The sequence below is a fragment of the uncultured Photobacterium sp. genome, from assembly GCF_947502415.1.
In the GTDB taxonomy this organism is placed as follows: domain Bacteria; phylum Pseudomonadota; class Gammaproteobacteria; order Enterobacterales; family Vibrionaceae; genus Photobacterium.
Window position 1 is genome coordinate 1 of record NZ_CANMZV010000009.1, and the last position, 57,671, is coordinate 57,671.

Consider the following 57,671-nt stretch of genomic DNA (forward strand, 5'->3'; position numbering starts at 1 on the left):
AGTGTCGCCATAAGATCACCCGATAACTCGACAAATAACTAAACTATAGTTCAAATCACCAAGTTGGCATCACGACCCATAGTTAGATTGAGCAAAAAATGTGTTTTATTGATTGTTATTTATTGGCACTTTTGAAACTTACCGTTGCACAAAAATGAATAGTACGTAGCATCACTCCAAAAAACACCTAGCTATCATTATGTTTTTATTAAACAAAACACAGAACAGGCTAATATCGCATAAACATTTATACCAAGAAAAAAACACAAGCAAATATAATCGGCATGGATGAGCAGATATATAAATGTTTAAACTGTCACGATATTAGACACACAGCAGTAAAGGATAGTTATGGAAACCCATACACTGATAAAAGAGTTCCAATCACTTGTTGGAGCAAAAAACGTTTTAACCCGTGCTAAAGAAACCGAATATTACCGTTCAGGCTTTCGCTCAGGGAGAGGCGAAGCACTTGCAGTCGTATTTCCGACTACCTTACTGGAACAATGGAATATCATTAAGGCATGTGTTGAATCAAACTGCATTATTATTATGCAGGCAGCAAAAACGGGGCTAACCGAAGGTTCAGCTCCAAGCGGCAATGATTACGACAGAGACGTGGTGATCATCAATATTACCCGAATGAAGCAAATTCACCTTTTGGATGGTGGCAAACAAGCAATATGCCTGCCTGGTACAAGCTTGCACAGCCTGGAAAAAGAACTAAAGCAAGTAAAGCGTGCACCACACTCTGTAATTGGCTCCTCTTCTATTGGAGCAACGGTTGTAGGCGGCATTGCCAATAACTCTGGCGGTGCACTGGTAAAACGCGGGCCGGCATATACTGAGCTATCACTATTCGCTCAGGTAGATAAAGAAGGCAAATTGCACTTAGTTAACCATCTGGGAATAGACGGGCTAGGTGAAACCCCTGAAGAAATTTTAACTAATATTCAAAACGGTAATATTAAACCTGAAAATATCCAGCATGATGTGGGTATGGCTTCGGACCGCGAATATGAAGATCGCATTCGTGATGTAGACTCTGATATTCCATCTAGATTTAACGCCGATGAACGCCGACTATATGAGGCAAGTGGTTGCGCGGGCAAACTAGGTATTTTTGCAGTCCGAGTTGATAGCTACCCTGTTCCTGAAAAAGAGCAGGTTTTTTATATTGGTACCGATGATGCCGACAAACTGACTCAGCTAAGAAGGGATATCTTATCCAACTTTAGCAATTTGCCAGAAATGGGCGAGTATATGCACCGCGATATATTTAACCTGGCAGAAAAATACGGTAAAGATGTTTTTCTTTCTATCAATCACTTAGGTACAGAAAGTCTTCCTATGTTCTTTGCACTAAAAGCAAAAGTAGAGAACTTTTTAGGCCGTATTCCTTTTATTAACAAATACTTGCCTGACACCATTTTGTACTATGTGAGCAAATTATTCCCTCAGCACCTACCAAAACGTATGCTGGATTTCCGTAACAAGTATCAACACCACCTAATCTTAAAAATGAGTGACGCGGGTATTGATGAAGCAAAAGCATATCTGGATAAGCATTGGGGAGAAGGCTCAGGCGGTAGCTATTTTGCCTGTACTGCCGACGAAGGTAAAAAAGCACTGCTACATCGCTTTGCCGCAGCAGGTGCTGCCATCCGTTATGAGACCATCCACAGAAAAGACGTAGAAGAGATACTAGCTCTGGATATAGCCCTTCGCCGTAATGACCGTGACTGGGTAGAAAAGCTGCCAGAAGAGATAACCCAAAATATGGTGACATCGCTCTATTACGGTCATTTTATGTGCCATGTGTTCCATCAGGACTATATCTTCAAGAAAGGCACTGACACCAAGAAAATGAAATCGCTAATGCTGGAACTACTTCAGCAAAAAGGAGCGAAGTACCCTGCGGAACATAACGTTGGCCACCTTTATGAGGCCGAAAACACATTGCAGGACTTCTATCATAAGCTGGATCCAACCAACACCTTTAACCCGGGTATTGGCAAGATGAGCAAATACAAGCGAAATTGCAGCTGCTGCCATTAAAACGCAAGGCCAGAGCATAATGCTCTGGCCTTTTTTATGAGTTAATCACTCTCATACCAAACTGAAAATTTCGAGGGAAGCTCTATCAGAGCCCCAGATACAAAAAAACCAGCTTTCGCTGGTTTTTCTGAATAAGATGGAGGCGCGTCCCGGAGTCGAACCGAGGTCCACGGATTTGCAATCCGCTGCATAGCCACTCTGCCAACGCGCCATATCTGTAACTAAGCATAGCTTTGCTTAGCTTAGCTTTATCGCCTATGGTGACGATAAATATTAGATGGTGCCCCGGGCCGGACTTGAACCGGCACAACGCGAACGTCGAGGGATTTTAAATCCCTTGTGTCTACCAATTCCACCACCAGGGCACGCAATTCTGGATTGCGATGCTGTTAACTGAAAAGTCAGACACCATCTTCGATACCGCTAAAAAGCCATATCTTAATATCTTATGGAGGCGCGTCCCGGAGTCGAACCGAGGTCCACGGATTTGCAATCCGCTGCATAGCCACTCTGCCAACGCGCCTTTGATTTCACGAGTTTCCCCGTGAGAACGAAGCGTACTTTACTGGATTCTGAAAATGAGTCAATAAAAAAATTATTGTTTTTATTCAGGTGGTTAAAAACCAATCCACAAAGGCTGTTACCCACCCACTCCGAACAAAGATAACGCATAACAAGGCGGCATTATTTTTTACTGCAACTTGAATTTCCCTACAACCGACTCCAATTGACTGTTGACCGCAGCCAGATTTATGGTTTCATTTGTTGCTGCCACACCATTTGCAGATAACTCACCCACAATTTCACGAATGGCTGTCATATTACGGGTAATTTCATCCGCAACAGAACTTTGCTCTTCAGCCGCCGTCGCAATTTGTGTATTCAAGTCATTAATCTGAACAACTGATTGAGTTATCCCATCAAGATCATTTGCCACCAACGACGTACTTTCAACCGTTTTTTCGCAGGTTGATTTCGTAATACCCATTGCTGAAATAGCGGTCTCAGATCCACTACGTAACTTATTTAGTGTTTGTTCAATTTCAGCCGTACTAGTCTGCGTTCTGGCAGCAAGAGCCCTGACTTCATCAGCAACCACAGCAAAGCCTCGGCCTTGTTCTCCGGCCCGAGCTGCTTCAATGGCAGCATTCAGTGCCAGCAAGTTCGTTTGATCAGCAATTTCACCAATAACGTTCAGTACGTTGGTGATATCTAACGTATCCTTTCCGATTTCTTCAATACTGACAGCTGTGTTTTCAACTTCATCAACAAGCTGGGATACTGTGTTTGTCGCACCGGTGACAACGCTTCTCGATTCCGTAACTTGTGAATTAGTTTTCTGTGTAAATTGTGATGCTTCAGATGCATTTCTCGCCACATCATTAGCCGTCGCACTCATCTCCTCAATCGCAGCAACAATTTGCTCAGTTTCTGTTGTGTGAGCAGTTAACACGTCATGATTAGAGTCTGTTTGATTTTTAAGCTGGTCGATACTACGTGAAATATGTTCAGAAGATTGTGAGACTTCCAGCATCAATGATTGCAGGTTACCGATAAAGGTATTGATCCCGCCTGAAATTTGCCCCAGATCATCATTACTGGTTACAGGCAACCGGCGCGTAAGATCGCCATTACCTTGTGACAAATCGAGTATGACATCTTTGAGTGAAAGGATAGGACGATAGAGAACATTTAATGTGGCAAGAACAAGAGAAATGACAACAGCAAGCATAATGACGGAGGTCATAATCGCACTTGTTAGTGCCTCATCAATTGCTGCATAAGCTATCGATTTATCTACACCAATAAAGAGATACCATTTCTGCCCATTAACCAGATCAATCGCTTTAGTGAACGATAATTTATCTACTCCGTTAAGCGTGTAAGGTAGAGTACTTATGTCTTGAGATAACATAGCACGCTGAACACCTGTCATTCCAACATCGGTAAACTGAGTACCAGCCGTTAACACGGGAGAATTGGAGACCAACGCTTTTCCCGTCACATCCATAATTGCGGTGACCGCGCCCGGAAAATTAACGTTATTTACGGTATCGGCTAAAATGGACAGTTCAATATCACCAATAACCACACCATCTCCGAGACTTTTCACGATAGAGATAACCTGCTCACCAGTACCTGAGTCGGTATAGATATCTGTCAGCTGTAAGCCGCTTGCTGCTCTGCCTTGTTGATACCAAGGACGAGTTCGAGGGTCATATTTTTCTGGATTCGCAACACCTTCAACCCAAACATCATCTATAGTGGTTGAATACGCACGACCGTCATCCAAACCGAAGACGACATCACTGAAGCCAATACTATCGACGGTTAATTTAGCAGTATTGACGTAGTTATCACCGATGATTCCAGCTTTATAATTGCTTGCCAAAGACTGGATTGCATTCGATTTAGCCTGAAACCAGGCTTCAATTGTTTCAGCCTCATACTCAATAATAGCTAACGATTTAGTATTAATACCCTCAACAGTACTATCTCTGAGATGAATATAGCCCAGCCAGTTCGATGCTAACAAAGAGACGGCAACTAATGCCACCACAGTGGTGACAATGGTATTTTTAAATCCAAGGGATTTCATTTTGCTTAACCTGTATCAGGACGAAAAAAAAGGCTAACAATGAAAAGTGTACCACTATCCCTATGGACAACATTGCAATAATATCAAACTCTCAATAGGTATATGCGCAAGCCAAATAACCCGTACTACGCTTGATAGACATACCTCTCACCGATTAATGCGCTTATCAGATGTGAGTTAAGTTCCTAACCTCATTAAAAAAGCGAGTGTAATTACATCCAATTAAGAATCAATCCATCATTATGTAAAAGACTTTTACCTGTGAGTAATAATAAATTATGAAGGTAACTATCCTGACACAGGGGGCAGGACCCCACCCACACTAACGCTTTCGCACCGTGCTGATGACAGGATTAGCCCCAAATAAACTTCACGACTTTAACTCAGACTTTTATGGGCAACTCGCAGGCACCTCCTTGGCAAAGGTAAAGAGTAAGATCATCACTGGTAAACCAAGAACTCAAAGGCACTATCTGACTTATCGCGTTCCTGTCATGACCATTTACCGCCAACCACACAGTACTAGGCTGTGTCTCTTAATAAATTTATATACTTATCACATGCTAATGTTCTGAGGTAAGTAGTTATGAAACGGTATGAAATTTCTGACGAAGCATGGAAATGGTTAGAGCCTTTGCTTCCAGCACAACGCAGTCACCAAAAGGGCCATTCATACAAAAACGATCAATGCTACCTCTTTTCCTGCGCATTTACTGAACTCTGTCTATAGTTATTCAACGTGCTGATATGTTAAAAAATCCTTGTGAAATTAAAAGTTATTTTTTATGTCAGCCATAACTAAAAGCAAAATAATTCAAGCCGATTTATTTTTGGAGAAAGTATATGGACCGTAGAGATTTTATTCGCTTTAGCATGGCGGGGATCGTTGCCCCTAAATTGGCCCTTGCTGGTGTTCCAGATTCACCATTTGCAGGTTCAGTTTTTTACACAAAGGATGCGCCTGGCCGATGGAGCAAAAAAGTCGGTGGTCACCTACCTAATCTAGAGATAGATAAATCTGCCGGTCTTATTCAGGTTGTCACAGGACATGAGATGCAAGGGTTTGATCATTATATTGGTGAGCTTACGGGAAGATAGCTTGATTTAGAGGTATGGGCGGTTCCAGCCGGAGCCGGAACCTGTTGATCAGATATGAGATTGGTAGTTCCAGGGGAGGAACCGTTCGGGGGCGGCCCTGACTTCGCTTTGCAGCCGCTGCAATGTATTAAAGTAATCCAGCACATTGATGCCGGCTTCGGCTGAAGTCGCTATCATCGACATCACCACATCAGCGATGCTCGCTCCTGCCTGCGTCTTGTGGAACATGGCATTTTTACGGTTTCGCGCAACCAGTTTTAGCGCCTGCTCCGCCCGGTTATTGTCCAACTGTGCGCCTTCAATACGGCAGAACGCCGTCAGCCCTTCATAGTGCTTATTGAAGTAACTAACCGCTTTACCAAGACTGCTGTTTTCTTCCACGTTACCATTTGCCAGCTCAGCCTCACCCCAGTCACGGATCTGCTTCATCACCGGAAGTGAGTGTTTTTCATGCCAGGCCAGTCTCCGTTCTGCGTTCAGTCTAAGCTCTCTGGCTTCATCATCGTACCGCCAGATTTCCCCGTACCACTTTAATACCTGCTCCACTTCCTCCGGGAACTGGTTCAGAACTTCTGCGAACTGGCGTCGGCCATGACTATTACACAAGCAGTGCTGCACCTCATACCCAAGTGACGGACGATTACTGGATAACGCATCACTCATCAGCAACGGAGGCGGATGACAGGATCTTCGCTGACTCAGGGTTTCATCGATAAACTCTCCGGCATGCCCGATATTAGTTTGATACAGCACAATATTGTGGCCATCAGCCAGGCTGGCAACCAGGCCTGAGCTGTAGACACCGCTTCGAAGGCGGTGCTTATCGCTGTTGCGCTGGGGCTTTTCAACCGGAACCTGGTTTAAAATCCGGTTACCAGTGTCATCCAGATAATAGTGCACAGCGTTAGCCGCATTTTGTGCCAACACTTTGTAGACCGGTTGCAGACTATTGGCAACCAGCTCTGTCTGGTCAAATACGGTGGAGGCTGTCAGCTTTACTCCCATCAATGCCTGGATACTCTCCTGGCGGTAGTAAGGAGCGCCGGCAAAAAACTTGTGCAGTGCCATCAGGCTACGGGCACTGTAGCCATACATCTGCCCCGGCTCACCATCCTCAACCACCTCTGAAGGCAGCTTGGCAGTGAAGTACTGACCACAAGCGTTGCAGCGCAACCGCTCCATGACATGTTGCTCTGGCACGAACGGACTTTGGCCGGAGATCCGCAGCATGGTTGCAGGCTCATACTTATATAGCTTACCTTGCTGACATTCGCGGCAGAGGTCACCTTTACTCAGACCGTCCAGTTTATGCTGAGTGACTTTTGGCTTCACCGGTGCGCCCGGCTTGGTGCTTCTGGGTTTAGGACGTTTTTGACCGCGCTTTTTGTTGGTTTTGCCACCCTGACCAAGCAGGGTATCCATGGTCTCCGAGGATCTGACCATGCCAACCAGCTTACGCAGCTTATGTAAGGTGATATCGTTATCAGACAGGCGTTCCTGCAGGGCTGCTAGCGTTTTTAATGCCTTCAGCAGAACCTGACAGTCTTGTGGACTCAGTGCAAGGTTATGCTCCGTCGCCTCCTGTACTCGCTGGATCAGTCCGTCCAACTCCTCGCCGTCGATATCGGTAATCTCTTGAGTCATCTCATTTCCTGTAGAGTGACTTGTTGGTGCGTTCATTATTCCAGCTCCACATGATCGGTCAAATTGATCGTGAGGATCGATAACCCAATTAAGAAGAATGTGCACATGGTCATAGTCTTTGCCATCCAGACCGACCCGTCAGCAGGGTTTTAAGTTGCTTAGCGGCCAAAGGAGCAACCACATCCTGATGATGACGGGGCCAATCCTGAAAGCGACCTTTGGACAGGCGGTTGGTAAACACAAACAAGGTTCCGCTACGTGGCGCCTGTTTTAGCTGATGACGACACAAGGCGGTAAATCCATCAATGCCACAACGGAAATCAGCCGGTTTAGTGGCAAGCAGAATTTTGGTATCAGCGGTCAGGTGGATCATGGCCGCACTCCGGCTTCCTGTATCAGGATCCGCAGTAAGTCTGGGGACATATTCCCACAAATACGGATTTGACTTGAATTGGGCAAGATCAGCTGCAGGTTCAGGCCTGACTTGTGCTGTAAATCAGGCTCAACCTGCAATGGTATAAAGTCTGGTGTGGTGGCCTGTTCGACTGGAAATAGCTTGCGCCAAGTATTGAGTTGAGTGGTACAGATCCGTAATGCCTTGGTGATCTGACCGATTCGATAATCCTCAAGTAGCTTAACAGCCTGCTGGCGTAGTTCATCAGGGATATTGACGTGTTTACTGGCGCGGGTTTGTCGCCAGTTCTCGAAAGAGGAGATGGCTTGGTTCAGCTTTTCCTGGTTCTGCATAGTGCTCTTCCTCATATTGGGTACGCACTAAGTAAACCAGAGTAGTTTGGTTAAGTTGAGCTATGCTGCCGTAAGCTCACTTATATTGTCAAACATGTACTGCTCGACAAAAATTATCAACTCATTGATGAAAAGATGTTTAACCCAATGACCGATAAAGCGCCAATCTCTACTTTTAACATCAGCAATTATCGCGGGCCTCTGTATGCACTAAGTGTTTGCAATAAACATGATACATGGCTGAACCTTGTAGAAGTTTAAACTTTATCGCTTTGGTGAAATTACAGATACAAAAAAACCAGCCATAAGCTGGTTTTTTTGTATAAGATGGAGGCGCGTCCCGGAGTCGAACCGAGGTCCACGGATTTGCAATCCGCTGCATAGCCACTCTGCCAACGCGCCATATTTTGGAGCGACACACGATATTCCTGATTTTCAAGAAATTTGGCGTGAACCCAACCTTAGCAAGGTTACATTCTACCAACTGAGCAAGTGTCGCATGCTGTATAAATACAGACTTAATAGATGGTGCCCCGGGCCGGACTTGAACCGGCACAACGCGAACGTCGAGGGATTTTAAATCCCTTGTGTCTACCAATTCCACCACCAGGGCACGCAATTCTGGATTGCGATGCTGTTAACTGAAAAGTCAGACACCATCTTCGATACCGCTTAAAAGCCATATCTCAAATTGTTTGGAGCGACACACGAGGTTCGAACTCGTGACCTCAACCTTGGCAAGGTTGCGCTCTACCAGCTGAGCTAGTGTCGCAAATGGAGGCGCGTCCCGGAGTCGAACCGAGGTCCACGGATTTGCAATCCGCTGCATAGCCACTCTGCCAACGCGCCAAAAAGTCTTTCGACACACCGCTTACGAATCATCTCGCTACGGTACGGGAATGTAATTTACTGATTTTAAATAATGAGTCAATAAAAAAATTGAACTTTTCCTTTGATTGATTAAAAAGCAACAATTACAGTTAAAAAGAACGCCATTTTTGCTTAAATTGACAACAGCACTTTAAAATCACATAAAGCCGCATTGCGGCCTTACTCAACCAGCTAGCTCACCTTCCACTGTGATAATGAACGTTTAAAATCATCGTAGCCAAATTCATTCAGTTTTTCGATGCTACCATTTTGTCGCTGACAATAAATAGAAGGCATCCTTAAGCCATTAAACCAATTCAGTTTTACCATGGTATAACCAGCACTATCCATAATGTGCAAACGCTGTCCGATTGTCAGCGGCTGCTCAAATTGAGCAACACAAAACTGATCACCAGCAAGACAAGAGCAACTACCAATAACATAAGTATGCACCCCCGCCTCGCTTGCTTCAGCAACTGCAGCCGGTTCATTGTAAATTAACGTATCTAAGCGATGAGCTTCAGTCGCACTATCTACAATCGCTGTCTTCATTTCGTTTTCTACGATATCCACAACAGTAACAACCAGATCTGTTGTCTTGGCAATAATCGCCTCACCGGGTTCAAGATATAACTGAACACCATGCTTTTCTGAAAACGCTTTCAGTGCTAACGCCAGCTTCTCAAGCTCGTACCCAGGCCATGTGAAGAAAACGCCCCCCCCTAGGCTTACCCAATCCAGTTTATCGAGATACTGTCCGAACTGTTCTGATATTGAATTCAGCAAGGCTATAAAAGCACCAGCATCTTTGTTCTCACAGTTCATATGGAACATTACACCATCCAGGCCATCGAAGACATTTGGATCAAGGTGAGCAGCCTGCACCCCTAACCGAGAGAACTTACGCGCAGGATTTGCTAAATCTTGCCCGGCATAGCTGACACCGGGGTTCAGACGAAGGCCAAGCGAAGCTTTACCTTCAACAATATGCCGATAAGCTGCCAACTGGCTTTGCGAGTTGAAAATCATTTTATCGCATATATCAGCGACTTCCTTCACGTCATCTTCGCTATAACCGACACTATACGCGTGTGTTTCACCACCAAATGTTTCATCGCCCAATTTAACTTCGTATGGAGCACTGCTTGTCGTACCGTCCAGATAAGGCTTAATAATGTCAAATACGCCCCATGTCGAAAAGCACTTAAGCGCCAGCACCAATTTCACGCCAGACAGCTCTTTCAAACGTCTCGCTTTCTCTAAGTTAGCGATCAACTTTACTTCATCAATCATGAAGAAAGGTGTTTTTAAATCTTTTTTCTCTTTTTTCTGCATCTTAATTACCAACAAGCCGATGTCGTGCCAACACCGACTTTATCAAAGATGATTAAAAATATAACTTTATACAGCAATCAGGAAAAATAACCCGCGTAAGTCATTATTTCAGGATATTGATTAGTGGCTGCCCTACTACCAGCTCCTCAACATGCCAATCAAGACCAATGCCTGGCATTGTTTCCAAGAACGGATCCGGATCTAGCTGCTCCATATTGAAGACACCAGCGTCAGCCCACTCTCCACGGAAATATTGCAGAGCCGCAGTAATTGCAGGAACACCTGTTGTGTATGAAATGGCCTGGTGCTCAACATCTTTGTAAGCAACCTGGTGATCGGCATTGTTATAGATGAACACACTGCGCTCTTTACCGTCTTTCTTACCTTGTACCCAAGTACCGATACACGTTTTCCCTGTATAGCCAGGCGCTAGCGACGTTGGATCGGGTAGAATAGCCTTCAGAACTTTAAGCGGTTCCACTACCGTGCCGTCTTGCAGGGTGACCGGTTCAGGACTTAGCAAACCAATATCACGCATGCAGTTGAAATAGTTCAGGTAACGGTCACCAAAGCCCATCCAGAATTCAATACGCTTTGCCGGAATAAACTCTTTCATTGAGCGCACTTCATCATGCGCCATTGAGTACACTTTATGGCTGCCCACTTCCGGGAAATCAAACTCCATCATTCGGGTATGACATGGAACCTGTTTCCATTCGCCATCTTCCCAATAGAACGAATCCCCCTGAATTTCCAGCATATTGGTTTCCGGATCGAAGTTAGTTGCAAACTTTTTACCGTGATCACCCGCGTTAACGTCCATCACGTCAATGGTGTCAATTTCGTCAAATAGATGCTTAACAGCATAAGCGGCAAAAACACTGACTACACCGGGGTCGAAGCCTGCACCCAGGATGCCAGTGATACCTGCTTCTTTGAATTTCTCACGGTACCCCCACTGCCAATCGTAAGCTTCTGGTACTTGCTGGCCTTCCGAGCACAGATCTACAGCAACCGATGTATCTAAATATGATACTTTAGCCTGGTAACACGCTTCCATGATGGTCATGTTTACCCATGGAGGGCCGGCATTTATCACCAGATCAGGCTGAACTTCTTTAATCAATGCGACCAATGCATCAACATCATCAGCATTTACACTACGTGCTTCCAGTTTCTTTGACGGAACTTTCAGATTGTTTTTGTTCTGGATTGAATCAATGATCTTTTCACACTTAGATACAGTACGTGACGCAATTGTGATATCACCGAGTACATCGTTGTTCTGAGCGGCTTTATGCGCAATAACCCAACCAACACCACCAGCTCCGATTTGTAAAATTGCCATAGTTATATTTCTTCCCTTAATAATCTGAATAACTATTACTGTTGGCCCGGTTCTGCGCCGGACCATAGCAGCACATAGAGTTATATTGTCTGTTAGCTAGCCAATGAACGGGCAAGCTGGTTAATTTGATTCAGTAGTCCTTCGAAATCAGACATCTTTAAGCACGGATTAAGAATAGTGAACTTTAGAGCGACTTTACCGCCAACGACTGTTTCGCCAAGCACTGCAACACCTTTTACCAAGGCTTCCATACGCAAGTGCTTGTTAAGTTGATCAGCATCTACCGCACCGAAACCGACATGGCGGAACAGTACAGTCGATAACGAGGGCGCAGCCAATAATTCCAAATCAGCAGACTGGTTAATCATATCCGCCACTTTCTGTGTCTGTCCCAACAGGTGGTCGTACATTGATCCAAGGGCCTGAGTTCCCACACACTGCATGGTCATCAACACTTTCAGCGCATCAAAACGTTTGGTTGTAACGATTGATTTATCCACCAGATTCGGTAATAAGTCATCTTCACGATTCAGATAATCTGCATGATGTAGCAAGTAGTTAAAGTTCTCTTTATCCTTAAGCAGTACCGCACCGCAGCTTATTGGTTGATAAAACAGTTTGTGGAAATCAACACTCAGCGAATCCGCACGTTCAATGCCGTGCAAGCGTGTTTTATGGCGGCTCAAAATCAGCGCACCACCATATGCAGCATCGACATGTAACCATAGATTGTGCTGTTCAGCGATATCAGCCAGGCCGTTCAAATCATCAATAGCACCGTGATCGGTTGTACCTGCCGTACCGACCAAAGCGAACGGTATCAGTCCTTCACTCTTGAGCGATTCAACACTAGAAACCAGTGAAGCCAACTTGATAGTTCCGTCTGGGTTCGTATCAACACACTCAACCGAGTGTTCTCCCAGTCCAAGCAAGGACGCTGACTTTTGAACAGTAAAATGTGACTTCTTCGAGCAAAGGATACGCAGCTTACCAGCATATTCTGGCAGACCGTTTTTCTGGATGTTATGACAAGAAATTGTATCGGCAGCCCAATCACGAGCCAGTAGCAGCCCCATCAGGTTGCTCTGTGTTCCACCGCTGGTAAACACACCATCAGCTTTATTTCCCAGGTTATAGATGCCGCATAACCAATCGACAACTTTCTGCTCGACATACGTCGCGGCACTCGCCTGATCCCATGAGTCCATCGACTGATTCAGAGCACTGATAAACGCTTCAGCCGCAACCGCCGGTAGCAATGGTGGTGTATGCAGATGTGCGATGCAATTCGGGTGCTGAACCATAATTGAGTGTTTTGCAATGAGCTCACCGGTCTGCTCAATTACGTGTTCCAGCGGCATTTTCTGGTTATCCAGCTCAATATCATTAATTCGTTGCTTTAATATTTCTGGCTCCAAACCCGAGTATGGTGCATCGGTTGCTTCGAAAACCTGCTTTAGTACCAGAGCGGATTGATTCAGTGCCGCTTCCAGCCCTTCAGCACCGGCTTCACCGGTATGGATGAAATGCGCTCGCCACTTATCCTGTTCTGATTCAGAGGTCGTCTCAGTAACTTTTGCCGGCCCCGCTGTAGCAAGGATAGCTTTGCTAAGAGCCTCCAGAGCAAAGTCGATTTGTTCGTAGCTGATGATCAGTGGCGGGAGAAAACGCAATACCGCCCCCTGACGGCCGCCTTTTTCTACAATCAGCCCACGCTCAAGTGCTGCGCGCTGAATATTTAAGGTCAGCTCCGGATCAGCTTCAGGTTCTCCGAATTTATTCTTCTTACCACTAGGCTTAACGATTTCCAGCCCTAACATCAAGCCCCTACCACGCACTTCAGCAATACAATCGGTATATTTTGCTATGTGCTCCAGTCCTTCTTTCAAGTACTGCCCGGCTTTACGTGCATGTTCAACCAGATCATCACGGCGGATAATTTCCAGAGCCTTAGCGCCAGTTGCCATTGCCAGCTGGTTACCGCGGAAAGTGCCGGTATGTTCACCGGGAAGCCAGGTATCAATCGACTTGTCGAAAACAAGAATAGACATAGGCAACCCGCCACCGATCGCTTTGGATAAACAAAGAATATCCGGCGTTACGCCAGATTCTTCAAATGCAAAACGATAACCCGTTTTGCCGATACCACACTGGATTTCATCAAAAATTAGCAAGATACCATGCTCTCGGGTGATACGACGCAGTTCGCGCAACCAAAATGCCGGGGCGGGAATAACGCCCCCCTCCCCCTGAACAGGTTCAACAATAATTGCGGCGGGTTTCTGTACGCCACTTTCATCATCGCTCAGCATACGTTCAATATAACGAATACTCTGCTTGGCCCCTTCTTCACCTTTCAGGCCAAACGGACAGCGCAAGCTATATGGGAATGGCAGGAAATGCACATCCGACATTAGTCCCTGACGACGAGCCTTGGTATTTAAATTGCCCATCATCGCCATAGTGCCATTGGTCATACCGTGGTAGGCACCGTGGAAAGCCGCCATTACATTACGGCCTGTTGTCTGCTTTGCCAGTTTAATCGCCGCTTCAACGGCATCAGCACCAGATGGACCACAGAACTGAATACGGGCATTAGCCGCAAACTCATCCGGCAGGAAGTTCATAACCTCTTTGATAAAGTTATCTTTGATCGGCGTTGTTATATCCAAGGTTTGATATGGCAACCCTTGATTCAACTGATCAATAATCGCCTGATTGATTTCCGGATGGTTATAGCCCAATGCCAATGTACCCGCGCCAGCCAGGCAATCCAGGAAAAGTTGGCCGCGACTATCTTCCACCAGCGCACCTGATGCTTTCCTAATAGCAAGAGGAAGCCGTCGAGGATAAGAACGAACTTCAGACTCATAATGCTCCTGACTCAAGAGAAGCTCATCCGGCGAAAGATCGTACAACTCATGTACAACCGGTACATTTGAAGCCAGCTTGATATCGTCTAAATCAAACACATTACTCATAGGTGTTATCCATGATTACAGCCATATTCTCATGGCAAAAACGCAAGAAATCCCAGCAAAATTCAATAATTGCAACCACGCAAACGTTTGACTAGTTAATGATAATAACCAGGTGTTGAATTTTTAATTTTAGGGATCAATTCCTTGCTGATATACGCAAACACCATCAGCCACGGCTAATGATGCGAACAGTGTTACAGCAATTCGCTGAAATGATTTAGAAAGGAAATATCAAGGCTCAGTAATAATACTGCAGTTAGGTAAGACAAAGCTGATTTGAGTTTTCATTGTTAGAATATTCACTGTTGGGTTCCTTCAATATGCTGCTGCAAATTATCTGCAAACAACGCTATTAATGCCCTTCTACTGACAACCACTTCGCCAGTACCTACGGCACGTTGTGACACTATCAGCTCGAATTCATCACAACGCATATTTCTCAGAGCAACTCTCCCCCCGAGATTGCGCAGAAAAGTAACATATTGTTGTTATTCATGCCAACGGTTATTACCTTCTGCAAAGACCAATCTGTTTATAGGTCAAAGTTGCCACTAAATTATACAACATCGTTTAATTTTTGCTCTTTGTGACAACTTCTACAGATAGAAATCCGCTTTCATATAGGAATATGAATTAGTTCAAAAACCATACAAAGTGATTATGCTAGCTTATCAATGATGAAATTAAACTCATACTTCGACAATGGTGAACGTTATGGATAACCGTTTCCTGCTATATGGTAAGTTACTGACTATCGCTGGCTACTGTCATCTTTGAATAAGACATTACGCTGACGGTCTGTACAGCATCATCGACCACTTGCCTTCGACAAGGCTCAATCTTCATCTCAACATCACGATACCCGACCCCGGTTCCCCACCAAGACTTTTGCCACTTTTATCTTTTATTAAAAGATTCATTTGTTATGGCGTAATACCACCCCGCCAACAATAGCGACAATAAGGAATTAATATGGAAATTATTCTGGGTATCGCTGCTTTATTAGCAGCCTTGTGCTTATTTTCACTGTTTAGCTTCAAAGCCCCGAACGGTAGTGCTGCCATGAGTGGACTGGCTGACGCTGCCATCGCAACATTCTTGGTTGAGGCTATCCACAAATTCGTAATGGGTAATCTCTTCGGCGTCGAATACCTCGCCGAATTCGGCAACATGGTCGGTGGCATGGGAGGCATTGCTGCTGCAACCTTGGTCATGTTGAGAATGGGTGTCCAGCCGGTGTTTGCGATTGTTACAGGCCTGGCGATGGCCAACCTCGGGATCCTCGAAGGCTTCATTGTCGGCTACCTATTCTCGTTTGCCGCACCACTATTTAAAAAGTACCTGCCGGAAGGTGTTGATGTTATCGTCGGTGTGTTAACCCTTGCGCCACTGGCGAGACTCGTCGGGATTTTCATCAGCCCAGCACTTGAAGTGCTGATGGGAACCTTGGCCAACATGATCACCGAAGCCACATTACTATCACCACTGGCAATGGGCTTCTTGCTGGGCGGCCTGATGAAGATGGTCTGTACCTCCCCTCTCAGCTCTATGGCCCTAACGGCTATGCTTGGTCTAACCGGATTACCTATGGGAATCGCAGCCATTGCCTGCGTTGGCGGTTCATTCACCAACGGTTATATCTTCCATACCCTGAAGCTGGGCAAATCCAGCAATACTGTGAGCGTTATGCTTGAACCGTTAACTCAGGCCCATATCGTCACTCGCAACCCTATCCCAATTTTTATGTCCAACTTTATCGGCGGTGCACTGGCTGGCACTATTGCGGCTTACTTTGGCATCGTCAATGATGCCCCGGGCAGTGCCGCTCCAATTCCAGGCCTGCTGGCATCTATCGCCTTCAACGAACCACAAACACTCTTTATGGCAACCGTTGCCGCAGCGTTTGCTGGTGTCGTCGGTGGTGTTATTGGCAACCAAATCTACAAACGCCTACTTGCGGAGCGTGTTCCTTTGCAGCAATTTGCAGATGGCTAATTAACTAACCGATCCCTGTACTCATAAGGCTTACCTTAAGGTAAGCCTTCTTTTTCATCTGCAATCACTTTTAAGATCGCATCCGATACTATTAATACCAAACTGAATAATAATGTGATCCGTTAGACAAAACACTCCATTGGCTTTATTACCAATGCTCCTCCCAGTACTTTCCCGCTGTTATTTGCCATAATGTCAACAACCCTAACAATTGTTGCAAAAAATATACTAATAATGCGAAACACGGATGACTTCCTGATTTTCTACCACTTAATAGAGCAAGGCTCTTTCAGTAAGGCAGCTGACCAAGTGGGGCTGACAAAATCAGTTGTGAGCAAGCGAATAACACGGCTTGAAACCGATCTCGGGGTACAACTTCTGTACCGAACGACCCGCAAGCTAACCCTGACTGAAGCAGGCGAGATCTTTTACCACCATGCTCGTGAGATTTATCTTTCAGTCCAGGATGCTGAAGATGCAATTAGCGGCTTAGGTGAAAGCCTTTCAGGTACAATAAAACTGACGGTGCCAACCATTTCCGGCGAGCTTATCCTGCCGCAGGCCATTGCTGAATTCAGCGAAAAATACCCGGATATTACGATTCAAATGGATCTCGATAACCGCTTTGTTGACATTGTAGAAGAAGGCTATGATCTGGCGATAAGAACCGGTGTACTACCCGATTCCAGTTTTATCGCGCGCCGTCTGACAGATGCCCACTGGGTGATTTGCGGTGCGCCAGCTTACTTTAGTCGACACAAGATCCCGGCATCATACAAAGATCTGGTTAATCATAATTGCCTGGCCTACAGCTACCAAGAAACCGGAGCGACTGAGTGGCTATTCAAAGGAAAATCAGAGCCTTTTACGGTCAAAGTCGCGGGCAACTTCAGTACCAATAATGCCTCTGCTTTGCGTAAAGCGGCATTATTCGGTCAAGGCTTAGTCTATGTGCCCAAAGTCCTGGTTGCCGATGATCTTCAAGCCGGTACGCTGGTTGAGGTACTTCAGCATCAAGTCGCTAAGTGCTTAGGGATCTATGCTATCTACCCCTATACTCGTCATCAGCCTGCAAAAATAAAACTATTCATTGAACACCTCTATCAATGCTACCACCAGCATGAAGATAAGTTCTGATACCGTCATTTAAGATCAAAAACGTGGCCGCTAATGGCCACGCTTTTTCTTACATTACCCCACCAATTCATGCTGAATCTAGCGGAAAAAATATTAAGCCCGTACCTGGCTTACTTTATCCACCAGATACAAAATGGAGCGATATTCGATACCGCTGTGCTCCGATAATCCAATCTCACAAGTACGACTATTTGAATACCCTTCCTTACAATTATCCGGCACCTGCGCCTTAAGCGGTGATAATGCAGCCTCATTTAGCTCAGGAGTAGTAAAGCCTTTATCGCCCGCAAAACCGCAGCACTGGATATCTTCGGGAATGATCACTTGCTTGGCACAGGCTTCTGTCACTCGCTGCATGATATTCGCCAGTCCTTTGCGACGTGACGTACAAGTAATATGTAACATAACAGGTTCATCCTGAGGCTTAATATCCAAACGAGGCATCACAAACTCAGCCACAAACTGGAAGGGTTCGTAAATCGTGATATCACGCTGCAAGTTATCTCGGCTCAAACTGGCGCAAGGGCTGGTGTCCATCAGGACAGGTAACGTCCCTTGCTTCGATGCCTGCCATAATGCCTCTTCCAGCTGCTGAGCTTTCTCGTTGGCCGTATCAACAAATCCTTTGCTTTTATATGGCATTCCGCAACACTGGCTATTCAGGTCATCGGGAAAAACGACTTCATAACCTGCCCTTTCCAATAGAGAAATTGTCACATCAGCGAGTGAACGAGGATCCATCGCCTGTTTTTCCGTTCCCATATTTCGGGAAGCACAACTCGGGAAATAGACGATCTTTTCCTTAGAGACAGAACGGATCGTAAGCTCTTCTTGTGACATCTTCGCGGCTCTTGGCATATGCGGTGTCCAAAGCGGGATTTTTTGACCAGACAGCTTGTGTGCCGCCTTTGTTAAGGCTCGCATGTTTTTGGTACCTAACACAGAATGCATACCATTTGCGGCACTCAAACCAACTCGGGTAACAGCCGTAATGCCATCAAAATGCTCCGCAGTCCAACGTGCGATGCCCTTTGCCAGACCAGAATGATCTTCGCGAAGTTTACGCATCAAGTCGCCGGTGTTAATATCCACCGGGCACCGATCCGCACATAAGCCTGTCGCGGCACAGGTTGCCACTCCCTGATATCGAAATGTCTTTTCCATTTCTGCCAAGCGGGCCGGGTCTTCATTCGTTCTGCGCAGCCTGCTTATTTCGCGGTAAACCGTATTACGCTGTCGCGGCGTCAGAGACAAATTCCTCGAAGGACAGATCGGCTCACAAAACCCACATTCAATACATTTGTCAATGAGCGTATCAGCAGCAGGCATTTCCTTAAGATCTTTCACGTGCGCCTGATGATCGCTATTAAGGATTACCCCAGGGTTCAAAATACCAGTACCGTCAAAGATACGTTTGATCTGCTGCATTAGGGCATAGCCTTCAGAGCCCCATTCGAGCTCAACAAAGGGAGCCATATTTCGCCCGGTTCCATGCTCTGCTTTCAAAGATCCCTGGTAATCCACGGCTACTAATTGGGCAACGGCATCCATAAAATCACTATACCGTGCAACTTTTTTTTCGGTATCAAAAGCCTGGGTGAAAACGAAATGCAGGTTCCCCGCCAAAGCATGACCAAAGATAATGGCTTCGTGATAGTCGTACTTAACAAACAATTCCTGCAACTCGCGCACCGCCGGAGCCAGCTGCTCAATAGGAAAAGCAACGTCCTCGATAATGACCGTCGTACCGGTTTGACGCACTGCGCCAACGGCCGGGAAAAGGCCTTTACGAATTCCCCATAACTGGGCACAAACACCGGCATCACGACTGAATGAAACCTGCTCCATTGGGGTGAACTCTTCAATGAGCGCCATTATTGAGCTGGCCTGTGAGGACAAATCAGCCTCATTTTCACCATGCAGCTCAATCAGTAATGCAGCAGCTTCTGTATTACCTTCCTCACCCAGCTTCGCGATAAAGCCCGGCATACCAGGTTTATCTGCAACCGAAGCCAGAGCACGGCTGTCCATCAGCTCCACAGCGGCTACCTGAGTTTTACTCAAAGCGCTAACAGCCAGGCATGTCTTCTCAATATCTGCAAAGACGAATAAGCCGGATGCCTTGAAAGCATGATCAATCACCGTGTTATAGGTGATATCAGCAATAAAGCCGAGCGTACCTTCCGATCCAATCAGCAGATGCTGGAGTATTTCTATCGGATCGCCATAATCAACCAGTGAATTTAGGCTATAACCGGTTGTGTTCTTAAGACGATATTTGTGCCTGATTTTATCTGCCAGCTCCGGGTTATTCTGGCAGTTTTCAGACAGAAGAGATAATTCGGAGAGCAGCTGAGAATGGCTCAGTCTGAAGCGTTCAACACTGTGAGGTTCCAAAGTATCCAATACAGTCCCGTCGGCAAGCACAACGGTCATTCCCGCCAGTGTTTTGTAGCTATTTTGTGCTGTACCACAGCACATCCCAGAAGCATTGTTCGCAGCAATACCACCAATTTTACAGGTGTTTATTGAAGCCGGATCCGGACCAATTTTACGGCCAAAAACTGACAGGTATTTATTGGCATCGGCACCAATCACCCCCGGTTGAAGCCATATCTGTTTGCCGTTATTTAAGATCTTATGATTACGCCAGTTATCTGTGAGAGTAATGAGAACAGAATCCGACAAGGCCTGCCCAGAAAGGCTGGTTCCCGCAGCACGAAAAGTCACTGGGATATTCATGCCATAACAAGCCTTTATGGCAAACACAACTTCATCTAACGTATCAAGCTGTAAAATCAGCTTCGGTACCAGACGATAAAAACTGGCATCAGTACCATATGCCAAAGTAAGGGTGGGATCTGTAATGATCCGCTTATCATCGATCTGAGCCTTTAACTGCTCAGCCAATGCGTTGTAGGGCTGTTGCATTTGTTGCTCCGTACACGTCAATTTTCTCTTCTATTCAGACTAGGCTTTAACATTGTTATAAGCGATCGCCATATAGTCTTATTGACCTATTTTATAGAGAGAGTTTTATTAGACATATCGCCATCAATACACTTCTTCGTTGCAAAAAGTGCATCAATTAAAATCAGGACTAAAGAAACAACGTGAGCAAAAAAGCTAATTGCTTGAAGTAAAAGATGAAGGAAATAGTGAAGGAGATAATACCAATCGATGAGTAAGAAAGTTTGCAGCCGAATTTCAGGCACAAAAAAACCAGCTCTAGGCTGGTCTGTTTGTTTTCTTGCTGATTAAATCAGCAAAAAGAATATGGAGGCGCGTCCCGGAGTCGAACCGAGGTCCACGGATTTGCAATCCGCTGCATAGCCACTCTGCCAACGCGCCATTTTTACAACCGTTAAGGAATGTCCTGTTTGGTATGGGCGCCATTTTACAGAAACTCACGAGACTGTCACTAAAATAATGAAAAAATACAATCGTTCGCTCTAAGTTTCGACAATCTAATCAAAACACCGTCCGGGTGATGCTTAATCGACCAGCAAAGAACGGAGCTAATACACAGCAATATAGCCAAAGAAACAAAAAGCGACCCATTTAGCCGCTTTTCTTTCAGCCTTAATCAGATATCTTCTGAATTCAGCAAGTCATGCTTAGCCGCTTTCAGGTAGATATACATTGACCAGTAAGTCAGAACCATTGCGACATATAACGCAATATAACCTGTCCATACCAGCCATTCAGTCGGATGCCACAACAGTACTAATAACGCAAACATTTGCGAAGCAGTCTTTACCTTACCAACCCATGACACAGCAACACTTGAGCGTTTGCCAAGCTCTGCCATCCATTCTCGCAAAGCGGAAATGATGATCTCACGACCAATCATAGTCACAGCAGGAATTGTCAACCAAATCGAATGGTAATGCTCAACGACCAGTACCATAGCAGTAGCAACCATCACCTTATCAGCAACAGGATCAATAAAAGCACCAAAGCGGGTTGTCTGGTTTAGCTTACGGGCAAGGAAACCATCGAACCAATCAGTCACACCTGCAACAAAAAAGATCATTGCCGTTGCGAACGGAGCCCAGCTATAGGGAAGATAAAAAGTGATCACAAAAAATGGGATAAGCAATAGCCGGATGAAGCTGAGGATATTAGGAATCGTTAAACGCATAATTCTTAGTTCTTATGATTGACTTCATTAGGGTGCCGCAAAGCTAGCCGTGCTGCAATGCGTCATATATTTTATCTGCCAATGACTTACTGATACCAGGGACTTTGGCAATTTCTTCTCTGCTGGCTCTTTTTAGTTCTTGTAACCCACCCATATATTTCAATAGTGCCTGGCGCCGTTTCGGGCCAATACCCTCCACATCCTCCAAGACACTACGTTTTCGGACTTTAGCTCGTTGAGCACGATGACCACTAATCGCATGGTTATGACTTTCGTCACGGATATGCTGAATCAGATGCAATGCTGGTGAATCAGATGGCATCGAAAATTCATCTCCCGTCACTAGAAGTAGGGTTTCCAGTCCTGGTTTCCGGGTCGTACCTTTAGCCACACCGACCAAAAGCGAGCGTTTCGGCCACTCTTCCATCAGTGGGTTAACTACATCATACGCTCTTGACAGCTGACCTCTACCCCCATCGATAAAAATTATGTCGGGAATCTTATCTGGATCCAATTGTTTACCGTATCGACGAGCCAATGCCTGAGCCATTGCCGCATAATCATCACCACCGGTAATACCGATAATGTTATACCGACGGTATTCCTGCTTTAGCGGCCCATCCTGGTTAAAAACCACGCAAGAAGCTACGGTTTTCTCCCCCATGGTATGACTAATATCAAAACACTCCATCCGCTCAAGACTATTCAGTGCCAACGCTTTGCTAAGCGCAGAGAATCGTTGCTGAATCGTCATCTTATGATTTAACTTGCTGGTCAGCGCGGTACTAGCATTTGTTTGTGCAAGCTTCAGGTAACGGGCACGATTCCCTCGGGAGTGCGTTTTCAATTCAATTTTTCGGCCAGCCAATTCGCTAAGGGTTCCGGCTATCACACTTTTTTCATCGCCCAGCTCTGCCCCCAGCAAAATCACCGACGGAATGACTCTACCCTCAGCCTGGTTAAGGTAAAACTGACTGACAAAACTTGAAAGCACTTCCGTCAGCTCTGCATCATTCGGCATTTTTGGAAAATAGCTGCGGCTGCCGAGCACTTTGCCCTGGCGAATATACAGAGCATGTATACAAGCCATTCCCTGCTCATGGGCAATACCGATGACATCCATATCATCATCGCTATCATGACTGACAAATTGCTGCTCTTGTACCCGGCGCAACGCTTGGATCTGATCACGGTAGGTTGCCGCTTTTTCAAACGCCAGCTGCTGACTCGCTTGCTCCATTTTTTCAACCAAAGAAGCGATTACCTGGCGATCCTTGCCCTGTAAGAACAAGCGCACGTAATTGACCTGTTCCTTATACTCTTCCTCACTGACAAGACCTTTCACACATGGTCCAAGGCAACGACCAATCTGATACATCAGACAAGGTCGGCTACGATTGGCGTAAACCGAATCTTCGCACTGACGGACGGGAAAGATTTTTTGCAACAAATGAAGGCTCTCGCGCACCGCACCAGAATCAGGATACGGGCCGAAATATTCACCTTTGCGCTTTTTGGCGCCACGGTGAATGGTCAGACGAGGGTGAGCACTTGCACTCAGAAAGATGTAGGGATAGGACTTATCATCACGAAGCAGGACGTTATATTTGGGTAAGTACTGCTTTATGTAGTTATGCTCGAGGATCAGGGCTTCGGTTTCAGTATGTGTTACCGTCACATCCACCTTGCAGATGTTTTTCACCAAAGCCCGAGTTTTCTCGCCTGCGACATTAGCCCGGAAATAGCTGGACAAACGCTTATTCAAATCTTTGGCTTTACCGACATAAATAACCTCACCAACCCCATCATACATTCTGTAGACGCCGGGCTGGTGAGTTACGGTTTCCAGAAAGCTCTTGGAATCAAATGGTTCGGACACTACAACGTCTCTGTGTCTAGCATTCCATGTCTTATTGCAAGGTGGGTTAGCTCTACATCACCGTTAATATCCAATTTATTGAACAAACGATAGCGATAGCTGTTAACCGTTTTAGGACTCAGGTTCAGTTGCTCTGAGATCTCAGTAACCTTCTGACCTTTGGTGATCATCATCATGATCTGTAATTCACGTTCAGAAAGGTCTTTGAATGGATTCTCAGAATCCGGAACAAACTGGCTCAGGGCCATTTGCTGAGCAATTTCAGGGGAAATATAACGTTGACCACTGTTAACCATACGAATGGCATTCACCATCTCATCCGGACCGGCACCTTTAGTAAGGTAACCTGCCGCGCCCGCCTGCATCACTTTCGTCGGAAACGGATTCTCGGTGTGAATAGTCAATACGATAATTTTAACATCGGGATTAAAGCGAAGAATCTTACGGGTAGCTTCAAGACCACCGATCCCAGGCATATTCATATCCATAAGAATGATGTCCGCATGTTGATTACGGCACCACTTTACGGCTTCTTCACCACTGTCGGCTTCCCCTACCACTTTAATACCACGGACATCTTCTAGAAGACGTCGGATCCCTGTGCGAACCAGTTCGTGATCATCTACAAGGAATACATTAATCAAGCTGTATCTCCAATATGATTTGGCTCTGCACCCAGCCGGAATTGGCAGGATAGCTATTACTGATATTACCCAATTTTACCCCAACTTGAAATCTGAACTCATGCTGTTTCTGTGTTTCAGCGCAAATTTTGAATTCAAGTTACAACTTGACAAAATTGGACCTTCGTAAGTTTTTTACATGCTTCAAAATAAAACATGTTGAGCAGCAGTATTTACCATATATACAAAAAAATAAAGTATAAAATTCAATATATCTAAGTGGTTACACCTCAAGCAGAAACTTCGACTTGAATAGACCTGTTAAATACAGCCGTAGTTGCAATAATTTGCATTCAAAGTTGATAACTTGAAAAATTATGCACTTTAAATTGTTCAAATATCTTATAAAGTGAATGTTTTTATAATATAAATAAAAACTTATCAGACATAAAAACCATAGTTTACTGTGAAAAACCGCCCTTACCAGTGACCAACAAGTAATACAATGCTAGTTCAGAATGCCTTGATATCAGGTCAAACCATCCCATGATTCCAGATTAATATGCACAAATCTGTATTACTTGTGCGACAGTAAAGTCAACCAATACAAGCTTTCAAACTCCCACCTGCAACAACCAATATTAATGCCCTCCAAAGAACAAAACTAATAGCTTGATACACAAACCAAACTTATCGTTATGATTCAAACTTCTGCAAAGCGTACAATAGTTAGACGTCTAGATGTAAAGCTTTCCTTTCCTGTGTTGCTTCATGTATCATTGCCGCCGCTTATGTCTACCCACATAACCGCTCTTGCTCAAAAAAGGATATTTGCGCACAGGCCCATACACACGTCAGGTGTGTTTTTTTGTTCCTGTTGATCAAGCATTGCGGCACAGCTTCAGGTAAAGCATTCAAGGTGGGCATAACAATGCAAATACCCATAAAGAGTAAATTGAAGGTTATGTCATGAATCTTTCTGCTAAGACTGTGGTTCTTATTGCCATCGGCGCAGCCCTGTATGGCATAGGCGGCCTACCTATGTTTGGTATCCCTGTCTTTGCTAACACCACCCTGAAACCAGCGATGGCTGTGCTGGCCTTATTCGGGGTACTGTTTGGTCCGCTTGTTGGTTTCCTGGTTGGCTTCATTGGCCACTGGGTTACAGACCTGTTTGCTGGCTGGGGCGTATGGATCACCTGGGTTCTCGGTTCAGGTATTGTCGGACTACTAATTGGCCTGTATCCAAAGTTCACCAAAGAACGCCTTGAAAAGGGGCTGTTTTCCAAGCTGGATTTTGCGCTGTTTGTTGCCCTTGCCTTTATCGGCAATGTTGTCGGCTATGGCTGCTCAGCCTTCCTTGACGCCGTTCTCTATGCTGAACCATTTACTAAGGTATTGGCTCAGCTCACTATTATTGCCGCTGGTAACACCCTTCTTATCGCCATTGTTGGTCATTTCATTCTTACTGCCGTTGCTAAGCGTAAACAACAAAGCTACAACCTGAAAGAGGCTTATTAAAACATGACAATTAAGTTTTCTAATTTCTCGTTCAAATATTGGGCGTTAGAAAAGCCGACCCTGAAGAACATCAATCTAACGATCGAGAAAGGTGAAAAGGTTGTCATCGTTGGCCCAAGCGGTAGCGGTAAGTCAACCCTCGGCCAATGTTTGAACGGACTCATCCCATTTGCAGTAAAAGGTGATATCACCGGCCACCTGTCAATTAATGGGAATGACACCCAAAAGATGGATCTCCATCAGTGCACCAATATGGTTGGTACTGTTCTTCAGGATACCGACGGTCAGTTTGTTGGCCTTAGCATTGGTGAAGATATCGCCTTTGCCCTTGAAAACCAGATGGTCGCAAAAGGCGAGATGCATGATATTGTCAAAAAGACCGCTGAAATGGTTGATTTGAATGAAATGCTACACCTGTCTCCATTCGATCTCAGCGGCGGGCAGAAACAACGAGTATCTCTGGCAGGGATAATGGTTGATGACGTTGATATCCTGCTATTCGACGAACCACTGGCCAGCCTGGATCCACAAACCGGTAAAGCAACCATCGAAATCATCGACCAGCTGCACCGTGACACAGACAAAACAGTGATTATCATCGAACACCGGTTGGAAGATGTCCTGCACCGTAACGTTGATCGCGTAATTTTGATGGAACGCGGCGAAATTGTTGCGAACATGACACCAGATGAGCTGCTTGCCAGCCCACTACTTAACGAACATGGTATTCGTGAGCCACTATACCTATCAGCCCTGAAGGCTGCAGGTTGCAAAGTTACGGCGACAGACAAGCCAGCCAGCCTGTCAACTCTGGCTTTGGACGGCTTTAGACCACAGCTACTTGAATGGTATCAGCAAGGTGACACAGTTACCTCGCCTAATGCCCAAGATCCCCTGCTGTCAGTCAAAAACCTGAGTTACTCCTACGACGACCTGCGTAACACGCTGGATGACGTCAGCTTTAACATCAATAAAGGCGAATTTGTTTCGATTCTGGGCAAAAACGGCTCCGGCAAATCAACGATTACCCGCCTGATCATGGGTGTGCTCGAACCCGATAACGGTCATATCGAGTTTAACGGTAAGGATCTTGCCGACAGTTCGATCTTCGAACGTAGCCAGCATATTGGCATCGTACTTCAGAATCCAAATCATATGATTTCCCACCACATGATTTTTGATGAAGTGGCTTCAGGTCTGCGTAACCGTGGTGTTGCCGAAGAGATCGTCGAGAAAAAAGTTCATGACGTACTGGAACTTTGTGGTTTAGGTCGATACCGACACTGGCCTATTGAAGCACTCAGCTATGGTCAAAAGAAGCGTGTAACGATTGCGACAATCATGGTGCTTGAACCTGAGCTGCTGATTCTGGATGAACCGACTGCAGGACAAGATTACCACCACTACACATCAATGATGGCTTTCATTCGCGAACTCAACCAAAAACTGGGTATCACGATTGTTATTATTTCACATGATATGCATTTGGTACTGGAATATACCGATCGCGCGATTGTCATCGCCGATAGTCACTTGCTGGCAGACCAACAGGTCAACACTATTTTCAGCCAGCCTGAGCTTCTGGAAAAAGCAAACTTGGCAGTAACCAGTCTCTATACCCTGGCCAAAGAGCTGGGTATTGATCGCATCGACAACTTTATTCGTTGCTTCATTAACCATGAGGCAAATAAAAACGCATGAAAACAAACAAAATTAAATTCGGTATTAGTTATGTAAATACCGGCTCACCTTTGCACGCGCTAAACGGCATCACCAAATTCGTCCTGTTTATGAGCTGGGTAACTATGGTTCTGATCACCTTTGATCTGAGGGTGATTTGTGGCCTAATTCTGGTAGGCTTTGCGCTACTGAAAATGAGCCGGGTCCCTTTCCCAGTCTACAAGCCTCTAATGGTAGGTACTGCAACCGTCTTAATGATGAATGCCCTGTTCATGTTCCTGATAGCCCCGCAACAGGGTGTCGAATACATGGGTAGCGAGACAGTCTTAATGGCACTGGCAGGTAACTATTCCATTACCACGGAAACCCTGTTCTACCTACTGACAGTAACACTGAAGTATTTCAGTATGTTTCCAATTGCTCTGGTATTTGTATTCACAACACACCCAACGGAGTTCTCTGCCAGTCTGAACAAGCTGGGCGTACCTTACCGTATTGCTTACGCTGTCAGCCTGACCCTGCGCTACCTGCCGGAAGTAACCAAGGATTTCATCAACATCATGCATGCTCAGCAGGCCCGTGGTGTCGATATATCCAAGAATGCACCTGTTATGACTCGTATTAAAAACGTTGCCAGAATCCTCGGACCGCTGATTTTCTCAAGTCTGGATCGTGCCGACGTAATTTCCAATGCGATGACACTGCGTGGCTTTGGCCGCAACAAAAAGCGCAGCTGGTACAGCCTGAAACCAATGACCAAAGCCGATTTCGCCGTTCTAGCGGTTATCACCGTAGTACTGGTACTTGGCTTTATCCGCCGCGCTCAGTCTGAGCAACTGTTCTGGTATCCTTTCTGATACTAAACATACTCAGTAACATCGAAAAGCCGCATTCACTATGCGGCTTTGCTTTTTTAACCAACAAAAATACGACCGGGAGGAAATGAAGACGACGTATCCTCCAACAACACCTTGCTCTCTTATCAGGCCAACACTATTCTCAAATTAAAGCCACTGAAAATAAAACAATTACCCTGACACTATTCGCAACTTACTGTCGACATCACGTTCGCCAAACTAGGATAGGTTATGGAACTCTTTTTCATTCTGCTCACCCTTCTTGTAACCACCCGGATATTTGGTGAAATTGCCGAGCGGTTAGGACAACCAAGCCTGGTAGGGGAACTGATTGCCGGGATAACCCTCGGTGTTATAGCAGCACAATACACCGAATTACTCCCCTTTCTACACGACGTGGAACATGATCCTGTGTTCAACAGCATCACAGAACTCGGCATGTTCTTCATTATGTTGCTGGCCGGACTGGAGCTTCAACCCAACAAGCTGATCGAGTATTCCCGAGGGGCATTGATCGTTGCCGTATTTGGTATGGTTCTACCTATGATCTTAGGTGTCGGACTGGGGTGGCTGTTTCTGCCTGAATCTGATGTCTTTTTCGCTCAATGTATATTTCTTGGTACTGCGCTGTCGATTACCGCGGTGCCTGCCACAGTTCGCATTCTGATGGATCTCGGCAAGCTGAACTCACCGTCAGGGCAGATCATCGTTTCTGCCGCTGTTTTTGATGATGTTTTAAGCCTGCTGCTACTGACTTGGCTGACAGCATTAATCGCCACTGACCCGCCAGTCAGTAATGTCGAAATCATCCCGCTTATCACTAAAATGGCCGCCTTTTTCATCATCACTATTTTTGTCGGGGTATTTATTTTCCCGCTGGGTGGACGTTTCATAGGTGCAATTAAAGAGCGGGAGTTTAAATTTACCTCCCTATTGGTCGGAGCGATGGCTTTTGCGGTACTGGCGGAAGTCCTTGATTTGCACTTTATCATCGGAGCTTTCATGGCCGGACTTTTCTTCGACAGGAAAACCATCGACCCGGAAGCCTACGAAGAAGTTCGCAATAAAATTTCTGCCATCACCTATGGTTTCCTGGCACCAATTTTCTTTGCTTCTGTCGGGCTTCATTTAGATCTTACCGCCATTTTTGTTATCCCTGTTTTTGTCGGACTTCTTTTGCTTACTGCTTTTTTAGGTAAATTCCTGGCAGCCGGTGCCGCTGCGAGAATAATCGGCATGTCCTGGCAGGAAGCAACAGCTGTTGGTGTCGGCATGAGTGCCCGTGGTGCTGTCGAACTGGTCATTGCCGATATCGCCCTGAAGGCAGGATTGTTTGACTCGCTGACAATAAAACACCCGATAACTGACAACATTTATTCTGCAGTCGTCATTATGGCTGTGGTCACCACGCTGCTAACCCCGATCCTACTGAAGCTGATCTATGCTAAACCAGAAAATACTGAACCCTGATTAAGCCGCGCTTATCAGGGTTCACAAAATATCTGAACAAAGGAATTCACAGCATAAGGAATGGCTACGTGATTATTATTTTTTTAGTCAACAGCAGCATTGCTGTCATTGCTGTCATTATCCATTACGAGTTTCTGTACCACCTCACCACCATTATTCCTAAAATGACCATATTTCACCGCTTCAGAATTGTGTTTGGGGTGTTTGGTGCTCTGGTCGCCCACACCGTTGAAGTATGGATTTTTTCTTTCGCCTATTACTGGATGCATCACCACGAAGGTTGGGGACATTTATCCGGTAATTTCGATGGCAGCTTATTAGATTGTGCTTATTTCTCTTTTACCACATTCACCACGCTGGGTTTTGGAGATATTGAACCAACCGGTAACCTGCGTTATCTCACCGGTATCGAATCACTCACCGGTTTAGTATTAATTACCTGGACGGCATCTTTTCTTTATCTGGAAATGCGACGTTATTGGAGCCTTGGGAAATAACTCATTTGCATTACAATTGATGATATCAACTTCACTTCATCATTATAAGAAATATGGCAAACACAATACTTATCTCGCATTAAATATATGAAAACATCTTTAAACAGCAATAAAACTCCAACACGCCCAAAAAACACCAAGCAACCATATAAAACCCTATTGCCCCCCTCAATAAGAAAAATTAAGCTCAATCATTAAAAAACATAATGAATAAACATCTGTTTTTGCGACTTAAAACAAAAGTCGATAACCATTATAAATGGTAGTATCAGCACACATTTACAAATGTATTACAAACACACTTTCCGATTATCCATAAACACAGAGAATGAGTTATGTGGAATAAATTAAATAAGTCCATGATGATTTGCCAAATGATGTTTGGCCTGTCTTTTTACGGCGTAATGGTTATTTTGACCCGATTCTTCTTAGAAGATCTCGGATACAGTGAAGCCGATACCATGATGGTTGTCGGCGCATTTTCATCTATTGGTCCTTTATTCGCGATTGCCGGTGGTTTTATTGCCGATAAATTCCTTGGAGCTTATCGCTCATTAACCTTCAGCTTCAGCGGATTTGCTGTCGGTTATACCCTGCTGGTACTAGGCGCATCCACACTTAACGTACCAATGAGCCTGGTGGGTATTGCACTGGCAAGTTACTCCCGAGGTCTGATGTCACCTTCTTACCCAAGCCTTTATAAACGCACTTTTTCTACAGAAGAAGATTTCGAAAACGGCTACCCGGTTAACTACTCCGTTAACAACATCGGTGCTTTCCTTGGTCAGTACCTGTTCCCGATGTTTGTTCTTGTTCTGGGTTTCAATGGTAGCTTTGCCCTATCTGCATCGATGGCATTCATTGCTTTTGTTATCCTGGCGATATTCCGCAAGCCACTGAAGACTGTTGCCGCAGAAATCGATCAGAAGCCAGTCAGCGCTAAAAGCTGGGCTGCATTTATCGTTGTTTCTCTCTCAATGATTGGCCTGGTATTCTTTATGTTCTCTAACATGGATATCGGTCAGAACATCGTATATGCGATCGGTGCAGCAGCGATCGGTTACTTCATTTCTCTGATGCTAAAAGCAGAAAGATCAGACGCATTGAAGATGGGTACAATCCTAATCATGACCGCGCTGACTACCGCGTTCTTCGTTTACTATGGCCAGATAATGACTTCCATGACCATGGTAACCATCAATACAATGCGTGGTGATCTGTTCGGCTTTATTCCATTTGCGCCGGAAGCCTCTATGGCGATGAACCCGCTGTGGTGTATCGTAGGTGGCCCAATCGTTGCGATAACTTTTTCTAACCTGGAAAAACGCAACATCAATTTCTCTACCGCAACCAAAGTCGGCTTTGCCTTTATCCTGACGGCTATTGCATTCAGTATTCTTACTATGGCTGTGATGTCTGTTGGCCCGGATGCAATTATCCGTCCTGAGGTATTCCTGGCAGTCCACTTCTTCCAATCTTTGGCTGAAGTTATTGTTGGTAGCCTGGTGGTTGCATTCATCCTGTCTGTAGCACCTAAGCATATCGAAAACTTCTCAGTCAGCCTGTTCTCTGTTGCTATCGCGCTGAGTGGTATTGTTGGTGCGGTATTCTCTACTTCTATCGCACTGGAAAAAGGTCAGGAAATAACTCAAGAAATCGTACAGACAGTTTACGGCGGTTACTTCAGTACACTAACGGTACTGGCTTTAGTGATGGTGGCTGTTGCTTTAATGGCTTCACGCATAATCCGCGCAATGCTGAAGAGCAGCGAAGAAGCACAAGGTATGACCATGCCGGAAGCAGAAGGTTAATATCTGCTCAGCTTTAATCGTTCGTTATTCATAACAATGGCCTCCATTTGGAGGCCATCTCATTTCAGGAAACTGTGTGCTGCTGAGTAATCAGCGATGCAACCTTTAGTGATAATGTCAGGCTGAAACTGGCAACCGGCTCAGTACCGTCTTTATCCGGGCAGGTTACCGTAACAGATACCGATTCGTTAATCCGCTCACCTGTCATACAACTTCTGTCCAGCATCTCGCGGATCATACTTCCCTGATAACAGCTGAACACCACATCTGCTTCCGGTCGGCGAAAAAATTCACCCTCCACCGATTTAAACGCCAGCGAGACATCCATTCCTGTGTGGCCAGCCATCTCCATCGCTAATAATCCAGCAGCCACATCAGCACCGATTGCCAGGGCGCCGAAATACATACTCTCTAGATGGTTCTTAGTTTTATCATTCAGCGGAATTTTCAGAGAAAGGTGTTCATCGCTGATTTCTAATATCTCTGGCTCGCAATAATCAATCAGCTTTACCTTTTCTTTGGCGAAACTTTTCAAAAGCTTATTTGCCTGAGCAACTCTGCTATCCATGGCCTTGCCTCTTTAAGGTAACTCATTAGACCAGTTAAGTCGCCAATATGGAAATTGTCAATTTTCTGTACATCCATCTTCCCCAAGACACACAAAAAACCACTAAATAGACACAAAAAACGCAAGAAATGATGAAAAGCATAATAAACATGATATCGACAATTAAGATATTGATCAGAAACGCAGACACATTACACGCCACGCTGATATTCTTTTCACGGATTGCTTCCAGCCAACACCAACACTAAAAGCTGCAATCCAATATTTCCGATTAACTAAAAACCATTAAAGACCCTCTCCCCTGAAAAGGCTGAGATGGCTAAGGATTACTATGAATGGAAACCATTTGGCTTAAAAACCCGTTAGCTATTTTCACCGGAACCGATAAAGATGCCCGCGGCGGTGTCGTTATCCAAGGTGATAAGGTTATTGAGCTTGTCGGTTCAGATAACGAACCGAGCCATAAAATAGATGTTGTTGTCGATACCAGCCAGCATGTTGTCACACCAGGGCTGATTAACGCCCACCACCATTTTTACCAAACTCTCACCCGCGCCTATCCTGATGCGCTTAACAAAGAGTTGTTCCACTGGCTGAAAACCCTCTATCCCGTCTGGGCAGGACTCGATGACGAAATGATGAGCCTGGCTACCGATCTGGCTTTGGTAGAACTCATGATGTCAGGCTGCACAACCGCTTCCGATCACCACTACCTCATCCCGACCGGACTTGAACACGCAATTGACCTTCAGGTTGAAGCTGCGAAAAAACTGGGCGTACGTGCGATTTTCACCCGAGGTTCAATGAGCTTAGGTGAAGACGACGGCGGCTTACCTCCCCGTCATACCATCCAGAGCGAACAAACCATCATTGATGACAGCCTTCGCCTGATCCGTGATTACCACCAGCACGGTGACGGCGCCATGATCCAACTGGCTCTTGCTCCCTGCTCTCCTTTCTCTGTGACTACCGAGCTGATGAGAGAAACCGCCTGGATCGCAAAAACTGAAAATGTGATGGTTCACACCCATCTTTGTGAAACCATTGATGAAGAAAAGTTCTGCCTACAACAATTCGGTTTAAGACCGGTTGATTACCTTGAAGATGTTGGCTGGCTAAACCACAGAACCTGGCTGGCACATGGTATCCATTTCAATAACGAAGAAATTAAACGCTTAGGCAAAGCGAAAGTCGGGATCTGCCACTGTCCATCATCCAATATGATGCTGGCCTCAGGCATATGCCGAAACAAAGAGCTGGAAGCCGCAGGAGCAAATGTCGGCCTTGGCGTTGACGGCTCCGCGTCCAACGACGGCTCCAATATGATTAATGAAGTTCGGATGGCGCTGTACATCCAGCGACTTCGCTACGGCTCCGCTGATGTTACTCACTTCGACGCCCTGCGCTGGGCAACTTCAGGTTCGGCCAAAGCGATGGGTCGCCATGATATAGGTACCCTTGCTGTCGGTAAGCAGGCTGACATTGCCATGTTCCGATTAGATGACATTCGGTTCTCCGGTGCCCATGATCCGTTAGCCGCTTTGATCCTGTGCGGTGCTCATCAGGCCGATCGTGTCATGATTGCCGGTCTGTGGCGGGTTCATGACGGTCATGTTATCGGTGTTGATCTTGAGCATTTGCTGCACAAACACCATAACGCAGCAAAACGTCTGGCAATGAAAGCTCAGAAAGCCCGATAATTCGTTAAATCCATTAAGATCTAAGCCGATCAACTTGATCGGCTTTATTCCCGAACCTCTAGCCCGCAACCTCTGAGCACCATTCGGGTCAAAAATCCTGCGGCTTCAGTAAAGTCATCATCATCAAGCTGTTCTTTTTCCATTACCTTGCAAATCTGCCAACTAAAATCAGCATAGGTTTGCGTTGTTGCCCAAATCGTAAACATCAGATGCTGTGGCGATACTCTGTCCATCGCACCACGCTCAATCCAATTTTCAAACTTATTGATAATCATCTTTGACTGACTTTGCAGCTTGTCAGCAATGTCCTGCGGCAAATATTCCGCCCCGGACATCATTTCATTGGCAAACACTTTGGAGGCATAGGAGTGATCGCGGGAAATCTTTAGCTTAACTTTTATATATTCACTCAGCGCTTCAGCCGGATCTTCGAGCAACTCAATAGGTTCGGAAGCTTGTAGCAAAGGCTGGATAACACTCTCCAACACAGCCCGGTACAACTTATCTTTCGACTTAAAGTAATAATAAACATTCGGTTTCGGCACACCGGCAGCTTTTGCAATGTCAGCAACTTTCGTGGCGGCATAGCCCTGATCGGCAAAATACTGACAGGCAGCCTGAATGATCTGTTCCTGATTTTTCTCTCTTATTCGCGACATTTGAAGCTCGGCCTCCTACAACCAAACGTATAAGGTACTCAACTATACGTATTCAGTACTTTGTTTTTACTGCAATAAATCATAATAGATCTGTTATAACAGTAAAAGATACAGGCCTGACCCACCCGCAAATCGTGCGTGAAAAACTGTCTGTGATTGGTATCACATATTTCTTGACCATAAAGTCAAGTATTGATTAAATAGTCTCCATCAGCACTCCCTCCCCCTCCAATCAACAACGAGTAACGAGCCAATGACAACAAACCGTGTTGCGCATCTGAAGATGTTTATCTTTACAGCATTGATCAGCCTTTCATTTCCGATTGGCAGCTTTATCACTGCGCAACTTAATCCATTGGTTGTCACCTGGGTACGCTACTTGCTTGCCAGCATGCTGTTTCTTGGATTATTGCAGGCACAAAAACAGCTTCGCCTTCCGAGTGCAAAAGATCTCGGCCGTTATACATTGATCTGCCTGCCGGCACTGACCTACTTTGTCGCTATGTTTATCGCCTTGCAAGATACCAGTGCGCTTGATACCAGCGCGCTGTACACAACCGTACCACTGATGAGTGCGTTGCTGGCTGCAGTGATTTTCAGGCGCAGAGCACCAGTGACGGTTATCGTCGCTTTGCTTGGCGGTATGCTCGGGGCCGGACTGATTATTTTTCGCGGTGATCTTTCTGCTGCATCTTCAATTACCCTGACAGCATCGAACAAGATCTACTTGTTAGGCTGCTTTGCCATGGCGCTCAACCCGATTGTGGTGAAAAAGCTTTATCGGGGTGAGTCAATTACTCACATGACATGCTGGACATTAGTCTGTGCAACCGGCCTGCTCACGCTGGGGGCAGCCTCAAAGCTGGTTGCAACAGACTGGTCAGCCATTTCGATGGATATCTGGCTGGGCATCGGCTATCTGGCCGTGTTTGCTACCGCACTAAGCTTCTTCTTATTTCAACAGGGCAGCGTAGCCCTTGCCCCGGAGCAGGTGTCAGCCTATACCTACCTGATCCCGGTAATGGTATTAATCGTGAATCGCCTGCAGGGGCATGTTGAGCCATGGTCACACATTGGCTACGGTGTGGTTATCGTGATGATTTCTATGCTGGTAATGATCGGCAGCTCTTCATTCCTTGCTGCCGTTCGCCGACATCAGCATCACTGAACACGATTAACAGTCTGGATTAACCCGGCGGCCACTTCATTGTCCGGCCGCCCAGCAAGTGCAGGTGAATATGGAAAACCGCCTGCCCACCTTTAAGGTTGCAGTTCCACACCAGCCGATATCCATCATTGGCTATGGACAAGTCACGAGCCAACTGAGTAGCCGTCAAAACCATATGGCAGATCAGTGCGCTGTTATTCTCATCTAACTCATTGATAGTCCGAATATGTTTCCTCGGGATGATAAGTATATGGGTCGGAGCCTGCGGGTCATTATCCTTGAAAGCAACAACTTGATCATCTTCATAGACCAAATTTGACGGGATCTCTTTGTTCGCAATTTTGCAAAAAATACAATCCATTAGATTCCTCGCTCGATCTTGCTAGCTTAACTATATTTAGAACCAGAATATATTTAAGCATAAGCGCTACATCGGGATTTCTCTAAGTTGAGTATGTCGTAGCACTGAGATCATTTTCAGTAAGGAGCCACACTGCGATGACGACAGCTTTCATTACCCACGGAGACTATCTTCGACACTCTATGGGCTCTGAACATCCAGAGTGCCCCGAACGCCTGGGTGCCATCACCAGCTATCTGGCATCAACAGAATTAGGAAATCAAGTCACATGGCTCGCTGCTGAACCGGCCACTAAAGAACAACTGGAAAGAGTCCATCCAGCTGATTACATCCGCAGGCTCGACAGTATGCAGCCACATAGCGGACTGGTGTATGCTGACCCCGATACAGCGCTGAATCCTCATACCATGCATGCCGCCCGACTGGCTGCCGGCGCGGTTACCATGGCAACAGAACTGGTACTTTCAGGAAAAATATCGAATGCATTTTGTGCTGTACGCCCGCCGGGACACCACGCAGAACACAGCACTGCGATGGGGTTTTGCTTTTTTAACAATATAGCAGTTGGTGTTGAACAGGCACTGACTCATAATGAGATCGAACGAGTTGCCATCCTCGACTTCGATGTTCACCACTGTAACGGCACAATAGATGCCTTCAAAGACAGGCCGGAAGTGCTGGTATGCTCAACCTTCCAGCATCCCTTTTATCCCCTGCGCTACTACGATATCCAGCGACCGAATATCGTGAACTCCCCCCTGCGCGCAGGAACAACAGGTTATCAGTTCCGCCAAGCCGTCGAACAAGACTGGCTGCCAGCACTACATTCCCACCAGCCACAAATGATTTTCGTCTCGGCCGGTTTTGATGCCCACAAAGCCGACCCGCTCGGACAACTGCTGCTTGATGAAAGCGACTACCGCTGGGTGACAAAACTCATTGTTGATGCGGCAACATGTTACGCCGCGAACCGAATAGTTTCGACTCTGGAAGGCGGATATGACCTGGAGGCACTAGCCCATAGCGTTCACACCCATATTGATGTGCTGGTGAATAGTTAATACCGATCAGGATTTACTTCGCCCTTCGGGCCGTTGCTTTAAAACGCCTTCGGCTAGCAACGTTGTCTCGCTTCGCTCGGCTGAACCCTTTCCAAGACCCTGCTCCCTATCTCATTTTTGCCAAGCGACAAACGCAAAAAAGCCAGCGATTAAGCTGGCTTTTTCTAATGTGGCGGAGAGATAGGGATTTGAACCCTAGATACGCTACAAACGTATGCCGGTTTTCAAGACCGGTGCTTTCAACCACTCAGCCATCTCTCCGTAAGTGCCGCGTATAATACACATCACTTTTTCAACTGTAAATACCCCTTCGCGCCGAGTGCTCAATATTCACCCAAAGTACACATTCAATAGTTCAGATATCATCCAAAATTATAATATCTAAACACTAGTCAGTGATTTATCTCTTACCAATGAAAAATTGCACTATAAAAAACATATGTTCCACTGAGGCTAATAAATTAAAAGAGCAAGGAGTACGCCATGGTTAGTTTTCGCCTGTTCATGATATTAATTTCATTAGTTTACGTTGGAATTGCCCAGGCATCATCACCTGAAGCCTGGGAGCACCAAAATCGCTGATAGTCTGTGTTTATAACAAACAAGCTTATACAGTAAAACTGAGCCGAAGCTTCAAAACATCACGATTCGGACAATAGTTAATTTATCCTGACTCAAAACACCGACACACTTCCTTCCTGCAATTTATCAGCAAGCGTCGAATTAATCGTCTTTACTTACGACAGAGCAATATCAAAGGTATTCCCCATGAAAACAAAGGTTAAGCATCGCTGGCTAGTCACATTTCTTCTTTTCTTGTTCGGATTCAGTTTCTCGCTTGTCAGTTACGCCTCTTCGGTGCTGACCGGGACAAGTAACGGGATGACTTATCAAGTAAACCTGATCGCCAGAAACCTAAGTATCCCGTGGGGAATGACATTTATCACACAAAAGCAACTGCTTATTACCCAACGTCAGGGAACCGCGCTGTTACTTAATTTAGAAAACAACACCCGCACGCCAATCAAAGGGTTACCCAAAGTCGCAGCCAGAGGGCAAGGAGGGCTACTGGATGTGATTACCGAACCTAGCTACCAATATCCGAACAATTGGATTTACTTCACTTACAGCCAGCACACAAATCGCGGTGCTGTAACTGTCCTTGCCCGCGCCAAACTTTCCTTTGATACCCTCACCAGCTGGGAAAAACTGTTGATTACAGATTCAGCTACCCTGACATCTCGTCACTTCGGCAGCCGAATCGTTTTCGACAAGCAAGGCCACCTCTTCTTTTCAGTCGGTGACCGCGGGGCCAGACCGAACGGCCAAGATCTCACTAACCACGCTGGCAGTATTCTTCGACTGAACCTCGACGGCAGTGTGCCAAACGACAATCCTTTTACCAACCAATCAATAGTTCGTCCCGAAATATGGAGCTACGGGCACCGAAACCCACAAGGCTTAGCCTATGACAAACAAGCTAATCGTTTATGGGCCATAGAACATGGCCCGCGGGGTGGTGATGAGGTAAACCTGATACGTAAAGGGAAGAACTACGGCTGGCCGATCACATCTCATGGCAAGGAATACTGGGGACCGCTGGCTGTTGGCGAAGCCACCGAAAAAGAAGGAATTGAATCACCGAAAAAGATCTACATTCCATCCATCGCGCCGGGCAGCCTGCTGCTTTATACCGGCGAAGCATTTCCAGCCTGGCAGGGGGATTTGTTTGCCGGGGCTTTGAAGCTCGAGCACATCAACCACCTTTCTCTTGACGACGCAGGTAGCATCATTGCCGAAGAACGGTTAATTACAGAGCTGGGGGAGCGTGTCCGGGCACTTATTCAAAGCACGGAAGGCTTGATCTATTTTTCAACGGACAACGGTAATTTGTACCAAATTTCACCACTCCAGCCATAACCGCTCCCTTTGCCATCGAAATGCGCCCTATGCATAAGTTTTGTGATTTTTATTCATTTGCATCATAAAACACATTCTTCTACCATCCCGCCTCTTTTTTCACACTAAGAGGCATTGATGTTTTCACAATCCCTTATTGCGCAACTGGCTCGGATGATCCTCTTGCTGATAATTACCATCTTCGGAGTTCATCATTGCCAGCCATTGCTGGATTCCCTGGCCCATCAGGCTATGAATGGCGGCTGCCACCAGCAAAGTACTATTGAACCCAACTATTCAGGTCTTTAACCATGAGCATATTTCGCTTTCCACTATTGGTGTGGATGGGAATAGGGACACTTATTATCAGCCTAGGGATCAGGCAGTCATTCGGCATCTTCATGATGCCTATCTCGCATCACTTTGATACCGGACGTGAGTTCTTCAGCCTTGCAATTGCGCTGCAAAACCTGCTGTTTGGTTTATTTCAGCCCTTTGTCGGTATGGCAGCAGATCGCTGGGGGGCACAAAAGGTAATCTGGGCCGGTGCGGTTTCATATGGTCTGGGACTGTACCTGACTTCAATTGCCATTGAACCTAGCTGGCTATACCTGACGCTAGGTACGCTGGTTGGCCTTGGACTAAGCTCAACCAGCTATGTGATTGTACTTGGCGCAGTTGCCCGCGTTGTTCCAGCCGAACATACAGCGAAAGCATTCGGCCTCACTACCGCAGCAGGATCATTCGGCATGTTTGCGATGATTCCGGGAGCCCAGTCACTGCTAAACGATTTTAACTGGCAAACAACACTCCAGATTTTTGCCATCCTCTGTACACTGATGCTCGCGTTTTCTTGTTTCATGCAGACGAATAATAACGCATCTAAAACATCAACAGCACACATCGAGGTGGAGCAGACACTACGCGAAGCACTCAAAGAGGCATTCAGCCACCGGGGTTACTGGCTGATCCACATGGGATTTTTTGTCTGCGGTTTTCACGTGATGTTTATTGCTACTCACCTTCCAAGTTATCTTGCCGATAAAGGCTTGCCGGGTTCAACTGCTGCCATGGCGCTAGCCTACGTCGGGATTTTCAATATCTTCGGTACCTATTTCTGGGGACTGGTCGGTGACAAATTTAGCAAACGTTACGTAATGTCTTCGCTGTACCTGATCCGCACAGTCGTCATTGCTGCTTTCGTGATCTTCCCTGTTTCGGTTGAAACAGCGGCATTCTTTGGTGGTGCTATCGGCTTTTGCTGGCTTGGGACAGTACCATTGACATCGGGCCTGGTTCGTCAAATCTTCGGAGCCCGTTATCTGTCAACTCTGTACGGTCTGGTATTTCTTACCCACCAAGTTGGTAGCTTCCTCGGCGCTTGGTTCGGAGGCCGTATTTATGACTACTACGGCAGCTATGAGCCAATCTGGTGGACAACGGTCGTCATGGCTTTCCTCGCGGCTTTGATTCACCTTCCGGTTGATGACCGTCCTGTGTCTCGACTGGCAACGGTGAACTAAATCCAACAAAAAAAGCCTATGCAAAAATGCATAGGCTTTCCTTTCTATTTGTAGTCTTAACGTCAACTGTTACAAGTGCTCACCGCGACGTAGAGAATCAATACGCTTATCCAAAGTCGGGTGCGTCATGAACAGCTCAGAAAGCGACTTCTTACCGTTAATACCGAACGCCATCATTGAGCCTTCAAGCTGAGATTCCTGCCCCATCTTCAAACGCTCCAGCGCTGCGATCATTTTCTCTTTACCTACTAAGTGTGCAGAGCCAGCGTCAGCTTTAAACTCACGATGACGGCTGAACCACATTGTCAGGATGCTCGCCAGGAAGCCAAACAGTATTTCCATAATCGATGAAACGATGAAGTAAGTCATGAAGCTTCCGCCTTCACCGCCCTCTTCCTCATCATTCATACCACTAACAGCACCGGCAATCAGGCGCGAGATGAAAATAACGAAAGTGTTCACCACGCCCTGCATTAGGGTCATAGTTACCATGTCACCATTTGAGATATGGCTAACTTCATGAGCCAGTACCGCTTCCGCTTCATCGCGGGTCATGCTGTGCAACAAACCAGTTGAAACCGCAACCAGAGAGTCATCACGCTTTGCTCCGGTTGCAAACGCGTTAATATCCGGCGAGTTATAGATTGCAACAGTAGGCATACCAATACCCGCCTGTTGTGCCTGGCAAGAAACGGTTTCCATCAGCCAATGTTCAGTTTCGTTGCGAGGGTGCTCAATCACCATGCCGCCAACAGAGCGAAGTGCCATTGATTTCGACATAAACAGTGAAATCAGAGAACCACCAAAACCAAACAATGCAGCCATTACCAATAAGCCGTTCAAGCTACCTGGCTGCAGACCGGTAAAGGCATAAATAACGTTCAGCACAACACTGAAGACCAGCATTACGGCAATATTAGTTGCCAGGAACAATGCAATTCGCTTCATCTTTATAATTTTCTCCAATAACAAGAAATCATTTTCTGGAACACAAACGGATGAGGCTCGCTATACAGCAGTCATCTGCCCGGTTGCAATTTATAGTATGGTCGATCAAAGTAATTCCAAGGAAAAGAGTTAAATTGTTACGTTTCGTTAGTATGGTTATCAATATTCAGCACCATATCATTTCGATTAACGAGTAACACATCTACTCCCCAGATAAACCAATAACATATATTGACAACAATGTCATACGCAGAGTGAATGTTTAATGCAGACCTGATGCTGAACAGCTAACATTTTACACAAAATTGACGTCTTTAGACTTTGGTCTTATTGCATGTAACAGCTCATTCCACTATTGTCGGGTCTAAGACATCAGTTCGAAGTTACTTTATCGATCATCAAGGAGGAATGATGGCTGACCACGAAAAATACCAGGTTGCAATCGACATTCTGCGCTGTCATCTTGGTATGTCCCTAGATGAAGCTCATAAGGAGCTTGGTCTAGATGCATCAAACAAAAACAAAAAGCTATCAGATACAACAGAAGCACTTATTGGCTTAACCCGCGATAGCTAAGCCAGGGAATGAACTTATTCTTTAAACCTCCTCTCTTGAGGAGGTTTTTTATTTCTGTATGGGTAACATATGGCAAACAGTCATGCATGACAACTACATTCGAGCGGTAAAAAACTTAGCGGAAGAAGGAATGGAACTACTGGCCTATAGCCTGGTGCTGTTTACTGCCGGCGGTGAAGAGACTTGCCAGAGTTGTTCAAAAAAGCCAAGTAATCGTTTCAACAATACCCCATAAAAAAACCCTGCATCACTGCAGGGTTCATTTGAATATTTAAGCCCGGATCTAATTGAGGGTTACAGACCCAGGGGCGACAAATCAATGTATTTTGACAGATCGCGTTTTTTGATACCCGGCATGTATGGAATTTCGCCCAGCTTTTTACCTGGCAGGTTTTCTTCCAGCATACGGATAATTTCCGCATAGTTTTCCAAACCAGGGTTAATGCGGTTCGCTACCCAGCCAACCATCTCAAGGCCATCATTTTTGATTGCTTCAGCGGTCAGAATCGCATGGCTCAAACAGCCCAGCTTCACGCCAACAACCAGAACCACAGGCAGTTTTTCCTGCTTCACCCAACTGGACAGAAAATCGTTGCGAGAAACCGGTACACGCCAGCCGCCAGCACCTTCTACCAGGACAACATCCGATTTAGTTTTCAGATGCTCAAGGCCTTCTGTCAGCACATTAAAATCGATAACACGATTCTCTTGCTCTGCAGCTAGGTGCGGAGACACCGCAGCTTCAAACGCATACGGGTTAACTTCGTCATAGTTCAGCTCCACAACGGAAGCGTCCTGAATATATAGCGCGTCTGAATTACGCATCCCCTCAGACGTCGGCGCACTGCCCGACGCAACTGGCTTATAACCCGCCATCTTAATATTCGCGCTGCCAGCAGCGTGTAGGATTGCGCGAGAGGCTACAGTTTTACCAACTTCGGTATCTGTACCTGCTATAAAGAAAGCGTTAGTCATTAATAATTACTCCGAAACAGACTTGATATGTTGCCGGCAGTTGACCGTTCTCATCTCGAAACTCATCATAAGCGCGTTCTAATGCCTGAATCGTTTTACGACCGGCCAAGCCTGCTTTGCGCTCTTGCTGCAGATGTGTCGCCCCTATCCCTTTAAGGTCTTTCATGAGTTCAACTGCCGTATTGTATTGCATAATAACGGGCGTAAATTCTAGGGCATGATTCGGGCACTCCGCTTGCGCCAGCGCAAGTTTTATCGCCTTTTGCGATAGAAACTCGTTCACATGTTGATATTGATCAACCTCACGCCAAGCCTGTGCAAGCTCATGTAACGAACCATCGGCCAGAGTGGTAAACAATATCAGTCCCCCGGGTTTCACCACGCGCTTGAGCTCTCTAAGCGGTACCGACAAGTCTTCACACCACTGCAATGCCAGGCTGGTATAAGCGATATCGAATTGGTTATCTTCCAATGGCAAGGCTTCTGCATCGGCTTCCAGATAAGAAACACCACTACCACAACGGAGCTCAGCTTGCTTTAGCATCTCCATAGACAAATCTGCTGCACAAACCTGATAACCGCGCCTCAAAAGTACTTTACTGAAATACCCTGTACCACAACCAAGATCCAGCGCCCGGCTTCCCACCGGCGTCACTACTGGTAACTTACCCAGCAATAAATGTCCGACCTGACGCTGAAAAGCTGCCGCCTGATCGTATTGCTTTGCCGCCCGGCCAAACACCGCAGCAATAGCCTGCTTGTCGGTTTTCTCTGTCTCATGCTGACCATGAGTGACTGCATTCATTCCGTTAGTCATGAATCACCTCATTGATGGCTGTTGCCAACTTTTCGATATCCGCACGACTATGGGCAGCCGTCAACGTAATACGAAGGCGGGCAGTATTAGCCGGTACTGTCGGCGGTCGAATAGCACTTACCCAAATCCCGCGCTGTTTCAATTCATCTGAAGCGGCAATGGCTTTATCACTATCACCAATGATCAACGGCTTAATAGATGTGGGGGTTGAGATCAAATCAATATCTGAATCTACCCGATCGCTAAGCAGCTCACTCAGTTCAAGCAATTTATCCCTGCGCCACTGATCTTGTCGTATCATCTGGCAAGACTTACTCAGGGCATAAGCCTGAGCCGGTGGCATAGCCGTCGAATAAATAAAATGTCGGGCAAACTGTACCAAATACTCCGCAGTCTCCTCACTACACAAAATAGCTGCTCCCTGCAGGCCAAAAGCTTTACCGAATGTTACCACCAACAAATCAGCTTGGATTTTGCCGTGATTGCAACTTCCGCGCCCCTGCTCTCCCAAAACGCCACAACCATGGGCATCATCAACGACCAGCCAGCTATTATGCTCACGACACAGTGTTTTCATTTCTGCCAATGGTGACAAATCGCCATCCATGCTAAATACGCCTTCAGTCACCACCATAGTCGCATTATTAGACTGATTCGCGGCGTTGCCTGGCAGTTCACTATAGTGCGATAATGTCCGCTGCAAAGCCGACATATCATTATGGGAAAAGCGACGCATCGTTGCCGGAGAAAGCATTCCGGCTTCCATCAAAGAGGCATGGTTCAACTTATCCTGTAACAGCACATCGCCTTTCTCCAGAAGCGTAAACAACAGCGCTTGGTTCGCGCTGAAGCCGCTGTTAAACAACAACGCACGCTCATAGCCAAGCCAATCAGCCAACTGTGTTTCCAGCTCATGATGAGCAGAGAGAAAACCTGTTACCAACGGCGAAGCACCACTCCCTGTACCGAAGAGGGTCAACCCCTGCTGCCAGGCTTTAACCAGTTCAGGATCTTGTGCCAGACCAAGGTAGTCATTGCTGGAAAAGTTAACAAAGGTGTCACCCTTACAATCCACCACCTGCTGATGGCGACTAAGGCAAGTTCGTTGACGGTAGAGCCCCTGAGCCTTACGCTCGCTCAGGGACTTTTCAATCCGGTGTTTAAATGGAAGCATCGTAGAACAGATCATCTTTGCCCGGACGTGCTGCTACCCGCTCAGCGACCTTATCAAGCAGTTCCAACTCCTGGATCGCATCAGGCTTCGCCGCTTGTTGTTGGCGGTTGATACCTAATTTGGCGAAAAGCTGCATATCTTTGTCTTCTCCCGGATTTGGCGTCGTCAGCAATTTACAACCATAAAACACCGAATTAGCCCCTGCCATAAAACACAGTGTCTGCATCTGCTCGTTCATATCTTCCCGCCCTGCCGACAAACGTACCGCCGACTTTGGCATGATGATCCGCGCTACCGCGATAATGCGGATAAAGTCGAACGGATCAACATCATCAACTGATTCCAGCGGTGTTCCTTTCACTTTAACCAGCATATTAATCGGCACACTTTCAGGGTGCGTAGGCAAATTTGCCAACTCAACCAACAGGCCTGCTCGGTCACGTGAACTTTCCCCCATACCAATGATCCCGCCAGAACAAATTTTCATCCCGGCATCACGTACATGGGCCAGCGTATCAAGGCGGTCCTGATAGGTACGGGTAGTAATAATATTGCCGTAATACTCCGGTGAAGTATCGAGGTTATGGTTGTAGTAATCGAGGCCGGCTTCAGCAAGCTCATTTGCCTGTTCACTGGTGATCATGCCGAGAGTCATACAGGTTTCCAGCCCCATATCTTTAACACCACGCACCATTTCCAGCAAATACGGCATATCGCGTTCTTTCGGGTTCTTCCATGCAGCCCCCATACAGAAACGAGTCGCCCCGGACGACTTAGCTTTATTCGCGGCATCCAGCACACGCTCAACTTCCAGCAAACGTTCACGCTCAACATCCGTACGGTAGTGAGCACTCTGCGGACAATACTTACAATCTTCCGGGCAAGCACCGGTCTTAATTGACAATAAGGTACTGACTTGCACCTTATTCGGCTCATGATGCTGGCGATGAACTTGCTGAGCTTCAAACACCAAATCCATAAATGGCTTGTCAAACAAGGCTTGAACTTCCTCGACTGTCCAGTCGTGACGTACTTCCACGTGCATAACCTCTTCTTGTTTGTAACTGTCCAGCCACGGATTTTTAGTAGGGTTCATGGCATAAACAGTGACTTATCTCTGTCGTTTCCATTTGAACCAATGCATTAAAAATCAATTCAAATGGGTATCAATACTTGGCTAGTCTACTTCCAGTTAGTAGACTGTCAACTATCAACAATAACCAAGGTTTACATCTGTGCAATATCCACACAGCAAAGTCGATCTGGAATTTGACCAACAACATGTCTGGCATCCCTACACTTCGACACTCAATCCGCTGCCATGTTATCCGGTCGAAAGTGCTCAAGGGGTATACTTGAAACTGGAAGACGGACGTGAATTGATTGATGGCATGTCATCCTGGTGGTCGACCATCCATGGCTATAACCATCCGGTACTAAACCAAGCAGTCAAAGCACAAATTGACCAAATGTCCCATGTCATGTTCGGAGGAATCACCCATCAGCCTGCCGTTGAGCTGTGCCGTAAGCTTGTTGACATGACTCCAACTCCACTACAGCATGTATTTCTAGCCGATTCAGGCTCGGTAGCCGTCGAAGTGTCACTGAAAATGGCCCTTCAATACTGGCATGCAAAAGGAGAACGACGACCTAAGTTTCTCACCGTCAAGCACGGCTACCATGGCGATACTTTCGCCGCGATGTCGGTGACAGACCCAAACAACTCCATGCACAGCCTGTATAAAGGTTTCCTCCCTGAACATATCTTTGCCCACTCACCAGAGTGCGGTTTTCACGACGAATGGCAGGAAGAAGATATTCAGGATTTCAAGGAAAAACTTTCCGCACACCACAACGACGTTGCTGCTGTAATCATTGAACCCATTGTCCAAGGGGCGGGCGGAATGCGGATTTACCACCCGACCTTCCTCAAGCGTATACGCGAACTATGCAACGATTACGGAATTTTGCTGATTGCCGATGAAATCGCAACAGGCTTTGGCCGCACCGGCAAACTTTTCGCCTGCGAACACGCAGGGATCAGCCCGGATATTATGTGCGTCGGTAAAGCCCTGACCGGAGGGTATATGACACTCTCCGCCACCCTGACCACCAAGCATGTTGCCGATACGGTGTGCGGCGGGGAAGCCGGTTGTTTCATGCATGGACCAACATTTATGGGCAATCCGCTAGCCTGCGCTGTCGCCAATGCCAGCCTTGAGCTGTTGCAACAAGGAGACTGGCAACAACAAGTCTGCAATATTGAATACCAACTGGCTGAATCCCTGCCGAAAATTGGCAAGCTGGAAAAAGTGAAGAATGTACGCTGGCTGGGCGCGATTGGTGTAGTCGAGCTCTTTGAACCCGTCAATATGGCAGAAATACAGAAAACTTTTGTAGACAATGGTGTCTGGATTCGCCCATTTGGCACACTTGTCTATATTATGCCGCCATTTATCATTAAGCCACAGGAACTTAGCCAACTCACTTCTGCAATATTGAGAACTCTTCAGTAGTATCGAAAAGCAGACAATTTCCAAAAATTGTCTGCTTATACTAATCACTAAACGTTATACCAACAGAATGATCATCTGGTTTACCAGCATAAAGCCTCCTTTTGGTATAGCAGCAAGCAAATAACGTTGATAAGGCTAAGTACTATGCAGTTACCCCTTTTTCCGTTACAGCTTTACTTATTACCTGGTGGTATTAGCAAACTTAAAATTTTTGAGCCACGGTATACCCGGCTAGTTAAACTCGCCATGGCATCTGGTGAAGGCTTTGGCCTTTGTATGAAAGACAAAGATAGCCTCTGCCACTTTGGAACCAGAGCTATCATCACCGATTTTGAACGCCTGCCTGATGGCCTGCTTGGTATTACCGTAAAAGGTATAGAAAAATTTGTTATTAATGATCACTGGCAAGAAGAGGACGGCCTACGGTTTGGTGACCTGACTCTGATGAAAAACTGGTCTCCGACCAAAATCAGATTTGCTGACAGAGGGTTATCAAATAGCCTGCGGGCTCTATTTGAGGAGTACCCGGAACATGCCACTAACTACCCCATTCCTGACTACGATGAAATGACATGGGTGTGCCAACGCTGGCTCGAAATACTCCCTTTAGAAACCAATCAGAAACAATGGTTTATGAGCCGAAATGACCATCGGGCGGCACTATCATTTCTGCATAATATTATCGACGAGCAATATAAAGCAGAACAATAACAACCATACTTATCTCTTCAACCTGCCTCAATTAATGTCTCCGGATGTGCAGTTTCACAACGACATAATTGAGTACTACAACAAAGTGTTTCCTCTTTAATTAGCCAAGATATCACCCCCTGCCTTCTCGGGCCAATCGCTGATCCACCATACGTCGATACCAGCGGGATATCCTGACACGCACTAAAGGGATCTGAATAACCCAGACTACAGGCCTTAGCCACCAAACCAACTTGAGCAATAAAATATAAGCGTCCAGTTCCCGGTAGATAACACCATCCTCCCCCTGAACATGCAACTCCTTAAGCGCCAGAGCCGGATCAATCCCCAAACGCTGTAACTCAGCATCTTGATCGGTAATATCAAACCATTGAACCTGGTTAACACTTTTTCCTAACCAATGCTCAAAGTATGCTCTGTCTTTTACGCAGCTCTCACATGAGCCATCATAAAACACCGTCAAATTAAGCCTGTCCATTTTCCATTCTTCCCATACTGACAAACATCACCCACACACGACATCAACAGGTGAATTACCCTACATTTACATTGTAGAAAATGAAGAACAGAATTAAGTGAAAACGGGGAGTTTTGTCGTAATTTTACAACATTTACACAAAATCGAATTGATATACATTTTTATTTGCAGAGAAGTATGAAAAAATTAGTTATTTTCTCGCCACTTTTATTAATTGAATATCGAAAAATCATTGTTTCCATAAATGAACCAATGAGAAGAATTCTTGTTTGTGATCTAATATAAGATACTGATAATAAACAGAAATGCCTATTATCCAATTTTAACATTCGGAGACTAATCACAAACAATTTATTTGTCACACTTATAGTGAGGAAAAAACAGATAGCCAGAATCTTTTTCCTGCCTAGAATACTCCCCCCACAACGTTGCCGAGCCTATAGCGCATGAGCAACAAATAAAAATAATAAATATAACACCAAAATAGACGACCCGAACCTCTATCAATAAGTGGGATAAACAATGCTGAACCTCGCAATCTCTGTTGTACCGATTTTGCTGCTCATCTGGATGATGACCAAAAAAAACGCCCTACCATCGCATATTGCGCTGCCTGTCACCGCTCTTATCATCGGCTTACTACAACTCTTTTATTTTGGCACAGACCTGACATTGATCTCTGCCAACATGATTGCCGGTATGCTATCTGCAATCACCCCAATTTCTATTATTGCCGGTGCCATCTTACTTAACCGCATTATTGCCCTATCAGGTGCTGAAGCTGTTATCCGTCAATGGCTGGAAGGGATCAGCCGTAACCAAGTTGCACAGCTGATGATCATCGGCTGGGCTTTCGCCTTTATGATCGAGGGCGCTTCTGGTTTCGGTACACCGGCAGCAATCGCCGCCCCTATCCTGGTTGGCCTTGGCTTTAATCCACTGAAAGTCGCCATGCTGGCACTGGTAATGAACTCTGTACCAGTATCTTTCGGCGCTGTAGGCACACCAACCTGGTTTGGCTTCGCTAGCTTAGGATTGGATGAAGCAACAGTGTTAGAAACAGGTCGCCTGTCTGCACTGCTACACTCAATCGCTGCGTTCATCATTCCGGTAATCGCACTGAAGTTTGTTGTTAACTGGCAAGAGATTCGACGCAACATGCTGTTCATCCAGCTCAGTGTCCTTTCTTGTACCGTACCTTACCTGTTGTTCGCGCAATGGAACTACGAGTTCCCGTCACTGATCGGCGGTGCTATCGGTCTGACCCTGTCAATTATGCTGGCACGTTTCAATGTTGGCCTGGAAACGCCTGAATCTTCGATTAAAGATAAAGTCGAAGAAGTCCCGTTCAACAAGCTACTGAAGGCGATGAGCCCGACCCTGCTGCTAATCCTAATCCTGATTGTGACCCGCATCCAGCAGCTGGGCATCAAAGGCATGCTGAACGACAGCACCCCACTGTTCAACCTAAACCTAGGTTTCGGCGACCTGAGTGTTAGCCAGGCATTGATCATCAAGCTAGGTAATATTCTGGGCACAGAAACCAGCTGGGCATACAAAACACTTTATGTACCAGCTCTGATCCCATTCCTGCTAGTAGCACTTATCTCTATCCCTGTACTGGGCATGAAAGGTGAAACGGCTAAGCAGGCATTCACCGAGACGGCAAGCCGCATCAAAATGCCTTTCATTGCCCTAGTTGGCGCTCTAATCATGGTTAAGTTCATGATGATGGGCGGTGATAACTCACCAATTATGACTACGGGCCAGGCATTCTCTGACCTGATGGGTACAAACTGGCAGTGGGTAGCTTCTTACTTGGGTGCTCTGGGTGCATTCTTCTCAGGTTCGGCTACCGTTTCTAACCTGACGTTCGGTGGTATCCAGCAGACAATTGCCCAAACTGTTGACCTGCCGGAAACAACCATCCTTGCACTTCAGTCAGTTGGTGCCTCGATGGGTAACATGGTTTGTATCAACAACATTATTGCCGTATCAACCATTTTGGGCATTGCCAACAAAGAAGGCTTCATCATCAAACGTACCGTTGTCCCTATGATTCTGTACGGTGTGATTGTTGGCCTGGCAAGTGCCTTTATCTAAATACCCGAAACTTACTTCTGTAACCCGTGCATAGCATGACAAATTCACGCTATGCACAATCAATAACTATCAAAAGCAACGGTTTAACCGTCACTGGAGCAATATCATGAAGGTAAACTTTTTTGCCACCTGTCTGTGCGACACGGTCAAAGCCGAGGTTGCCAAAAAGTCTGTCGAGCTACTGGAACAGCTTGGCTGCGAGATCATCTTCCCAGAGAAACAAGGATGTTGTGGCCAGCCTTCATTGAATAGCGGCTACATTGAAGGCAGCAAACCAGCGATGAAAAACCTGATCGCAGCTTTCGAAGAAAATGATCACTTAATCGTAACGCCTGCTGGCTCTTGCGCAGCCTCTATCAAACGCTATCCGGAATACCTGTCCGATGAGCCGGAGTGGGCAGCACGCGCTCAAAAAGTGGCAGACCGCCTGTTTGAGCTGACTCAATTCATCGTAAACGAACTTGGCGTAGAAAACGTCGGTGCTCGTCTGAAAGGTCGCGCGGTATACCACCCTTCTTGCAGCCTGATCCGTAAACTTGGCGTGCGTGAAGAGCCTCTTCGCCTGCTGGCCAATGTTGAAGGCCTGGAAATGGTGCCAATCAAAAACCAGGAAACCTGCTGCGGTTTCGGCGGTACATTCTCAGTCAAAATGTCTGAAATTTCCGGTGAAATGGTAAAAGAGAAAGTCCGCCACATCAGTGACGCTGAACCTGAATACCTCATTGGTGCCGACATCAGCTGTCTGATGAATATCGGTGGCCGTATGACCCGCGAAGGGCGTCCGGTCAAAGTAATGCACATCGTTGATGTCTTGATGAGTCGCTAAGAGGGCGTTGTTATGTCGATGAAAACCAGCAATATCAAATTTAAAGATCGTCTAGACGTTCAGATGAAAGACGACTTCATGCGCAAATCTGTAGCCAATGCTCAGGAGCGTATGTATACCAACCGTGCCATCGCAGCCGAAAAGCTGGGCAACTGGGACCAGTGGCGCGAAATGGGTATGGACATCCGTAACCACGTTCTGGAGAACCTGGACTACTACCTTCAGCAGCTTAGCGACAACGTTCAAAAGAACGGCGGCCATGTTTTCTTCGCCCGTACGGCTGAAGAAGCAACGGATTATGTTGAAAATATCGTCCAGAAGAAAAATGCCAAGAAGGTCGTTAAATCCAAGTCCATGGTGACGGAAGAAATCGGCCTGAACAAAATCATCGAGCGCAATGACTGCGAGGTGGTTGAAACAGACCTTGGTGAATACATCCTGCAAGTAGACGACTGCGATCCACCGTCGCACATCGTAGTACCGGCGCTACATAAAAACCGAATGCAGATCCGTGATGTATTCAAAGATAAAATCGGCTACGAAGGCTCCGATGATCCTGAAGAGCTGACGCGTTACGTTCGTAACTACATCCGCCACGATTTTCTGGAAGCAGATATCGGTGTCACCGGCTGTAACTTTGCAGTAGCAGAATCTGGCACCGTAACACTGGTTACCAACGAAGGTAACGCTCGTCTTGCCACCAGCCTGCCGAAAACTCACATTGCCGTAATGGGTATGGAGCGAATCGTTCCGACTTTCGAAGAACTGGATATCGTAGTAAGCCTGCTATGCCGCAGCGCTGTTGGCCTGCCACTGACCGGCTATGTAACCGCACTAACCGGCCCGCGCGAAGATGAACACTGCGACGGCCCGGAAGAGTTCCACCTAGTCATTATCGACAACGGCCGATCAGATATCCTGGGTTCAGAATTCAAAGATATTCTGCGTTGTGTTCGCTGTGCAGCCTGTGTTAACACCTGTCCGGCATACCGCCATATTGGTGGTCAGTCGTACGGTTCTATCTACTCGGGTCCAATCGGTGCCGTACTATCGCCACTACTTGGTGGCTATGATGACTTTAAAGATCTGCCATACGCTTGTAGCTTGTGCCGTTCTTGCCACGACGTATGTCCGGTAAAAATTCCGCTATCAGACCTATTACTGAAACATCGTCAGAAAATGGCTGAAAGCAAACAAACGCCGCTAATGGAGCGTGCTTCTGTTAGTGCCTTCAACTTCATCAATGCCCGTCCATTACTGTGGGGCAACACGGTGAAAGTTGGTGCAACAGTAGCCAGCGGCCTGATCCGTAACGGTAAACTGCCAGTAAATGTCGGCGTCAGCGCGTGGACCGAATCTCGTGATTTGCCAAATCCAGATGGTCAGTCTTTCCGTAGCTGGTTCAAAAATCGCAAGCAGGGATAAAGGTGAAAATTATGGCTAACAACGACTCTGTAAAAACTATGGATCAGCAAGCTGATCAGCGTATCTATAACCGCGATAGTTTCTTGAATAACATCGCGGAAAAGCTAGGCCGCGAACGCAAAACAACCCCTGTTGAGCGCCCTGCCCTGAAATACCGTTGTCACCATGACGTAATGGCGGACAAGAGCCAGGAAGAGCTGAAAGCGGAGCTTATCAAGTACACTGAAACAGCGCTGGGTGCCCGTGCGATTGAAACCACCAAAGCCGATCTGAACCAGACTCTGAAATCAGTGTGCCTGCATTACTGTCAAAATGAAGAAAACGGCGAAGCGACCGAAGGCGAAACCATTCTATCCGCAGATGAACGACTGCTGGCAATGGTTAACCCATCTGACTTAGCTGACGAAAAACACTCAGTGCATGTCTGGAACCAGTCTGCGGGTTACGAGCCAAACATCACTATCGCCGAGCGTGCGAAAGTAGGTGTCGTATTTGCTGAACAAGCACTGGCTGAGTCAGGCACTATGGTACTCTACAGCAACCCAGCCCAAGGGCGTGCTGTCAGCCTGCTTCCTGAAGCATCGGTATTTGTTGTACCGCAAAGCGCACTGGTTGCCCGTCTGACTCAGGCAACTGCAGCCTTGCACGAAAAAGCCAAAAATGGTGAGCGCATTCCTTCATGCGTAAACTTCATCTCTGGCCCAAGTTCAACAGCTGATATCGAGCTGATCAAGGTTGTCGGGGTTCACGGCCCTGTATTCGCAACTTACATTATCATCAACGATATGTAATCAGGTTTCAGCTCCCTGACGCCTTCTAAAAAAAGATGCAGCCGTAAGGCTGCATCTTTTTTGTATTTCTGCCTTTCCCACATTCGCTTATAATGCGATTAGTTTCGAAGAATGAGCGTTTCCATGCCCCACATTGATGATCTTGTCTTATTTACCCAGGTAATCGAGCACGGCTCGTTCAGTAAAGTGGCTGAACTGAATAAAATCACCAAATCTGTTGTCAGCAAGCGCATCAGTAAGCTGGAAGCCGATCTTGGAGTCCAGCTTATCTACCGGACAACCCGTAAGCTCACGCTGACTGAGCCAGGTGAAATCCTGTACCACCGTTCAAAAGATATCCGCCCGATAGCCCAATCGGCCTTTGATGCCGTTACCGGCTTTAGCGAAACGCTGTCGGGACATATTCGCATGTCAGTCCCAACGATTTCCGGCGAATTACTGCTGGCCGAAGCTGTCTCGGATTTCTGCCAGAAACACCCGGGCATGACTGTTGATATGTCACTGGACAACCACTTTGTCGATTTGCTGTCAGAAAACATTGATCTTGTGATCCGTACCGGCTACCTCGAGGATTCCAGCCTGATTGCCCGTCATATTTTCAATTCCCGCTGGATGATCTGTGCTTCTCCTGATTACCTGGAGCAAAACGGAATACCGACAACACCCAAAACGCTGCTTCACCACAACTGCCTTGGCTATAACCAGCAGAGTACCGGGCCATTCGATTGGCAGTTTATCCGTAACGGTGAACTTTATACCCTGAAAGTGGCCGGTAATTTTTCTTCCGACAATGCCGCAGCACTGCGAAAATCGACGTTAGCCGGAAACGGATTGTCGTACCTTCCAACCTGCCTGATCTATGATGATCTGCAAAACGGAGATTTGGTTGAAGTCTTACCGGATCATACCGGTAAAGTGGTGGGGATTTATGCGGTTTACCCTTACACTCGCAAACCAGCAAAACGTATCCAGGCGTTAATTGAACACATCCGGGAACGTTATATGGAAATTCAGGATCGTTTTTAATACCTAAATAACACAATAAAAAATAAAATGGCGAGCCTTTATAGGCCCGCCATCTAAAGCTAAGTGATAATCAGAAAAGACCGTTTACGCAGCTGTATGCGAAAGAGCCTTTTTATTTTCCTCATCGACGATTTCCGTCAGGATCTGAGTAAAAATATCTCGCAGGTTATTCCAGTATTGACTGAATCGCACCTCATCTCGCAAGAACGGGGTCATCACCGCTGAACGCAGGATATAAACTGAACCTTCTGTTTCCCACTCCTGCTCACTAAACCCTCGCTGGCTAACATAAATACTAGGAGTGTCGCCATACTCCTCAACACTCAGAGACGTTGAGGAAGTCAGGAAGTCTTTGCTATAGGCCCGGCCCGAAGCGTAAGAACACATCTCATAAATTCGCTGGTTCAGGCTATTGTGATCCGCCAGACTGTCATTGCCAATTTCCTTGAAGGTAAAGTTAACCATGTGGAAATCAGGATGCATCAGAGGACGAACTTCAAAGCTGCGTCCCTGAACCACAAACGGTTCAGCGTCAGCTAGCTTATTGGTGAACCAGTCTGCGGTAACAATACCGCGCCCAATCACGTGCCCATACCCAGTAATATTCAGCGGTACCAGACGGTGCGCCGCCCACACTGCCGCAGCTGCAGAGCCAGCCTTTGAACCTTCCATGATTGAAGAACCCAGCATCACAGAATGCTCAGCACCGTTATCTTCTGCTGCTTCCTCAAACACATACGCTGCATGATATGAAATCAGATCGACAATACGCTTGTCTTTCATAGTGATGGCACCGGCAGAGTATTGAATATAGCCCACCTTGTGCGGATCGACGGTAATGGAATCAACCTCAGACATAGCTTTAAAGGCATCATAAACATCACGCTTAGGCCATACCACGCCTTCCGGTATGATCTCTATTTCACGATAAGCCGCCACCAGCGCATCGTACTCCATGAACTGATCATTCTCATCAAGGAACATCGAGCGGACATAACCGCCATAAGCCGCATCAACATGAATAAAGAAAGAGGAACCAAAGTTCTCTTCGCACTCCTGACGCAACTTCAGTACTTCGTGGACGGCATCAATCGAGCCTTCTTCCGTGGTACCCACTACAGAAACCATACCCAGGATCGGAGTACCTTCTTCCACCAGTCTCAAGGTGGTTTCTCGCATTTTCTGCACATCAGTACGATAATTACCGTCCACATCCAGCTGAACGATATTTTCCTGGCCCAGCCCCAGCAGATCCATCGCTTTCAGCCATGAATAGTGCTTTGAGCGCGGAACAAGAAGTTTACCCAGTTTGCCCGGCTCAACGCCAACACCACGGACAGAAAGCTCTCGCACTTCTTCAAAGATGCCACGCTTTTTCAGCTCATCGGTCAGATCAAGCACGTCCGAAGGCTTCATGTTCAGCAACTGGTGTTCAGTCATGCCAGCCACCAAATCTTTTGCCCCTTCATGCTGCGCTATCGCCAGCGGCATCGATTTCAGGTTACGGGCAACCCAAAGCCCTTCATAGTTGGCGACCGTACCGCCGGAAGTAATGTGCCCCCAGGACTTACTGACATCAAAACCAAACATCCGGCATAAATCCTCACCGGCTTCCAGTTCCAAATCGGTAGTCACCGGCGAGGCTTCCACCGCACAGTTGTTCTGGTTGTACAACATTGTCATTACATAAGCCAAGTGAGACACCATGAAGGTATCAGCATTCATGTGGCCAAGGTAGCGTGGCGAAAACCAAGGTACGGATTTCGTCTTAAGGCGAGAAGATAAATCACGAAGGATACCTTCTGTGCGATATAGCGTGTCGCGAAAATCAGGCTGATGCTGGGCGTGCGGAGTAACAAGTGCCGAATCTTCCGGATGGAAACCAGCGCGCCAATGCATATGCTCGGTAATGGCATATTCCATCATCTCTTTATAGAACACCCGGTTTTCAGATTTTGGGCCCAGGAAAAGGGCATCAACATTCACTTCTTTGTTCATAATAAAACCCATACTGTGATCATTTGGAAAACCAATGAAATGGCTAATGAACCATTACTCGAAGGCCCTCAATT

The 57,671-nt window shown here is 46.3% G+C and carries 46 protein-coding genes and 9 tRNA genes; 25 read left to right on the forward strand and 30 right to left on the reverse strand.

Annotated features, from left to right (window positions below; all coding sequences use genetic code 11):
- The first annotated feature begins 351 nt into the window (after positions 1-351).
- The gene (dld, locus tag Q0852_RS11170; RefSeq protein ID WP_299018110.1) at positions 352-2,058 is read left to right on the forward strand and encodes a D-lactate dehydrogenase; all 1,707 of its coding nucleotides are present in this window, start codon (positions 352-354) and stop codon (positions 2,056-2,058) included.
- Between the two features lie 137 nt (positions 2,059-2,195).
- Here the strand turns inward: dld and Q0852_RS11175 are convergent.
- From Q0852_RS11175 to Q0852_RS11190, 4 genes are all read right to left on the reverse strand, one after another.
- Positions 2,196-2,269: transfer RNA gene (locus tag Q0852_RS11175), tRNA-Cys, on the reverse strand.
- 67 nt (positions 2,270-2,336) lie between these two features.
- A tRNA-Leu gene (locus Q0852_RS11180) sits at positions 2,337-2,423 on the reverse strand.
- A gap of 84 nt (positions 2,424-2,507) precedes the next feature.
- Positions 2,508-2,581: transfer RNA gene (locus Q0852_RS11185), tRNA-Cys, on the reverse strand.
- A 168-nt stretch (positions 2,582-2,749) separates the two neighbouring features.
- The gene (locus tag Q0852_RS11190; RefSeq protein ID WP_299018111.1) at positions 2,750-4,657 is read right to left on the reverse strand and encodes a methyl-accepting chemotaxis protein; all 1,908 of its coding nucleotides are present in this window, start codon (positions 4,655-4,657) and stop codon (positions 2,750-2,752) included.
- Between the two features lie 843 nt (positions 4,658-5,500).
- Here Q0852_RS11190 and Q0852_RS11195 point away from each other — a divergent pair.
- The gene (locus Q0852_RS11195) at positions 5,501-5,755 is read left to right on the forward strand and encodes a hypothetical protein (protein WP_299018112.1); all 255 of its coding nucleotides are present in this window, start codon (positions 5,501-5,503) and stop codon (positions 5,753-5,755) included.
- A gap of 48 nt (positions 5,756-5,803) precedes the next feature.
- Here the strand turns inward: Q0852_RS11195 and Q0852_RS11200 are convergent, their stop codons facing one another.
- The 10 genes from Q0852_RS11200 to Q0852_RS11245 all read right to left on the reverse strand — a co-directional run bounded on the left by Q0852_RS11200 (position 5,804) and on the right by Q0852_RS11245 (position 14,680).
- A complete protein-coding gene (locus Q0852_RS11200) occupies positions 5,804-7,435 on the reverse strand; it encodes an IS66 family transposase (protein ID WP_299018113.1) in 1,632 nt (543 codons plus the stop codon).
- Between the two features lie 73 nt (positions 7,436-7,508).
- Positions 7,509-7,772, reverse strand: a complete 264-nt coding sequence (tnpB, locus tag Q0852_RS11205; protein WP_299018114.1) for an IS66 family insertion sequence element accessory protein TnpB — start codon at positions 7,770-7,772, stop codon at positions 7,509-7,511.
- The gene (locus tag Q0852_RS11210) at positions 7,769-8,146 is read right to left on the reverse strand and encodes a hypothetical protein (protein WP_299018115.1); all 378 of its coding nucleotides are present in this window, start codon (positions 8,144-8,146) and stop codon (positions 7,769-7,771) included. Before Q0852_RS11210 ends, tnpB begins: the two co-directional genes overlap by 4 nt.
- Before the next feature lie 328 nt (positions 8,147-8,474).
- Positions 8,475-8,548, reverse strand: a tRNA-Cys gene (locus tag Q0852_RS11215).
- 124 nt (positions 8,549-8,672) lie between these two features.
- A tRNA-Leu gene (locus Q0852_RS11220) sits at positions 8,673-8,759 on the reverse strand.
- Between the two features lie 83 nt (positions 8,760-8,842).
- Positions 8,843-8,918 (reverse strand) — tRNA-Gly (locus Q0852_RS11225).
- A 3-nt stretch (positions 8,919-8,921) separates the two neighbouring features.
- Positions 8,922-8,995, reverse strand: a tRNA-Cys gene (locus tag Q0852_RS11230).
- A 213-nt stretch (positions 8,996-9,208) separates the two neighbouring features.
- Positions 9,209-10,351 carry a carboxynorspermidine decarboxylase gene (nspC, locus tag Q0852_RS11235; protein WP_299018116.1) on the reverse strand — a complete coding sequence of 381 codons (1,143 nt, stop codon included), beginning with the start codon at positions 10,349-10,351 and terminating at the stop codon, positions 9,209-9,211.
- A 103-nt stretch (positions 10,352-10,454) separates the two neighbouring features.
- Complete coding sequence (locus tag Q0852_RS11240) at positions 10,455-11,699, reverse strand: carboxynorspermidine synthase (protein WP_299018117.1); 1,245 nt, start codon at positions 11,697-11,699, stop codon at positions 10,455-10,457.
- A gap of 92 nt (positions 11,700-11,791) precedes the next feature.
- On the reverse strand, positions 11,792-14,680 hold the full coding sequence (locus tag Q0852_RS11245; protein WP_299018118.1) for a pyridoxal phosphate-dependent class III aminotransferase: 2,889 nt from the start codon (positions 14,678-14,680) through the stop codon (positions 11,792-11,794).
- A gap of 972 nt (positions 14,681-15,652) precedes the next feature.
- Between Q0852_RS11245 and Q0852_RS11250 the strand changes: the two genes are divergently transcribed.
- Complete coding sequence (locus Q0852_RS11250; protein WP_299018119.1) at positions 15,653-16,675, forward strand: PTS sugar transporter subunit IIC; 1,023 nt, start codon at positions 15,653-15,655, stop codon at positions 16,673-16,675.
- Positions 16,676-16,909: 234 nt separating this feature from the next.
- Positions 16,910-17,812 (forward strand): LysR family transcriptional regulator, encoded by a 903-nt coding sequence (locus Q0852_RS11255; RefSeq protein WP_299018120.1) that lies wholly within the window; start codon positions 16,910-16,912, stop codon positions 17,810-17,812.
- Between the two features lie 93 nt (positions 17,813-17,905).
- Here the strand turns inward: Q0852_RS11255 and Q0852_RS11260 are convergent, their stop codons facing one another.
- The 5 genes from Q0852_RS11260 to uvrY all read right to left on the reverse strand — a co-directional run bounded on the left by Q0852_RS11260 (position 17,906) and on the right by uvrY (position 24,479).
- Entirely contained in the window at positions 17,906-20,743 is a 2,838-nt protein-coding gene (locus Q0852_RS11260; RefSeq protein ID WP_299018121.1) for an FAD-binding and (Fe-S)-binding domain-containing protein, read from the reverse strand.
- A gap of 346 nt (positions 20,744-21,089) precedes the next feature.
- Positions 21,090-21,163 (reverse strand) — tRNA-Cys (locus Q0852_RS11265).
- A 235-nt stretch (positions 21,164-21,398) separates the two neighbouring features.
- Entirely contained in the window at positions 21,399-21,956 is a 558-nt protein-coding gene (gene pgsA / locus Q0852_RS11270) for a CDP-diacylglycerol--glycerol-3-phosphate 3-phosphatidyltransferase (protein WP_299018122.1), read from the reverse strand.
- 43 nt (positions 21,957-21,999) lie between these two features.
- Complete coding sequence (uvrC, locus tag Q0852_RS11275) at positions 22,000-23,835, reverse strand: excinuclease ABC subunit UvrC (protein ID WP_299018123.1); 1,836 nt, start codon at positions 23,833-23,835, stop codon at positions 22,000-22,002.
- Positions 23,835-24,479, reverse strand: a complete 645-nt coding sequence (gene uvrY, locus Q0852_RS11280) for a UvrY/SirA/GacA family response regulator transcription factor (protein ID WP_299018124.1) — start codon at positions 24,477-24,479, stop codon at positions 23,835-23,837. Before uvrY ends, uvrC begins: the two co-directional genes overlap by 1 nt.
- A 948-nt stretch (positions 24,480-25,427) precedes the next feature.
- Here uvrY and Q0852_RS11285 point away from each other — a divergent pair.
- The 6 genes from Q0852_RS11285 to Q0852_RS11310 all read left to right on the forward strand — a co-directional run bounded on the left by Q0852_RS11285 (position 25,428) and on the right by Q0852_RS11310 (position 32,294).
- Positions 25,428-25,979, forward strand: coding sequence for an ECF-type riboflavin transporter substrate-binding protein (locus Q0852_RS11285; protein ID WP_299018125.1), 552 nt, complete (start codon positions 25,428-25,430; stop codon positions 25,977-25,979).
- A 3-nt stretch (positions 25,980-25,982) separates the two neighbouring features.
- Entirely contained in the window at positions 25,983-27,680 is a 1,698-nt protein-coding gene (locus tag Q0852_RS11290; protein WP_299018126.1) for an ABC transporter ATP-binding protein, read from the forward strand.
- Entirely contained in the window at positions 27,677-28,516 is an 840-nt protein-coding gene (locus Q0852_RS11295; RefSeq protein ID WP_299018127.1) for an energy-coupling factor transporter transmembrane protein EcfT, read from the forward strand. The genes Q0852_RS11290 and Q0852_RS11295 overlap by 4 nt, the downstream gene beginning before the upstream one ends.
- 231 nt (positions 28,517-28,747) lie before the next feature.
- Positions 28,748-29,986 carry a cation:proton antiporter gene (locus Q0852_RS11300; RefSeq protein WP_299018128.1) on the forward strand — a complete coding sequence of 413 codons (1,239 nt, stop codon included), beginning with the start codon at positions 28,748-28,750 and terminating at the stop codon, positions 29,984-29,986.
- Positions 29,987-30,054: 68 nt separating this feature from the next.
- On the forward strand, positions 30,055-30,483 hold the full coding sequence (locus Q0852_RS11305) for a potassium channel family protein (RefSeq protein WP_299018129.1): 429 nt from the start codon (positions 30,055-30,057) through the stop codon (positions 30,481-30,483).
- Positions 30,484-30,818: 335 nt separating this feature from the next.
- Positions 30,819-32,294, forward strand: a complete 1,476-nt coding sequence (locus tag Q0852_RS11310; protein ID WP_299018130.1) for a peptide MFS transporter — start codon at positions 30,819-30,821, stop codon at positions 32,292-32,294.
- Between the two features lie 64 nt (positions 32,295-32,358).
- Here the strand turns inward: Q0852_RS11310 and Q0852_RS11315 are convergent, their stop codons facing one another.
- Positions 32,359-32,862: a DUF4442 domain-containing protein gene (locus tag Q0852_RS11315; protein ID WP_299018131.1), complete on the reverse strand. Its 504-nt coding sequence runs from the start codon at positions 32,860-32,862 to the stop codon at positions 32,359-32,361.
- Between the two features lie 335 nt (positions 32,863-33,197).
- On the opposite strand from Q0852_RS11315, the gene Q0852_RS11320 reads away from it, so the two are divergent.
- On the forward strand, positions 33,198-34,562 hold the full coding sequence (locus tag Q0852_RS11320; protein ID WP_299018132.1) for an 8-oxoguanine deaminase: 1,365 nt from the start codon (positions 33,198-33,200) through the stop codon (positions 34,560-34,562).
- Positions 34,563-34,606: 44 nt separating this feature from the next.
- On the opposite strand, the gene Q0852_RS11325 is transcribed toward Q0852_RS11320, so the two are convergent.
- Positions 34,607-35,221 (reverse strand): TetR/AcrR family transcriptional regulator, encoded by a 615-nt coding sequence (locus Q0852_RS11325; protein ID WP_299018133.1) that lies wholly within the window; start codon positions 35,219-35,221, stop codon positions 34,607-34,609.
- A 253-nt stretch (positions 35,222-35,474) separates the two neighbouring features.
- Between Q0852_RS11325 and Q0852_RS11330 the strand changes: the two genes are divergently transcribed.
- On the forward strand, positions 35,475-36,389 hold the full coding sequence (locus tag Q0852_RS11330; RefSeq protein ID WP_299018134.1) for a DMT family transporter: 915 nt from the start codon (positions 35,475-35,477) through the stop codon (positions 36,387-36,389).
- Between the two features lie 19 nt (positions 36,390-36,408).
- Here the strand turns inward: Q0852_RS11330 and Q0852_RS11335 are convergent, their stop codons facing one another.
- Positions 36,409-36,750 carry a histidine triad nucleotide-binding protein gene (locus Q0852_RS11335; RefSeq protein WP_299018135.1) on the reverse strand — a complete coding sequence of 114 codons (342 nt, stop codon included), beginning with the start codon at positions 36,748-36,750 and terminating at the stop codon, positions 36,409-36,411.
- A gap of 137 nt (positions 36,751-36,887) precedes the next feature.
- On the opposite strand from Q0852_RS11335, the gene Q0852_RS11340 reads away from it, so the two are divergent.
- Positions 36,888-37,811, forward strand: a complete 924-nt coding sequence (locus Q0852_RS11340; protein ID WP_299018136.1) for a histone deacetylase family protein — start codon at positions 36,888-36,890, stop codon at positions 37,809-37,811.
- A gap of 170 nt (positions 37,812-37,981) precedes the next feature.
- Here the strand turns inward: Q0852_RS11340 and Q0852_RS11345 are convergent.
- A tRNA-Ser gene (locus Q0852_RS11345) sits at positions 37,982-38,072 on the reverse strand.
- Between the two features lie 507 nt (positions 38,073-38,579).
- On the opposite strand from Q0852_RS11345, the gene Q0852_RS11350 reads away from it, so the two are divergent.
- The 3 genes from Q0852_RS11350 to Q0852_RS11360 all read left to right on the forward strand — a co-directional run bounded on the left by Q0852_RS11350 (position 38,580) and on the right by Q0852_RS11360 (position 41,233).
- Positions 38,580-39,731, forward strand: coding sequence for a PQQ-dependent sugar dehydrogenase (locus Q0852_RS11350; protein ID WP_299018137.1), 1,152 nt, complete (start codon positions 38,580-38,582; stop codon positions 39,729-39,731).
- A gap of 117 nt (positions 39,732-39,848) precedes the next feature.
- On the forward strand, positions 39,849-40,019 hold the full coding sequence (locus Q0852_RS11355; protein ID WP_299018138.1) for a hypothetical protein: 171 nt from the start codon (positions 39,849-39,851) through the stop codon (positions 40,017-40,019).
- A 2-nt stretch (positions 40,020-40,021) separates the two neighbouring features.
- Positions 40,022-41,233: an MFS transporter gene (locus Q0852_RS11360; RefSeq protein WP_299018139.1), complete on the forward strand. Its 1,212-nt coding sequence runs from the start codon at positions 40,022-40,024 to the stop codon at positions 41,231-41,233.
- Between the two features lie 69 nt (positions 41,234-41,302).
- Here Q0852_RS11360 and htpX read toward each other — a convergent pair whose 3' ends face one another.
- Complete coding sequence (gene htpX / locus Q0852_RS11365; RefSeq protein WP_299018140.1) at positions 41,303-42,181, reverse strand: protease HtpX; 879 nt, start codon at positions 42,179-42,181, stop codon at positions 41,303-41,305.
- Between the two features lie 408 nt (positions 42,182-42,589).
- Between htpX and Q0852_RS11370 the strand changes: the two genes are divergently transcribed.
- Together Q0852_RS11370 and Q0852_RS11375 are read left to right on the forward strand one after the other, a co-directional pair.
- Entirely contained in the window at positions 42,590-42,757 is a 168-nt protein-coding gene (locus Q0852_RS11370; protein WP_299018281.1) for a hypothetical protein, read from the forward strand.
- 58 nt (positions 42,758-42,815) lie between these two features.
- Positions 42,816-42,992: a hypothetical protein gene (locus Q0852_RS11375; RefSeq protein WP_299018141.1), complete on the forward strand. Its 177-nt coding sequence runs from the start codon at positions 42,816-42,818 to the stop codon at positions 42,990-42,992.
- A 59-nt stretch (positions 42,993-43,051) separates the two neighbouring features.
- Here the strand turns inward: Q0852_RS11375 and bioD are convergent, their stop codons facing one another.
- Genes bioD through bioB form a run of 4 tightly spaced genes read right to left on the reverse strand, consistent with a single transcriptional unit; the run spans position 43,052 to position 46,762 of the window.
- The gene (gene bioD / locus Q0852_RS11380) at positions 43,052-43,732 is read right to left on the reverse strand and encodes a dethiobiotin synthase (RefSeq protein WP_299018142.1); all 681 of its coding nucleotides are present in this window, start codon (positions 43,730-43,732) and stop codon (positions 43,052-43,054) included.
- Positions 43,725-44,549, reverse strand: a complete 825-nt coding sequence (bioC, locus tag Q0852_RS11385) for a malonyl-ACP O-methyltransferase BioC (protein WP_299018143.1) — start codon at positions 44,547-44,549, stop codon at positions 43,725-43,727. Before bioC ends, bioD begins: the two co-directional genes overlap by 8 nt.
- Positions 44,542-45,723, reverse strand: a complete 1,182-nt coding sequence (bioF, locus tag Q0852_RS11390) for an 8-amino-7-oxononanoate synthase (protein WP_299018144.1) — start codon at positions 45,721-45,723, stop codon at positions 44,542-44,544. Before bioF ends, bioC begins: the two co-directional genes overlap by 8 nt.
- Positions 45,710-46,762: a biotin synthase BioB gene (bioB, locus tag Q0852_RS11395; RefSeq protein ID WP_299018278.1), complete on the reverse strand. Its 1,053-nt coding sequence runs from the start codon at positions 46,760-46,762 to the stop codon at positions 45,710-45,712. The genes bioF and bioB overlap by 14 nt, the downstream gene beginning before the upstream one ends.
- A 196-nt stretch (positions 46,763-46,958) precedes the next feature.
- On the opposite strand from bioB, the gene bioA reads away from it, so the two are divergent.
- Together bioA and Q0852_RS11405 are read left to right on the forward strand one after the other, a co-directional pair.
- Positions 46,959-48,239: an adenosylmethionine--8-amino-7-oxononanoate transaminase gene (bioA, locus tag Q0852_RS11400; protein ID WP_299018145.1), complete on the forward strand. Its 1,281-nt coding sequence runs from the start codon at positions 46,959-46,961 to the stop codon at positions 48,237-48,239.
- 144 nt (positions 48,240-48,383) lie between these two features.
- Entirely contained in the window at positions 48,384-48,950 is a 567-nt protein-coding gene (locus Q0852_RS11405; protein ID WP_299018146.1) for an LON peptidase substrate-binding domain-containing protein, read from the forward strand.
- A gap of 112 nt (positions 48,951-49,062) precedes the next feature.
- Here the strand turns inward: Q0852_RS11405 and Q0852_RS11410 are convergent, their stop codons facing one another.
- Entirely contained in the window at positions 49,063-49,428 is a 366-nt protein-coding gene (locus Q0852_RS11410) for a thiol-disulfide oxidoreductase DCC family protein (RefSeq protein ID WP_299018147.1), read from the reverse strand.
- A 522-nt stretch (positions 49,429-49,950) separates the two neighbouring features.
- Here Q0852_RS11410 and Q0852_RS11415 point away from each other — a divergent pair.
- The 5 genes from Q0852_RS11415 (at position 49,951) to Q0852_RS11435 (ending at position 55,599) form a co-directional block, all read left to right on the forward strand.
- A complete protein-coding gene (locus tag Q0852_RS11415; RefSeq protein WP_299018148.1) occupies positions 49,951-51,531 on the forward strand; it encodes an L-lactate permease in 1,581 nt (526 codons plus the stop codon).
- Positions 51,532-51,637: 106 nt separating this feature from the next.
- Positions 51,638-52,357: a (Fe-S)-binding protein gene (locus Q0852_RS11420; protein ID WP_299018149.1), complete on the forward strand. Its 720-nt coding sequence runs from the start codon at positions 51,638-51,640 to the stop codon at positions 52,355-52,357.
- A gap of 12 nt (positions 52,358-52,369) precedes the next feature.
- Positions 52,370-53,782: a LutB/LldF family L-lactate oxidation iron-sulfur protein gene (locus Q0852_RS11425; RefSeq protein WP_299018150.1), complete on the forward strand. Its 1,413-nt coding sequence runs from the start codon at positions 52,370-52,372 to the stop codon at positions 53,780-53,782.
- Positions 53,783-53,820: 38 nt separating this feature from the next.
- Positions 53,821-54,573 (forward strand): lactate utilization protein C, encoded by a 753-nt coding sequence (locus Q0852_RS11430; RefSeq protein ID WP_299018279.1) that lies wholly within the window; start codon positions 53,821-53,823, stop codon positions 54,571-54,573.
- Positions 54,574-54,696: 123 nt separating this feature from the next.
- Positions 54,697-55,599 (forward strand): LysR family transcriptional regulator, encoded by a 903-nt coding sequence (locus Q0852_RS11435; protein WP_299018151.1) that lies wholly within the window; start codon positions 54,697-54,699, stop codon positions 55,597-55,599.
- Positions 55,600-55,683: 84 nt separating this feature from the next.
- On the opposite strand, the gene Q0852_RS11440 is transcribed toward Q0852_RS11435, so the two are convergent.
- Entirely contained in the window at positions 55,684-57,597 is a 1,914-nt protein-coding gene (locus Q0852_RS11440; protein ID WP_299018152.1) for a pyridoxal-dependent decarboxylase, read from the reverse strand.
- Positions 57,598-57,671: the final 74 nt, after the last annotated feature.

Bases quoted from the DNA above. Each gene is read 5' to 3' on its own strand.
- bioD (WP_299018142.1), bottom strand. From the start codon at position 43,732: ATGACTAACGCTTTCTTTATAGCAGGTACAGATACCGAAGTTGGTAAA.
- Q0852_RS11310 (WP_299018130.1), top strand. From the start codon at position 30,819: ATGTGGAATAAATTAAATAAGTCCATGATGATTTGCCAAATGATGTTT.
- Q0852_RS11335 (WP_299018135.1), bottom strand. From the start codon at position 36,750: ATGGATTGTATTTTTTGCAAAATTGCGAACAAAGAGATCCCGTCAAAT.
- Q0852_RS11245 (WP_299018118.1), bottom strand. From the start codon at position 14,680: ATGAGTAATGTGTTTGATTTAGACGATATCAAGCTGGCTTCAAATGTA.
- dld (WP_299018110.1), top strand. From the start codon at position 352: ATGGAAACCCATACACTGATAAAAGAGTTCCAATCACTTGTTGGAGCA.
- tnpB (WP_299018114.1), bottom strand. From the start codon at position 7,772: ATGATCCACCTGACCGCTGATACCAAAATTCTGCTTGCCACTAAACCG.
- Q0852_RS11250 (WP_299018119.1), top strand. From the start codon at position 15,653: ATGGAAATTATTCTGGGTATCGCTGCTTTATTAGCAGCCTTGTGCTTA.
- Q0852_RS11405 (WP_299018146.1), top strand. From the start codon at position 48,384: ATGCAGTTACCCCTTTTTCCGTTACAGCTTTACTTATTACCTGGTGGT.
- Q0852_RS11430 (WP_299018279.1), top strand. From the start codon at position 53,821: ATGGATCAGCAAGCTGATCAGCGTATCTATAACCGCGATAGTTTCTTG.
- Q0852_RS11375 (WP_299018141.1), top strand. From the start codon at position 42,816: ATGGGTAACATATGGCAAACAGTCATGCATGACAACTACATTCGAGCG.
- Q0852_RS11435 (WP_299018151.1), top strand. From the start codon at position 54,697: ATGCCCCACATTGATGATCTTGTCTTATTTACCCAGGTAATCGAGCAC.
- Q0852_RS11315 (WP_299018131.1), bottom strand. From the start codon at position 32,862: ATGGATAGCAGAGTTGCTCAGGCAAATAAGCTTTTGAAAAGTTTCGCC.
- Q0852_RS11290 (WP_299018126.1), top strand. From the start codon at position 25,983: ATGACAATTAAGTTTTCTAATTTCTCGTTCAAATATTGGGCGTTAGAA.
- Q0852_RS11425 (WP_299018150.1), top strand. From the start codon at position 52,370: ATGTCGATGAAAACCAGCAATATCAAATTTAAAGATCGTCTAGACGTT.
- Q0852_RS11355 (WP_299018138.1), top strand. From the start codon at position 39,849: ATGTTTTCACAATCCCTTATTGCGCAACTGGCTCGGATGATCCTCTTG.
- htpX (WP_299018140.1), bottom strand. From the start codon at position 42,181: ATGAAGCGAATTGCATTGTTCCTGGCAACTAATATTGCCGTAATGCTG.
- Q0852_RS11360 (WP_299018139.1), top strand. From the start codon at position 40,022: ATGAGCATATTTCGCTTTCCACTATTGGTGTGGATGGGAATAGGGACA.
- Q0852_RS11295 (WP_299018127.1), top strand. From the start codon at position 27,677: ATGAAAACAAACAAAATTAAATTCGGTATTAGTTATGTAAATACCGGC.
- Q0852_RS11190 (WP_299018111.1), bottom strand. From the start codon at position 4,657: ATGAAATCCCTTGGATTTAAAAATACCATTGTCACCACTGTGGTGGCA.
- Q0852_RS11285 (WP_299018125.1), top strand. From the start codon at position 25,428: ATGAATCTTTCTGCTAAGACTGTGGTTCTTATTGCCATCGGCGCAGCC.
- Q0852_RS11415 (WP_299018148.1), top strand. From the start codon at position 49,951: ATGCTGAACCTCGCAATCTCTGTTGTACCGATTTTGCTGCTCATCTGG.
- Q0852_RS11330 (WP_299018134.1), top strand. From the start codon at position 35,475: ATGACAACAAACCGTGTTGCGCATCTGAAGATGTTTATCTTTACAGCA.
- nspC (WP_299018116.1), bottom strand. From the start codon at position 10,351: ATGCAGAAAAAAGAGAAAAAAGATTTAAAAACACCTTTCTTCATGATT.
- Q0852_RS11240 (WP_299018117.1), bottom strand. From the start codon at position 11,699: ATGGCAATTTTACAAATCGGAGCTGGTGGTGTTGGTTGGGTTATTGCG.
- Q0852_RS11300 (WP_299018128.1), top strand. From the start codon at position 28,748: ATGGAACTCTTTTTCATTCTGCTCACCCTTCTTGTAACCACCCGGATA.
- Q0852_RS11370 (WP_299018281.1), top strand. From the start codon at position 42,590: ATGATGGCTGACCACGAAAAATACCAGGTTGCAATCGACATTCTGCGC.
- Q0852_RS11320 (WP_299018132.1), top strand. From the start codon at position 33,198: ATGGAAACCATTTGGCTTAAAAACCCGTTAGCTATTTTCACCGGAACC.
- Q0852_RS11325 (WP_299018133.1), bottom strand. From the start codon at position 35,221: ATGTCGCGAATAAGAGAGAAAAATCAGGAACAGATCATTCAGGCTGCC.
- Q0852_RS11440 (WP_299018152.1), bottom strand. From the start codon at position 57,597: ATGAACAAAGAAGTGAATGTTGATGCCCTTTTCCTGGGCCCAAAATCT.
- Q0852_RS11420 (WP_299018149.1), top strand. From the start codon at position 51,638: ATGAAGGTAAACTTTTTTGCCACCTGTCTGTGCGACACGGTCAAAGCC.
- pgsA (WP_299018122.1), bottom strand. From the start codon at position 21,956: ATGCGTTTAACGATTCCTAATATCCTCAGCTTCATCCGGCTATTGCTT.
- Q0852_RS11410 (WP_299018147.1), bottom strand. From the start codon at position 49,428: ATGGACAGGCTTAATTTGACGGTGTTTTATGATGGCTCATGTGAGAGC.
- Q0852_RS11210 (WP_299018115.1), bottom strand. From the start codon at position 8,146: ATGCAGAACCAGGAAAAGCTGAACCAAGCCATCTCCTCTTTCGAGAAC.
- Q0852_RS11340 (WP_299018136.1), top strand. From the start codon at position 36,888: ATGACGACAGCTTTCATTACCCACGGAGACTATCTTCGACACTCTATG.
- bioF (WP_299018144.1), bottom strand. From the start codon at position 45,723: ATGCTTCCATTTAAACACCGGATTGAAAAGTCCCTGAGCGAGCGTAAG.
- Q0852_RS11200 (WP_299018113.1), bottom strand. From the start codon at position 7,435: ATGAACGCACCAACAAGTCACTCTACAGGAAATGAGATGACTCAAGAG.
- Q0852_RS11195 (WP_299018112.1), top strand. From the start codon at position 5,501: ATGGACCGTAGAGATTTTATTCGCTTTAGCATGGCGGGGATCGTTGCC.
- bioC (WP_299018143.1), bottom strand. From the start codon at position 44,549: ATGACTAACGGAATGAATGCAGTCACTCATGGTCAGCATGAGACAGAG.
- Q0852_RS11350 (WP_299018137.1), top strand. From the start codon at position 38,580: ATGAAAACAAAGGTTAAGCATCGCTGGCTAGTCACATTTCTTCTTTTC.
- Q0852_RS11260 (WP_299018121.1), bottom strand. From the start codon at position 20,743: ATGCAACAGCCCTACAACGCATTGGCTGAGCAGTTAAAGGCTCAGATC.
- Q0852_RS11255 (WP_299018120.1), top strand. From the start codon at position 16,910: ATGCGAAACACGGATGACTTCCTGATTTTCTACCACTTAATAGAGCAA.